Origin of the sequence: uncultured Oceanisphaera sp., from assembly GCF_947495715.1 — a bacterium.
Lineage (GTDB): Bacteria > Pseudomonadota > Gammaproteobacteria > Enterobacterales > Aeromonadaceae > Oceanimonas > Oceanimonas sediminis.
This window is the reverse complement of sequence record NZ_CANLZU010000003.1, coordinates 111,711-166,936: the sequence shown is the minus strand read 5'-3', so window position 1 is coordinate 166,936 and position 55,226 is coordinate 111,711. Positions and strand designations below refer to the sequence as shown.

General features: G+C 59.0%; 58 protein-coding genes. 39 read left to right on the top strand and 19 right to left on the bottom strand.

Features of this window, described 5'->3' with window-relative positions; genetic code table 11:
* Positions 1–216: 216 nt before the first annotated feature.
* Positions 217–360 carry a hypothetical protein gene (locus tag Q0753_RS03205; protein WP_298717133.1) on the top strand — a complete coding sequence of 48 codons (144 nt, stop codon included), beginning with the start codon at positions 217–219 and terminating at the stop codon, positions 358–360.
* 449 nt (positions 361–809) lie between these two features.
* On the opposite strand, the gene Q0753_RS03200 is transcribed toward Q0753_RS03205, so the two are convergent.
* Positions 810–1,199: a SirB2 family protein gene (locus tag Q0753_RS03200; protein ID WP_298717130.1), complete on the bottom strand. Its 390-nt coding sequence runs from the start codon at positions 1,197–1,199 to the stop codon at positions 810–812.
* Between the two features lie 143 nt (positions 1,200–1,342).
* Here Q0753_RS03200 and Q0753_RS03195 point away from each other — a divergent pair, with 143 nt between their 5' ends.
* Entirely contained in the window at positions 1,343–1,771 is a 429-nt protein-coding gene (locus Q0753_RS03195; protein WP_298717127.1) for a DUF411 domain-containing protein, read from the top strand.
* Here the strand turns inward: Q0753_RS03195 and Q0753_RS03190 are convergent.
* Positions 1,752–2,108 carry a DUF2500 domain-containing protein gene (locus Q0753_RS03190; RefSeq protein ID WP_298717124.1) on the bottom strand — a complete coding sequence of 119 codons (357 nt, stop codon included), beginning with the start codon at positions 2,106–2,108 and terminating at the stop codon, positions 1,752–1,754. The genes Q0753_RS03195 and Q0753_RS03190 overlap by 20 nt on opposite strands.
* An 88-nt stretch (positions 2,109–2,196) precedes the next feature.
* Between Q0753_RS03190 and Q0753_RS03185 the strand changes: the two genes are divergently transcribed.
* The 4 genes from Q0753_RS03185 to Q0753_RS03170 all read left to right on the top strand — a co-directional run bounded on the left by Q0753_RS03185 (position 2,197) and on the right by Q0753_RS03170 (position 6,845).
* Positions 2,197–3,990: a YdbH domain-containing protein gene (locus Q0753_RS03185; RefSeq protein WP_298717121.1), complete on the top strand. Its 1,794-nt coding sequence runs from the start codon at positions 2,197–2,199 to the stop codon at positions 3,988–3,990.
* The gene (locus Q0753_RS03180) at positions 3,991–4,197 is read left to right on the top strand and encodes a YnbE family lipoprotein (protein ID WP_298717119.1); all 207 of its coding nucleotides are present in this window, start codon (positions 3,991–3,993) and stop codon (positions 4,195–4,197) included. It begins immediately after the preceding gene.
* Positions 4,198–4,207: 10 nt separating this feature from the next.
* Positions 4,208–4,522, top strand: coding sequence for a YdbL family protein (locus tag Q0753_RS03175; protein WP_298717117.1), 315 nt, complete (start codon positions 4,208–4,210; stop codon positions 4,520–4,522).
* Positions 4,523–4,700: 178 nt separating this feature from the next.
* Complete coding sequence (locus Q0753_RS03170; protein ID WP_298717265.1) at positions 4,701–6,845, top strand: S9 family peptidase; 2,145 nt, start codon at positions 4,701–4,703, stop codon at positions 6,843–6,845.
* A gap of 540 nt (positions 6,846–7,385) precedes the next feature.
* Here Q0753_RS03170 and Q0753_RS03165 read toward each other — a convergent pair.
* Entirely contained in the window at positions 7,386–8,735 is a 1,350-nt protein-coding gene (locus Q0753_RS03165; protein ID WP_298717114.1) for a sodium-dependent transporter, read from the bottom strand.
* Positions 8,736–8,933: 198 nt separating this feature from the next.
* On the bottom strand, positions 8,934–10,052 hold the full coding sequence (locus Q0753_RS03160) for a fatty acid desaturase (RefSeq protein ID WP_298717111.1): 1,119 nt from the start codon (positions 10,050–10,052) through the stop codon (positions 8,934–8,936).
* 144 nt (positions 10,053–10,196) lie between these two features.
* Here Q0753_RS03160 and fabR point away from each other — a divergent pair, with 144 nt between their 5' ends.
* Positions 10,197–10,808, top strand: coding sequence for an HTH-type transcriptional repressor FabR (gene fabR / locus Q0753_RS03155; RefSeq protein WP_298717108.1), 612 nt, complete (start codon positions 10,197–10,199; stop codon positions 10,806–10,808).
* A 23-nt stretch (positions 10,809–10,831) separates the two neighbouring features.
* Complete coding sequence (locus tag Q0753_RS03150; RefSeq protein ID WP_298717105.1) at positions 10,832–11,194, top strand: YijD family membrane protein; 363 nt, start codon at positions 10,832–10,834, stop codon at positions 11,192–11,194.
* A gap of 60 nt (positions 11,195–11,254) precedes the next feature.
* Here Q0753_RS03150 and sseA read toward each other — a convergent pair whose 3' ends face one another.
* Entirely contained in the window at positions 11,255–12,112 is an 858-nt protein-coding gene (sseA, locus tag Q0753_RS03145; protein ID WP_298717102.1) for a 3-mercaptopyruvate sulfurtransferase, read from the bottom strand.
* Between the two features lie 578 nt (positions 12,113–12,690).
* Here sseA and Q0753_RS03140 point away from each other — a divergent pair.
* A complete protein-coding gene (locus Q0753_RS03140) occupies positions 12,691–13,008 on the top strand; it encodes a DUF2007 domain-containing protein (protein WP_298717100.1) in 318 nt (105 codons plus the stop codon).
* A 528-nt stretch (positions 13,009–13,536) separates the two neighbouring features.
* Here Q0753_RS03140 and Q0753_RS03135 read toward each other — a convergent pair.
* Complete coding sequence (locus Q0753_RS03135) at positions 13,537–13,818, bottom strand: DUF1145 domain-containing protein (RefSeq protein ID WP_298717097.1); 282 nt, start codon at positions 13,816–13,818, stop codon at positions 13,537–13,539.
* Complete coding sequence (gene rsmD, locus Q0753_RS03130) at positions 13,815–14,411, bottom strand: 16S rRNA (guanine(966)-N(2))-methyltransferase RsmD (protein ID WP_298717094.1); 597 nt, start codon at positions 14,409–14,411, stop codon at positions 13,815–13,817. The genes Q0753_RS03135 and rsmD overlap by 4 nt, the downstream gene beginning before the upstream one ends.
* A gap of 130 nt (positions 14,412–14,541) precedes the next feature.
* Here rsmD and ftsY point away from each other — a divergent pair, with 130 nt between their 5' ends.
* From ftsY to Q0753_RS03095, 7 genes are all read left to right on the top strand, one after another.
* Positions 14,542–16,197, top strand: a complete 1,656-nt coding sequence (ftsY, locus tag Q0753_RS03125; protein WP_298717092.1) for a signal recognition particle-docking protein FtsY — start codon at positions 14,542–14,544, stop codon at positions 16,195–16,197.
* Positions 16,198–16,863, top strand: coding sequence for a cell division ATP-binding protein FtsE (gene ftsE, locus Q0753_RS03120; RefSeq protein ID WP_298717090.1), 666 nt, complete (start codon positions 16,198–16,200; stop codon positions 16,861–16,863).
* Positions 16,860–17,807, top strand: a complete 948-nt coding sequence (ftsX, locus tag Q0753_RS03115) for a permease-like cell division protein FtsX (RefSeq protein WP_298717087.1) — start codon at positions 16,860–16,862, stop codon at positions 17,805–17,807. The genes ftsE and ftsX overlap by 4 nt, the downstream gene beginning before the upstream one ends.
* A 190-nt stretch (positions 17,808–17,997) precedes the next feature.
* Positions 17,998–18,855, top strand: a complete 858-nt coding sequence (gene rpoH, locus Q0753_RS03110) for an RNA polymerase sigma factor RpoH (protein WP_298717084.1) — start codon at positions 17,998–18,000, stop codon at positions 18,853–18,855.
* Between the two features lie 89 nt (positions 18,856–18,944).
* A complete protein-coding gene (gene can, locus Q0753_RS03105) occupies positions 18,945–19,595 on the top strand; it encodes a carbonate dehydratase (RefSeq protein ID WP_298717081.1) in 651 nt (216 codons plus the stop codon).
* A gap of 28 nt (positions 19,596–19,623) precedes the next feature.
* A complete protein-coding gene (gene glpX / locus Q0753_RS03100) occupies positions 19,624–20,631 on the top strand; it encodes a class II fructose-bisphosphatase (RefSeq protein WP_298717078.1) in 1,008 nt (335 codons plus the stop codon).
* Positions 20,632–20,945: 314 nt separating this feature from the next.
* On the top strand, positions 20,946–22,295 hold the full coding sequence (locus Q0753_RS03095; RefSeq protein ID WP_298717075.1) for a DASH family cryptochrome: 1,350 nt from the start codon (positions 20,946–20,948) through the stop codon (positions 22,293–22,295).
* A gap of 4 nt (positions 22,296–22,299) precedes the next feature.
* Here Q0753_RS03095 and Q0753_RS03090 read toward each other — a convergent pair whose 3' ends face one another.
* Positions 22,300–23,676 (bottom strand): lyase family protein, encoded by a 1,377-nt coding sequence (locus Q0753_RS03090; RefSeq protein WP_298717072.1) that lies wholly within the window; start codon positions 23,674–23,676, stop codon positions 22,300–22,302.
* Between the two features lie 24 nt (positions 23,677–23,700).
* On the bottom strand, positions 23,701–24,078 hold the full coding sequence (locus tag Q0753_RS03085; RefSeq protein ID WP_298717069.1) for an acetyl-CoA sensor PanZ family protein: 378 nt from the start codon (positions 24,076–24,078) through the stop codon (positions 23,701–23,703).
* Between the two features lie 118 nt (positions 24,079–24,196).
* Between Q0753_RS03085 and Q0753_RS03080 the strand changes: the two genes are divergently transcribed.
* Positions 24,197–24,448, top strand: coding sequence for a YkgJ family cysteine cluster protein (locus tag Q0753_RS03080; protein WP_298717066.1), 252 nt, complete (start codon positions 24,197–24,199; stop codon positions 24,446–24,448).
* A 19-nt stretch (positions 24,449–24,467) separates the two neighbouring features.
* On the opposite strand, the gene envC is transcribed toward Q0753_RS03080, so the two are convergent.
* Complete coding sequence (envC, locus tag Q0753_RS03075; RefSeq protein ID WP_298717063.1) at positions 24,468–25,694, bottom strand: murein hydrolase activator EnvC; 1,227 nt, start codon at positions 25,692–25,694, stop codon at positions 24,468–24,470.
* 10 nt (positions 25,695–25,704) lie between these two features.
* A complete protein-coding gene (gene gpmM, locus Q0753_RS03070) occupies positions 25,705–27,237 on the bottom strand; it encodes a 2,3-bisphosphoglycerate-independent phosphoglycerate mutase (protein ID WP_298717060.1) in 1,533 nt (510 codons plus the stop codon).
* A 218-nt stretch (positions 27,238–27,455) separates the two neighbouring features.
* On the opposite strand from gpmM, the gene Q0753_RS03065 reads away from it, so the two are divergent.
* Genes Q0753_RS03065 through gpsA form a run of 3 tightly spaced genes read left to right on the top strand, consistent with a single transcriptional unit; the run spans position 27,456 to position 29,402 of the window.
* Positions 27,456–27,884, top strand: coding sequence for a rhodanese-like domain-containing protein (locus tag Q0753_RS03065; RefSeq protein WP_298717057.1), 429 nt, complete (start codon positions 27,456–27,458; stop codon positions 27,882–27,884).
* Between the two features lie 31 nt (positions 27,885–27,915).
* Positions 27,916–28,398 carry a protein-export chaperone SecB gene (gene secB, locus Q0753_RS03060; RefSeq protein ID WP_298717054.1) on the top strand — a complete coding sequence of 161 codons (483 nt, stop codon included), beginning with the start codon at positions 27,916–27,918 and terminating at the stop codon, positions 28,396–28,398.
* Positions 28,398–29,402 carry an NAD(P)H-dependent glycerol-3-phosphate dehydrogenase gene (gene gpsA, locus Q0753_RS03055; RefSeq protein WP_298717051.1) on the top strand — a complete coding sequence of 335 codons (1,005 nt, stop codon included), beginning with the start codon at positions 28,398–28,400 and terminating at the stop codon, positions 29,400–29,402. Before secB ends, gpsA begins: the two co-directional genes overlap by 1 nt.
* A gap of 427 nt (positions 29,403–29,829) precedes the next feature.
* Here gpsA and nfuA read toward each other — a convergent pair whose 3' ends face one another.
* Complete coding sequence (gene nfuA, locus Q0753_RS03050; protein ID WP_298717048.1) at positions 29,830–30,408, bottom strand: Fe-S biogenesis protein NfuA; 579 nt, start codon at positions 30,406–30,408, stop codon at positions 29,830–29,832.
* 72 nt (positions 30,409–30,480) lie between these two features.
* Positions 30,481–31,176 (bottom strand): phosphoribosyltransferase family protein, encoded by a 696-nt coding sequence (locus tag Q0753_RS03045; RefSeq protein WP_298717045.1) that lies wholly within the window; start codon positions 31,174–31,176, stop codon positions 30,481–30,483.
* A gap of 28 nt (positions 31,177–31,204) precedes the next feature.
* Here Q0753_RS03045 and bioH point away from each other — a divergent pair, with 28 nt between their 5' ends.
* The 4 genes from bioH (at position 31,205) to Q0753_RS03025 (ending at position 33,985) form a co-directional block, all read left to right on the top strand.
* Positions 31,205–32,017 carry a pimeloyl-ACP methyl ester esterase BioH gene (bioH, locus tag Q0753_RS03040; protein WP_298717042.1) on the top strand — a complete coding sequence of 271 codons (813 nt, stop codon included), beginning with the start codon at positions 31,205–31,207 and terminating at the stop codon, positions 32,015–32,017.
* A gap of 80 nt (positions 32,018–32,097) precedes the next feature.
* A complete protein-coding gene (locus Q0753_RS03035) occupies positions 32,098–32,418 on the top strand; it encodes a hypothetical protein (RefSeq protein WP_298717039.1) in 321 nt (106 codons plus the stop codon).
* 24 nt (positions 32,419–32,442) lie between these two features.
* Entirely contained in the window at positions 32,443–33,165 is a 723-nt protein-coding gene (locus Q0753_RS03030; protein ID WP_298717036.1) for a ferredoxin--NADP reductase, read from the top strand.
* A gap of 103 nt (positions 33,166–33,268) precedes the next feature.
* On the top strand, positions 33,269–33,985 hold the full coding sequence (locus Q0753_RS03025; protein WP_298717033.1) for a YebC/PmpR family DNA-binding transcriptional regulator: 717 nt from the start codon (positions 33,269–33,271) through the stop codon (positions 33,983–33,985).
* A gap of 104 nt (positions 33,986–34,089) precedes the next feature.
* On the opposite strand, the gene Q0753_RS03020 is transcribed toward Q0753_RS03025, so the two are convergent.
* The 3 genes from Q0753_RS03020 to Q0753_RS03010 are packed head-to-tail and all read right to left on the bottom strand — an operon-like array spanning position 34,090 to position 37,181.
* Positions 34,090–36,309, bottom strand: a complete 2,220-nt coding sequence (locus Q0753_RS03020) for a PepSY domain-containing protein (protein ID WP_298717030.1) — start codon at positions 36,307–36,309, stop codon at positions 34,090–34,092.
* A 22-nt stretch (positions 36,310–36,331) separates the two neighbouring features.
* Complete coding sequence (locus Q0753_RS03015) at positions 36,332–36,802, bottom strand: DUF2271 domain-containing protein (RefSeq protein WP_298717028.1); 471 nt, start codon at positions 36,800–36,802, stop codon at positions 36,332–36,334.
* Between the two features lie 28 nt (positions 36,803–36,830).
* Positions 36,831–37,181 (bottom strand): PepSY domain-containing protein, encoded by a 351-nt coding sequence (locus Q0753_RS03010; RefSeq protein WP_298717026.1) that lies wholly within the window; start codon positions 37,179–37,181, stop codon positions 36,831–36,833.
* A 207-nt stretch (positions 37,182–37,388) separates the two neighbouring features.
* On the opposite strand from Q0753_RS03010, the gene Q0753_RS03005 reads away from it, so the two are divergent.
* From Q0753_RS03005 to Q0753_RS02980, 6 genes are all read left to right on the top strand, one after another.
* Positions 37,389–38,048, top strand: a complete 660-nt coding sequence (locus Q0753_RS03005) for a response regulator transcription factor (RefSeq protein WP_298717024.1) — start codon at positions 37,389–37,391, stop codon at positions 38,046–38,048.
* Positions 38,045–39,403 carry a histidine kinase dimerization/phospho-acceptor domain-containing protein gene (locus Q0753_RS03000; protein ID WP_298717023.1) on the top strand — a complete coding sequence of 453 codons (1,359 nt, stop codon included), beginning with the start codon at positions 38,045–38,047 and terminating at the stop codon, positions 39,401–39,403. Before Q0753_RS03005 ends, Q0753_RS03000 begins: the two co-directional genes overlap by 4 nt.
* Before the next feature lie 361 nt (positions 39,404–39,764).
* A complete protein-coding gene (locus Q0753_RS02995; RefSeq protein WP_298717020.1) occupies positions 39,765–40,499 on the top strand; it encodes an aspartate/glutamate racemase family protein in 735 nt (244 codons plus the stop codon).
* Positions 40,500–40,628: 129 nt separating this feature from the next.
* Positions 40,629–42,020, top strand: coding sequence for an NCS1 family transporter (locus Q0753_RS02990; protein ID WP_298717017.1), 1,392 nt, complete (start codon positions 40,629–40,631; stop codon positions 42,018–42,020).
* 113 nt (positions 42,021–42,133) lie between these two features.
* A complete protein-coding gene (locus Q0753_RS02985; RefSeq protein WP_298717262.1) occupies positions 42,134–42,799 on the top strand; it encodes an aspartate/glutamate racemase family protein in 666 nt (221 codons plus the stop codon).
* A 194-nt stretch (positions 42,800–42,993) separates the two neighbouring features.
* Positions 42,994–43,695: a GntR family transcriptional regulator gene (locus tag Q0753_RS02980; protein ID WP_298717014.1), complete on the top strand. Its 702-nt coding sequence runs from the start codon at positions 42,994–42,996 to the stop codon at positions 43,693–43,695.
* A gap of 85 nt (positions 43,696–43,780) precedes the next feature.
* Here the strand turns inward: Q0753_RS02980 and Q0753_RS02975 are convergent, their stop codons facing one another.
* Positions 43,781–44,650, bottom strand: coding sequence for a LysR substrate-binding domain-containing protein (locus tag Q0753_RS02975; RefSeq protein WP_298717012.1), 870 nt, complete (start codon positions 44,648–44,650; stop codon positions 43,781–43,783).
* Positions 44,651–44,815: 165 nt separating this feature from the next.
* Between Q0753_RS02975 and Q0753_RS02970 the strand changes: the two genes are divergently transcribed.
* The gene (locus tag Q0753_RS02970; RefSeq protein WP_298717010.1) at positions 44,816–45,667 is read left to right on the top strand and encodes a bifunctional allantoicase/(S)-ureidoglycine aminohydrolase; all 852 of its coding nucleotides are present in this window, start codon (positions 44,816–44,818) and stop codon (positions 45,665–45,667) included.
* 251 nt (positions 45,668–45,918) lie between these two features.
* Here the strand turns inward: Q0753_RS02970 and yjjG are convergent, their stop codons facing one another.
* The gene (gene yjjG / locus Q0753_RS02965; protein ID WP_298717008.1) at positions 45,919–46,593 is read right to left on the bottom strand and encodes a pyrimidine 5'-nucleotidase; all 675 of its coding nucleotides are present in this window, start codon (positions 46,591–46,593) and stop codon (positions 45,919–45,921) included.
* 190 nt (positions 46,594–46,783) lie between these two features.
* Here yjjG and Q0753_RS02960 point away from each other — a divergent pair, with 190 nt between their 5' ends.
* From Q0753_RS02960 to cyoE, 7 genes are all read left to right on the top strand, one after another.
* The gene (locus Q0753_RS02960) at positions 46,784–47,392 is read left to right on the top strand and encodes a LysE family translocator (RefSeq protein ID WP_298717004.1); all 609 of its coding nucleotides are present in this window, start codon (positions 46,784–46,786) and stop codon (positions 47,390–47,392) included.
* A gap of 145 nt (positions 47,393–47,537) precedes the next feature.
* Positions 47,538–47,942, top strand: a complete 405-nt coding sequence (locus Q0753_RS02955) for a hypothetical protein (RefSeq protein WP_298717259.1) — start codon at positions 47,538–47,540, stop codon at positions 47,940–47,942.
* Positions 47,943–48,161: 219 nt separating this feature from the next.
* Entirely contained in the window at positions 48,162–49,034 is an 873-nt protein-coding gene (gene cyoA / locus Q0753_RS02950) for a ubiquinol oxidase subunit II (RefSeq protein WP_367179487.1), read from the top strand.
* A 1-nt stretch (position 49,035) separates the two neighbouring features.
* Positions 49,036–51,021: a cytochrome o ubiquinol oxidase subunit I gene (gene cyoB / locus Q0753_RS02945; protein ID WP_298717001.1), complete on the top strand. Its 1,986-nt coding sequence runs from the start codon at positions 49,036–49,038 to the stop codon at positions 51,019–51,021.
* A gap of 122 nt (positions 51,022–51,143) precedes the next feature.
* Positions 51,144–51,662: a cytochrome o ubiquinol oxidase subunit III gene (cyoC, locus tag Q0753_RS02940; protein WP_298717256.1), complete on the top strand. Its 519-nt coding sequence runs from the start codon at positions 51,144–51,146 to the stop codon at positions 51,660–51,662.
* A complete protein-coding gene (cyoD, locus tag Q0753_RS02935) occupies positions 51,659–51,976 on the top strand; it encodes a cytochrome o ubiquinol oxidase subunit IV (RefSeq protein WP_298716998.1) in 318 nt (105 codons plus the stop codon). The genes cyoC and cyoD overlap by 4 nt, the downstream gene beginning before the upstream one ends.
* Positions 51,977–52,224: 248 nt before the next feature.
* Positions 52,225–53,127 carry a heme o synthase gene (gene cyoE / locus Q0753_RS02930; RefSeq protein ID WP_298716995.1) on the top strand — a complete coding sequence of 301 codons (903 nt, stop codon included), beginning with the start codon at positions 52,225–52,227 and terminating at the stop codon, positions 53,125–53,127.
* A gap of 75 nt (positions 53,128–53,202) precedes the next feature.
* Here cyoE and Q0753_RS02925 read toward each other — a convergent pair whose 3' ends face one another.
* Positions 53,203–53,583 carry a VOC family protein gene (locus Q0753_RS02925; RefSeq protein WP_298716992.1) on the bottom strand — a complete coding sequence of 127 codons (381 nt, stop codon included), beginning with the start codon at positions 53,581–53,583 and terminating at the stop codon, positions 53,203–53,205.
* A gap of 179 nt (positions 53,584–53,762) precedes the next feature.
* Between Q0753_RS02925 and Q0753_RS02920 the strand changes: the two genes are divergently transcribed.
* Positions 53,763–55,118, top strand: coding sequence for an MBL fold metallo-hydrolase (locus tag Q0753_RS02920; RefSeq protein ID WP_298716989.1), 1,356 nt, complete (start codon positions 53,763–53,765; stop codon positions 55,116–55,118).
* Positions 55,119–55,226 lie beyond the last annotated feature (108 nt).

Below are 55,226 nucleotides of genomic sequence, written 5' to 3'. Positions count from 1 at the left end.
GTTGCTGTGCAGCAGCCTGGCCTGGGGGAAATCGATACCGCCAACCCCCTTTGAGCTTGAAAATAAGCAGTCGCTACCCGACAGCCGGACCGTTGACACCTATCTGACGACACTGGATACCCTGTCGACCCGGGCGACAGGCTGGAGATAACCGGAGTGCGGCCCCAGACCAAAATCCGGCCGGGAGTGAGGGAAAAGCTGCAGACAGAGCTTGCAGTGACGCGAGCCACGGTGACCTTGCAGCGGGGAGATGTGCTGGTGCCGATGGATCCGCGTTCGGCCAATGCCCTGTATCAGGAAGAGGAGTGGAACTGGCTGCAGCCCGGAGCGTTTCCGGTGTTTCCGGTGGTGGAGCCATGAGCTTTGTTAAACGCCTGGATATCGGACAAAGGGCCCGCTCCGCCGACTCGCTATAGATACATCCTTGTACGCTCTCTGTTTCATCCCTGAAACAGAAGGTCGGCGGAGCAGATCCCTTTGTCCTCCTTGATGCATCGGAGTTAGCTTCTGGTGCCGCCGACAGCCAACTCGGGCGTTGAGAGGAGGTAACAGGGATTGTCTCACCCGACCATCACATGCCAAGGCCGGAAAATGCTCCTGCCGTTCCGACATTCCTGCCATCCCTGGCGGTCAGATGGCATGTGTGAACTTAGATGGGGCAAGCTTGTCTTGCCGAGACGAGTTGTTTCAGCTTGACCGAACATCCAGTGAATGTTCGCAGTAAGCTGAAACAACGAGTGTCATTTTCCCGTAGCGAGTCGGGTGAGGCAGCCCTGTTGCCTCAGAAACCAAGACAGGTTGGATTGGACTTACAACGCCAGCCAGGACAGCGGAGACTTGCTGACGGCAGCGCCGTAGATGTAGGCAAAGATGGCGATGGAAGCCAGGAAGGCAGCCAGACGCTGGCCGCGGGTCTTGCCGCGCTTGATGGCGATGGTGCCAATCACGATATACAGCACCAGGCCGATGACCTTGGCGGTGAGCCAGGGGCTGTTGCCGAAGGGGATTTGCTGGCTACTGATGGCCAGCCACACGCCCAGACCCAGCAACAGGGTATCGTTGACATGGGGCAGTATTTTCAGCAGTTTGCTTTTGATATTGGCAGGCGACGGCACGGCCAGCCAGGCGCGCAGCATGAACAGTATGATGCTGAGCAGGGCAAACATCATGTGGGCGTGTTTCACGGCCAGATAAGACATAATAACTCCAGGTAAGACAACAAGATGGCGCAATGATAGCAGGATACCGTTTTGTCGTTGCACTGAATACCGTGCCGAATCAAGACGGCGCCGATCACGGCTGTTAATCTTGTCCGAACGACAATGATAATGTAGAGGTAACCATGATGAAAAACTGGCTTTATGGTCTGGCGGGGGTGCTGTTATCCGGTCCCGTGCTGGCGGCATCGCTCACCGTGTACAAATCGGAAACCTGTGGCTGCTGTGAAGACTGGGTGACGCACATGGAAGCATCCGGCTTTGAGGTGACGGTAGTGAATGGCGACAATCTGGGCCCGGTGAAGGCGATGGCCGGGGTCAAACCCGAATTGGCTTCCTGCCATACCGGTGTGATCGAGGGTTATGTGATTGAAGGGCACGTACCGGCGGCGGATGTGCGGCGGCTGCTGAAAGAAAAGCCGGCGGTACGGGGCCTGACCATTCCCGGCATGCCGCAAAGTGCCCCGGGCATGGATATTCCCGGCTCACCCTATGAGGTGCTGAGTTTCGACAAGCAGGGTAACACGGCGGTGTTCAGTCGTTATCCAGGATAGTTTCGTCCGGTTCAAAGGCGATGAACCGGCGGCCTCGAAACACCAGGGTGCCGGTTTCTTCCTGCTCGAGCTGTTCATACAGATGCTGGGCCACCCGAAATTCCCGTTCGTCTCCTCCTTCCAGCGGCCGGAAGGTCACGTAATACTGCATTCTTGGCGGTGGCAGCTCGGTCGGATCTTTACGGGTCCGACCCATGAACTCCCGAGTGCGCTTGTTCGCCACCATCACCTCCAGACTATGCCGGGGCTGGCCGCTATTATAAAAGTAGGTATAGAGCCGTCGGCCAATCACCATGGCGGCGATGGCGATAATGCCCCAGAACACGATCTTGTCCATTGAATCACCCCCTGTTGTGTTCAGCTTAATGCCTGTATGCCGCGGCGCAAGCCGATTTGATGAAGGTGCCCCTTTGAATCGCTTGAAGATGAAAACACGACGATCACTGCTGCTCTGCATCGGGCTGTTGTGGCCGGCCCTGGCGCAGACGCAGCCCTTGCCGGCGTGGCTACAGGTGCAGGCGACTCTGGCCCGGGCGCAGGTGCCGGCCTGCCCCAAAGAACAGGCCGAAGGCCTGGCGCTGCAACTGAATGAAGGCCGCATCGAAGGGCGACTGCAGCGTTTGAGTCTGGACTTGAGCTGCTCTCGCAGTGGCGGCGGCACCGCCGAAGGAGAAGGCGACGCCTTGTCGCTGTTGCTGACGCTGCCGGCCATCGATTTTCATATCGACCACCTGACCCTGCACCTGCCCGAGGCCATCGTTACCGGTGCCGCCGAACTGCGCCACACCCGGCAACATCTCGAGATTATCTGGCATACGGATGCCGGCGATGCACGGCTGGAATTATTGCCGGAGCAGCAGGGCTGGCGCTGGCAGGGGGAGTTGCCGGGAATGCTGATGACTCCCGTCCTGCAGCAGCCACTGTTTTTCAACGGTGGCTGGCAGCCGGGGCAGCCATTGCGGCTGGCGGCCAGGGGCGAGCTGCCGGCCCCCTTGACCGGCACCTGGCAGTTGCAGTTGGCGGCCGAGCAGGGCGAGTCCGGCTGGCAGCTACTGCCGGACTCGCGGCTGAAGGTGGCGCGGCTGCGTTGGAAACAGCTGGAGCTTAATCGACTGGAGCTGGCGCCGGTGGGGAATATGATGCGAAACGGCCCCTGGCGCGCGCGCCTGAGCTGGCAGCCGGGGCGCTGGCAACAGCAAACGCTGCCCGGTGCGGCGTTGCTGCTGAGCGGTGCGGGTGCGGATCGGCGCCAGGGCGCGGTGACTCTGGAGCTGACGCGCGGTCTGCAACTGACAGGCGACTGGCATTATGACCGGGGGCTGGCGCTGACAATACCGAACCAGTCGTTACCGGTTACCGAGGTGTGGCAGTGGCTGAATGGCTGGTTGGCACTGCCGGTAGGGCTGGCATTTGAGACGGGCAAGCTGCAGTTGTCGCTGCTGGCGGCGAACCTGCTCGATACGGGGCAACCGATAACGCTGGAGGCCACGTTGGCCGAGGGGCAGCTGAGCTACCGGGACATGCATGCCGAGCAGCTGGCCGCCAGCTTCAATTTGATATGGGACAAAGCAAGGCTGCGCAGTATCGGCCCCCAGGCCCTGTCGGCAGCGCGGTTCGATGTGGGGGTGCCCATGACCGATATTCACGCCGCCCTGGACTGGCGAAAAGGCAAGCCCTGGCTGTCCGGCCTGACGGCCCGGGCCTTTGGCGGCCGGCTGGCGTTTGCTCCCATGGCGCTGAGCGCGACGCCGAATGGCGAGGTGCACCTGAGCGACATTTCGCTGGAACAGGTGCTGAGCTATGCCGGTGTCACCGGGCTGACCGGCAGTGGCAAACTACACGGACGGCTGCCGTTTTCATTTGACCCCAGCTTTAGTATCAGCGGAGGAAAAGCCTATAGTGATAATGGCTGGGTCTCTTATCAGGCAGGTGAGCCGTTGCTGGCGACAGGAGAGAGCAACCTGTCGCTCGGGCTGACTCTGGGGCTGCTCAGTGACCTGCGTTACCAGCGTCTGGAGGCAGATATTTCGATGGCGGCCACTGGCGAGGCAGTTATCGATAGTCGATTACGGGGGCAGGCGCCGGTGATGGGTAACATGCACCCGGTCAACTTCAATTATCGCCACCAGGAAAACCTGCTACAGTTGCTGGCCAGCCTGCGTTTCGCTCAGGAGTTGAGTGAGCGATTACCGGCCAGGCTACAGGGGGAGAGCGAGTAAATGCGTAAAGGTACGGCCATGATTGGCCCCTTGTTACAGAGCTTGTCACTGAGTTTGTTACTGAGCGCCTGTACGCCCCGGGTGGAGGTGGTGGTGCCGGACAAGCCCATTACGGTCAACCTGAACGTCAAGGTGGATCATGAAATCCGGGTCCGGGTCGATCGGGAGCTGGAAAAGTTGTTCGAACAGGAACAGGACTTGTTCTAGGGGAGTCTCTATGCGGTGGTTAGCAGTGATATTGGTGGCCAGCCTGAGCTGGTCGGCCTGGGCGCTGGATTTGCAGCAGGCCAAGCAACAGGGCCTGATCGGCGAACAGCTGAATGGCCTGGTAGGGGTGGTACGTGGTAGTGGCGAGGTCAATGTCATCGCCAATGACATCAATCGCAAACGGCTGGAAAATTATCAGGAAATCGCCAGACGAACCGGTACCAGCCTGACGGTGGTACAGAGTCGCGCCGGTCAGCTGAATATCGAACGTACCGCCGGTGGGCATTATATCCAACTGGCCGATGGCAGTTGGCGACGTAAGTAGTGACTTTCATGCAGGAGCCGGTGCTTTCTGGCTCCATTCGAGTTTTTATACTGTGTTTATACGGTTTTTTCAGTAAATAATTTGGTAAACGCTTTCTTGTCTGGTTAAAATTCGTCCACTTTTGGATTGTCGAAGATAAAGGAGTGGCGGTATGCGCAATAGGGCGAAGCTTTGCTTGATGTTAGTATGGGTGGCTTGTGCCAAACCCTACGCTAAAGGTACCGATGTGGACGTAAAGCCCCCTGTCGCCAATAAAATTCCTCACATTCTGAACAATCACGACGACATCCGGGTCGACAATTATCACTGGATGCGCGATGACGAGCGTGACGATCCGCAGGTGCTCGCTTATCTTGAACAGGAAAACCAGTACAGTGAGCAGGTACTGACTCCGCTGAATGTACTGCAGGAAGATCTGTATCAGGAGATGATTGCCCGTATCCGTCAGGACGACAGCTCGGTTCCCTATCTGAAAAACGGTTATCGCTATCAGACCCGTTACCAGAAAGGACTGGAATACGGCATTATCGAACGCCATCCCGAAGAGCAGCCCGAACGAATAGAACTGCTGCTGGACGGCAACGAGCGTGCCAAGGATCAGGCCTATTACGGCCTGGGTCAGGTGGCCGTCAGCCCCGATCAGCAGACCCTGGCCTTCGCCGAAGACTTTGTGTCCCGCCGTCAGTATCAGATTCGATTCAAATCGCTGCAAAACGGCGAGCTGTATGATGAGGTGCTGGAGAATACCTCCGGCAATCTGGAATGGGCCAACGACGGCAAGACCCTGTTTTACGTCAAGCAGGATGAAAATACCCTGCTGCCCTATCAGGTTTATCGTCACACCCTGGGGACGCCCCAGAGCGAAGACGTGCTGGTGCATGAAGAGCAGGATGCCAGCTTTTATACCAGCATCTACAAGAGCCGTTCCGAAGACTATATCGTTATTGGTGCCTGGAACACGGTGTCCAGCGAAATCAGCCTGGTATCGGCCAACGATCCCACCACACCGGCACAGGTGTTTCTGCCCCGCAAGCGTGGTCACGAATACGATGTCGAACACTATCAGGGCCGGTTTTACGTCCGCTCCAACAAGGATGGTGCCAACTTTGGCCTCTATCTGGCGGAAAACGGCACTGCCGAGCAATGGCAGCCGCTGATCCCGGCCCGGGACGAGGTGCTGCTGGAAGGTTTTTCCCTGTTTCGCGACTGGCTGGTGCTGGAAGAGCGCAGCGAAGGCCTGGTGCACCTGCGCCAGATCCACCGCAAGGATGGTCGCGAACACGATATTCGTTTCGATGATCCCGCCTATGTCACCTGGATGGGGGTGAACGCCGAAGACGATACTCCCTGGTTGCGTTACGGTTACTCCTCCATGACCCGGCCGACGACTATCTATGAAGTGAACATGGACACCCAGGAGCGACGCGAACTCAAGCAGCAATATGTGGGCAAGGAGTTCAATGCCGATGATTACCGCAGCGAACGGCTGTGGGTGACCGCGCGGGACGGCGCCAAGGTGCCGGTGTCGCTGGTATACCGGGCCGACAAGTTCAAGAATGATGGCAGCAACCCACTGCTGGTGTACGCCTATGGCTCTTACGGTGCCAGCATGGATCCGGACTTCAGCAGCTCGCGGCTGAGCCTGCTTGATCGCGGCTTCGTTTATGCCATCGCCCATGTGCGCGGCGGCGAAGAGCTGGGCCGGGACTGGTATGAGCAGGGTCGACTGCTCAGCAAGGAGAACACCTTTCACGATTTTATCGACGTCACCCGCGAGCTGGTAGAGCAGGGTTATGGCGATAAGGAGCGAGTCTTTGCGTCCGGTGGTAGCGCCGGGGGCCTGCTGGTAGCCTCGGTCATCAACATGGCGCCTGAACTGTACAAGGGTGTGGTGGCGGCGGTGCCTTTCGTGGACGTGGTGACCACCATGCTGGATGACTCCATTCCGCTGACCACCGGCGAATACGACGAGTGGGGCAACCCGGCGGATCCCGAATATTACCATTACATGAAGTCGTACAGCCCTTACGATCAGGTGCAGCAGCAGGCGTATCCGCACATGCTGGTGACCACAGGTCTGCATGACTCCCAGGTGCAGTACTGGGAACCGGCCAAGTGGGTGGCCAAGCTGCGCGAGATGAAAACCGACGACCATCTGTTGCTGCTGCATTGCGACATGGACACTGGCCACGGTGGCAAGTCCGGCCGTTTCGAGGCGTATCATGAGCTGGCGCGGGAATACGCCTTTCTGCTGGCGCTGGCCGGTGAAGAGTCCGGCACCAGGGTGGCGGGCTTCAGCGAGCGCGCCGGGCTGGTTAACTGAACCGTTTTTTGATTCATGTATTACCCTTGGCCGACTTTTGAAGTCGGCCCGGGGTCTGTCTATTGTTCATCAGTTTCTATCGCGGGTTTACCCGTGAGTAATACCAGTTTGAATAAACATCTGATCATTTTAACCCCGAGATCAGAGGTAACACAGCCGCCTCCCACGACACGCCATGGGCTAAGGCCATCTGCGCTTGGCGATGGCTGCAAACATTCACTGGATGTTTGGTCCATCACCAAACTTGATGCAGGCAGCAAGCTGCCCCCTGGGGGCTTGGAAATGCCGTCCATGGCATTTCACGGTCGTGGTAGTCGATCTCTGTTGCCTCTTCTCTTGCACCGAGTTGCCTGTAGACGACGCCAACAGGCAACTCCCTGGCTTCAGGGAGGATAAAGGGATCTGCTCCGCCGACCCTCCGCGCCAGGGATGGCGCGGCGGAGCCTTACATGGATGTACTTGTAGCGTGTCGGTGGAGCGGTCCCTTTGTTCGACCTCTACAGAGTAACCGAATAGATCAGTTATTTAAGCTGTTTGGTATTAGTTACCTATCGACTGAACAATCACTACCAGCACCAGTACCGGACACACGAAACGTACGTACCAGGGCCAGATCTTCCAGAACAGGCCCTGTTCCAGCTCGGGGCAGCCCGACTTCAGCTCGGCCAGCACCTTGTTGCGCTGCCAGATCCAACCGGCATACAGGGTGATGCACAGGCTGACCAGCGGCTGGGCATACTGGGTGGTGAGGGTGATCACCAGCCCGAACAGGGCGCCGAAATTGAACACGATAATCACGCTTACCAGGGTACAAAGGGCGGTCATCAGCCAGGTGGCCTTGATGCGCGACAGCCCGGTGGACTCCATCGCCAGCGACACCGGTGCCTCCAGCATGGAGATGGCGGAGGTCAGCGCCGCCACTATCATCAGCAGGAAGAAGGCGAAGGCCACCGGATACTGGGCCTGGCCCATGGTGTCGAACAGCGCCGGCAAGACCGAGAACACCAAAGTATCCGAGCTGAGCAGGCTGCCGTCTTCGGCAAAAATGGGCACACCGTTGTGCTGGGCCACATACATGGCGGGCAGGATCAGCAGACCGGCCAGAAAGGCCACGCCGGTGTCGAGCAGGGTCACCTGGGCGGCCAGAGCAGGAATGCTGGCCTGGCGGCTCAGGTAGGAGCCATACAGCATCATCACCGCCGCCCCCAGAGACAGCGAGAAAAAGCTCTGTCCAAGGGCGCCAATCAGCACCTCACCGTTCAGTACCCGCGAAAAGTCCGGTACCAGATAGGCTTCGAGACCTTCACCGGCACCGGGCTGCGACAGCATGTATCCGGTCAGCAGCACCAACATGACCAGTAACAGCGGCATCAGCCGGCTCGACCACTTTTCGATGCCCTGCTCCAGCCCCCGGCTGACCACATAGAGGCTCAACAGGGCGAACAGCAGAGTGAACACCAGGTTGCGGGAAGTGGAAAAGCCGGTCAGCCAGCCGGCGGCATCATGGGCGCCGGCCATGCTGGCCAATGGCTCCAGGGCATAGGCGACAAACCAGCCGGAGACGATGGCGTAAAAGGTGAAGATCAGGCTGACGGTAATCACCGCCGCCAGTCCCACCAGACCGGCGATGACCTTGCCCAGCGGATTGCGGGTCAGGGTTTGCAGGGCCCGGAATGGCGTGGCCTGACCGTGACGACCTATGGTGATTTCCGCCACCAGCATGGGGTAGCCGAGCAGAAAGATAAACAGCAGATAAACCAGCAGAAAGGCGCCGCCGCCGTTACTCGCCGCCTGAGTGGGAAAGCCCCAGATATTACCCACGCCGATGGCCGAACCGGCGGCGGCCATCACGAACCCCAGCTTGCTACTGAACTGCGCCCTTTTTTCCACGTCTTGCTGCTCCTGCTGACTGTAAAGTTAAACGTACATTTGCTGTCGAATTAAAATGGCGAAGACTATGGTGTTTTGCAGAGTTTTTGTCAAAGGGAAGTGTTCAGGGTAGGGGATAACAGTGACCTTGTTCGTATTATCAGCAAAAAATAAATAAGGCGGGATATCCCGCCTTATTCGGTAATGCCATTTGTGCCATCAGGCAAACTGGGTAGTGAGTTTGAGCCAGTTGCGCCGCTGTGTGGTGAAGGCGGCTTTCAGTTCGTCACAATTCAGCTTGAGACGCAGCTCTTCGTATTTGCAGCGGGCGGCCTTTTTCTTCAGGTCCAGCAGGCTCTTGCGCACCTGATAGTAGCTCTTGAGCTGATGCAGCAAGCGATCGTACTCGCTGTGCAACAGCGCCAGCCACTGCTCGGTATCGGCATTCTGCTGTTGGCGCAGTATCTTCTGGCGGGCCACCTCCAGCCGGCGTTCCAGCTGGGCCTGTTCGATTCGCTCCTGGGGGCAGGTGCGTAGCCTGGATGCCAGGCCCAGCCAGCTCATGGTACGGATTAACCACTTGGTGGGATCGTAATGCCACCAGCGGATACCGTTGCGATAATCGAATTCGAACAGATGATGGAAGTTGTGATAGCCCTCGCCGAAGGTCAGTACCGCCAGCAGATCGTTGTCGCGGGCCGAGTTCTTGCTGGTGTAGGGCTGGCGACCCCAGTAATGGGCCAGGGAGTTGATGAAGAAGGTCACATGGTGGCCGAGGAACAGGCGCAACACACCGGCCATCAGCAGCATGCCCCAGACATCGCCGTGCCAGACGCCCAGCAACAAAGGCAAGGCGATATTCATCATCAGGGTCAGCGCCAGATAGTGCCTGTGCTGAAACTGCAGGATGCGGTTGCGCTTGAGGTCGGGGACATTGCTGTCGTCGGGGGTGTGGTAGTGACGCAGCATCCAGCCCATGTGCGAGAACCAGAGGCCTCGGCTGGCGGAATAGGGGTCCTTGTCCAGATCGTCCACATGACGATGGTGGCGCCGGTGATCGGCACACCAGTGATAGGCGGAATTCTGCAAAGACAGGGCGCCGCCCAGTGCGAACACCCACTGCAACAGGGGGTGGGCGTCATAGGCCTTGTGCGCCCACAGGCGATGATAACCGGCGGTGATCGACAGGCAGCTGTAACTGAACAGCACCAGCATGGCGAGCCATTGCCAGCCATCATAGCCTTGAGTCAGGCCGTACCAGGGAACCAGTACCATGGTGGCCAGGCCGGTGGCTGAAAACAGCAAAAGGTTGGTCCAGAGCAGAGGAGGTTTACGCATCTTGTTATCCATTGAGCGAACAGCTGTACACTATTTTCATATTTAATACCGGCCAGCGTCAATTACAAATTGACCTCTTGGAGCTGACCGCGTGATGACAAAGGGGTATGATCCTATTACTAACATGTTAGACCCTGGTGTGCAGTGGGCATTCGCGCAGAACAAAAAGAAAAGACTCGACGTACTCTGATTGATGCGGCTTTTCGCCAGTTGAGCGCCGAACGCAGCTTCTCCAGTCTGAGTCTGCGCGAAGTCGCGCGGGAGGCGGGACTGGCACCCACCTCTTTTTACCGTCACTTCAAGGACATGGAAGAGCTGGGGCTGACATTGGTGGATGAAGGGGGTCTGACCCTGCGTCAATTGATGCGTCAGGCTCGTCAACGCATTGCCGATGGTGGTAGTGTTATCCAGATTTCGGTAAAAACCTTTATGGAGTTTATCGAGCGAAGTCCGGATGTGTTCCGGTTGTTGCTGCGGGAGCGTTCCGGTACTTCGGCCGCATTCCGTCAGGCGGTAGGCCGCGAAATTCAGCATTTTACCGCCGAGCTCACAGATTATCTGGAAGAGAAGCAACAAACTAGCCGAAGCTACGCCGAGACCCAGGCCCAGGCGATGGTTACCATCGTGTTCAGTGCCGGGGCCGAGGCGCTGGACATGAATGAAAAAGAACGTGCGGCTTTGGCCGAACGTATGACCCTGCAACTGCGTATCATTGCCAAGGGCGCAGATGCATATAATAAAGCGAAGAGGCTCTAGGCCCTACATTAGGAAGGATGACCATGTCAGGAAGTAAACAAATCCGTCGTAAACCTATCTTGCTAGCGCTGTTGGTTGGTCTTTGTGGTAACGCCACACTGGCGACCCTGAGCGTCAGCCAGCTGGCATTTTCCGTGTTCCCCATCATTGCGCTGGCTCTGGCCGCGTACATGTTGTATCAGGAATATCTGAGCGTTCCGATGGAGGGTGACACTCCCCTCTGTACTCTGCTCGCTTTCCTGATCGGGGTGTTCGGTTATTCGGCATTCCTGCGTACCCAGTTTCCGGAAATGGGCACCAACTACCTGTCGGTGATGATAAGCCTGGTGCTGGTGATCTGGCTGGCGCTGAAGATGGGTGTGGCGGCACGACCTGCTGCCGAATAAGGCAGCCCGGTAAAATAAGCTAATAAAAATGAAAGTGCCCGCCTTATGGCGGGCACTTTTTTAGTTGTCGGTAACCACCGGCAGGTCGGGGTTGCCACCCCACTCGGTCCAGGAGCCGTCGTAAACGGCGACTTGCTTGTGGCCGGTCAGGTTCGCCGCCAGGGCCAGAATGGCGGCGGTCACGCCCGAGCCGCAGCTGCAGATAAGGCCTTGTTCGGGCGCCAGATGTAACGCCAGTTTTTGGGCCAGTAGCTCCGATGGCAGGAAGTGGCCCTGTTCCAGCAGCTCGCCAAAGGGCAGGCAGTGGGCGCCGGGCATATGACCGGGACGAACGCCGGGGCGCGGATCGGCGGCCTGACCGCTGAATCGCTCCCGACTCCGGGCGTCCAGCACCCGAGTATCAGATTGGGACAGGGCCGTTTGCACCTGAGTCGCATCGGCTATCCAGTCGGCCTGCCGGTGGGCGACAAAGTGACCGGGCGAGACGACGGCCGGCTCGCCGCTTTCCAGTGCATATCCCTGTTGTATCCAGGCCGGCAGGCCGCCATCCAATACCGCCACTTTTTCGTGCCCCATGGCCCTGAGCATCCACCAGGCTCGCGGTGCGGCAAACATGCCGCTGCTGTCGTAAATCACGATGTGATGATGATTACTCAGGCCGAGTTCCGATACCTGCTGCGAGAATTGAGCTTCCGATGGCAACATATGTGGCAGCGAGCTGTCGTTATCTTTGATTTTACTGTCGAAGTCGAAGAAACGTGCCCCGGGAATGCGTTGCTGGCGCCATTCCTGCTCTCCGGAACGTTTGGCGGCCGGCATGTGCCAGCTGGCGTCCAGTACAACCAGATCCGGATGATGCAGATGTTCGGCCAGCCAGCTTGAGTCCACCAGTGCCGATGGCAACAGTAAGGTTTTCATTAGAATCACTCCTTTATATCAGACGGTTTTATCCTAAGCGGTGAGTCCCTTGTGAGCCAACGTTTTGTAGCCAGGTATCTGATGAGAGCTATTGCCTTGCAGGCTTGTAAGAGATCTCTCAAGGAAGAGGCGGATAAGACGTTTTAAGCTGCAGCATTAACGATGTAAAAGAAAATATATTCATTTAAATCAATGAATTGTATCTTCACTGTGTTCTGGGCTGAACTCTTGGTCTGCTTTTCTGTCTTGAGCCTTTGGCAAAGTTATCTATAGTTAGTAGTGCAAGGAGCAAGGAAGTCGGTCAGGAAGACAGGCTGCCAGGAACGGCAAAAGGAACCCCGCAGGATGCGGTCAAGGACACCTCCAGGATGGAGATAGTCAAGCGACTCAGGATGAATCGCAGTCAGGACGACCAGGACACCCCGATGGATCGGGAAGAGGAACACCTTAAGGATAAGGTAATTTTGTCAGGGAATGCAGGGAGCAACTTGGTTTACGGATTAACCATACGACAACCCAAAAGGGGGTGACATGATGTCACCCCCTTTTTCTATCTGTCATTCCGGCGCCGGAGCATAATGAACGAGTGGATTTCGGTTTATCAGGCGGCCAACAGCCTGGAAGCGCATACCCTGAAGGGATCGCTGGAGGTGTCGGGTATCAGGGTGCAGTTACAGGGCGAAGCCCTGTCCGGCGCCCTGGGCGAGCTGCCCGCCAATGCGGTGGAAGTGACTCTGCTGGTGCGGGCGCAGGATCTGGAGCAGGCACAACTTATTCTGGAGCCTTATCGGCGCGGCGCCGGCCCGGCCTGGTATTGCCGACGCTGTGGCGAGCACAATGCCGGCAGCTTTGAAACCTGCTGGCAGTGCGGCCATGAGGCCGATACCACCGAGTAGTAAGGCCGACTGTCTTTTGGTCACAAATCCAGAGTAGGAAAACAGCTTGGTTTTGTAGCTCAATGTTTGTATATCGGCCAAAGGGCCCGCTCCACCGACTCGCTATGAATACCTCCATGTACGCTCTCCGTTTCATCCCTGAAACGAAAGGTCGGCTGAGCGGATCCCTTTGTCCTCCTTGAAGCTCCGGCGTCGCCTGTTTGTTATGACAACAGCTAACTCAGGCATCAAGAAGAGGCGGCAGGGATTGCCTCAGCCGATCGTCAAATGCCAAGGCCGAAAAATGCTCCTGCCGTTCCGGCATTCCCGCCCTCCCTGGCGGTCAGACGGCATGTCCGAGCTTAGATGGGGCGAGCTTGCCTCGCCGTGACGAACGGTTTCAGCCTGACCGAACATCCAGTGAATGTTCGCAGCGGCTGAAACGGTGAGTGTCATTATCCATGGCGTGTCGAGGGAGGCGGCTGTGTTGCCTCTGGTCTAGGGCCTCAATATGATCAGATCATTACTGGGATTGGTATAAGGCCGAGCTTAGCGCTTCTGTTCGGTGATCTCTTTCAGGCGCGCCCTGTGGTGATGCATGGCAAAGGAGCCGAACACCAGTACCGCCAGATAATCCTTCAAGGTGGGGTGCAGCAGGCTCGCGACCTGCTTGAGCATCAGCATCTGCAGCAAATGCATGAACAGCACCACGGCACCGAGGATCAGCGGCATGGAGCCGACTTCCTGAAAATCGGGGCCCACCAGCGCGTAAATAATACCGGCCCAGAACACCAGCATGACTACGCGCATCACGAAATTTAATACCTTCATTCCACTTGTTCCCTTGTATAAAGTTGATAACTGACCTGTCCCGCCTGCTTGTCTTTCAGCAGCCGCCAGTTTGACGGTAGCGGTAACGATGCCGAATTCTGTTCCCGCTCGATGTAGATTTTGGCGTTTTCGCTCAGCCAGCCGCCCTGTTCCAGTAACTGACAGACGTTGGGCAGTAATTCCCGGTGAAACGGTGGATCCAGAAACACCAGCTCGAACGGCGTTGCCGCCGTTTGCAGAAAGGCGAGAGCATCGGTATTGATAACCCGGCCCGGAGCCTCGGGCAGGCTGGCCAGATTGCGCTGTAGCTGCTGGGCAACCTGGGTATCCTTTTCTACCAATACCACCTTGGCGGCGCCGCGCGACAGGGCTTCAAATCCCAGGCTGCCGCTGCCGGCAAACAGATCCAGGCAGTTCCCACCCCGTACGTCGAACATCAGCCAGTTGAACAGGGTTTCTTTTACTCTGTCGGTAGTGGGTCTGAGTCCTTCGCTGTTCAGCACCGGCAATTTACGTCCGCGCCATTGACCACCGATCAGGCGAATTTGTCCGCCGCCTGCCGAGGTGTTTTTTGCCGGTTTTGCTTTTGCCATCTCGTTTCGCCGTCTTTCAATAAAGTGCTAGTATAAGGCGGTTTTGCACCCATAAGGGGTGAGTATTCTAATGAAGGGGCCGAGTCACGGCCAGCCCTAATCTCCCCCGACACAAGCGAGTAATAGCAGGATGGCGAAAAAAGGTTTTTTCTCCTGGCTGGGCTTTGGCAAAAACAAAGATCAGCAGGACCTAGCAGAAGAGCAAAAACAGGCCGAGCAGCCGGCGATTGAATCGGAAGTTGAATCCGGTACGGCAGAAGTGGAAGAGGCGCTGCAGGAGCAGCAAGCTCAGGCAGCAGAGCAGGCCCGTCTGGCGGCGGAAGCCGAAGCGGCCGAACAGGCCCGTCTGGCGGCCGAAGCCGAAGCGGCCGAGCAGGCCCGTCTGGCGGCGGAAGCCGAGGCAGTCGAACAGGCCCGGCTGGCGGCGGAAGCCGAAGCGGCCGAACAGGCCCGTCTGGCGGCGGAAGCCGAGGCAGCCGAACAGGCCCGTCTGGCGGCGGAAGCCGAAGCGGCCGAACAGGCCCGGCTGGCGGCGGAAGCCGAAGCGGCCGAACAGGCCCGGCTGGCAGCGGAAGCCGAAGCGGCCGAGCAGGCTCGTCTGGCAGCGGAAGCCGAAGCGGCCGAGCAGGCCCGGCTGGCGGCGGAAGCCGAGGCAGCCGAGCAGGCCCGCCTGGCGGCAGAAGCCGAAGCAGCCGAACAGGCCCGTCTGGCGGAAGAAGCCGACGCGCTGGCTCGTGCGGAAGAGGAAGCACGGCAGGCGGTGGAAGAAGAAGCGCGTCTCGCCGCCGAAGAAGAAGCGGCGGAGCAGGCCCGGTTGGCGGAGGAAGCCGAAGCGTCTGCCAAAAAGGCCGAAAAGGCGCCCAAAAAGGGCTTTTTCGCTCGCCTCAAGCAGGGCTTGCTGAAAACCCGGCAAAATCTGGGTTCCGGCTTCTTTGGTCTGTTCAGCGGCAAGAAAATTGACGACGAGCTGTTCGAAGAGCTGGAAACCCAGCTGCTGACGGCGGACTTGGGCGTGGAAACTACCCTGTCGATTATCGACAACCTGACCCGTCAGGCCAGCCGCCGTCAGCTGAAAGACGGCGAGGCGCTTTATGAGCTGCTGAAAGAAGAGATGGCCGCCATCCTGGACAAGGTCGACCAGCCGTTGGTTGTCGACAGCGAGCACAAGCCTTACGTGATCCTGATGGTCGGCGTCAACGGCGTCGGCAAGACCACCACCATCGGCAAGCTGGCGCGTCAGTTCCAGGCCGAGGGCAAGTCGGTGATGCTGGCTGCCGGCGATACCTTTCGCGCCGCGGCGGTAGAGCAGTTGCAGGTGTGGGGCGAGCGTAACGATATTCCGGTGATTGCCCAGCATACCGGCGCCGATGCCGCGTCGGTGATTTTCGATGCGGTCGAGGCCGCCAAGGCGCGCAAGGTCGACGTCTTGATTGCCGATACCGCCGGTCGTCTGCAGAACAAGGCACACCTGATGGACGAGCTGAAGAAAATCGTGCGGGTGATGCAGAAAATCGACGGCGCCGCGCCGCACGAGATCATGCTGACGCTGGATGCCGGTACCGGCCAGAACGCCCTGAGTCAGGCCAAGGTGTTCAACGAGGCGGTGCCTATTACCGGTATCACCCTGAGCAAGCTGGACGGTACCGCCAAGGGTGGGGTTATTTTTGCGGTGGCAGACAAGTTCGGTATTCCCATTCGTTACATCGGCGTGGGCGAAAAAATCGACGATTTGCGGCCCTTCAATTCCCGGGAATTCATCGACGCTCTTTTCAGTCAGGAAGAATAAATGATCCGCTTCGAGCAGGTTAGCAAGGTATACAGCGGCGGCTTTCAGGCCCTGCAAAAGGTCAGTTTTCACCTGGACAAGGGGGAGATGGCGTACCTTACCGGCCATTCGGGGGCCGGCAAGAGCACCCTGCTCAAGCTGATCAGCGTGATGGAAAGACCCACCGATGGTCAGGTATTGTTCAATGGCCAGGACGTGAGTCGTATCGCTCGTGGTCACATTCCCTATGTGCGGCGTCGTATCGGCATGATTTTTCAGGATCATCACCTGATTAATGCCCGTACCGTGTTCGACAATGTGGCGTTGCCGCTGGTGATCGAAGGGTATAGCCATCAGGATATTCGCCGCCGGGTGTCGGCGGCGCTCGACAAGGTCGGCCTGCTCGGCAAGGATCGTTATTTTCCGCCCATGTTGTCCGGCGGTGAGCAGCAGCGGGTAGGCATCGCCCGGGCCATCGTCAACAAGCCGTCATTGCTGCTGGCCGACGAGCCGACCGGCAACCTGGATCCCGAGCTGTCGATGGAAATTCTGCGGCTGTTCGAAGCCTTTAACCGGGTGGGCGTCAGCGTGCTGATTGCCACCCACGATACCGGTCTTATCAACTCACAGCGTTATCGCACCCTGACTCTGGATAGTGGGCGCATGCAGGCGGAGGAGAGCGTATGAGCAGGCACAAGTTGTCCTGGCCGCAGCGACTGGCCATGTATGGTGTCGATCACCTGCGCCAGTTGTTCGCCAGTCTGGGTGAGCTGTGGCGCACACCGCTGAGCTCGCTGATGACCATTGCCGTGCTGGGAGTCAGTCTGGCATTGCCGGCGAGTTTCTATGTATTGCTGAAAAATGCCGAGTCGGTCAGTGAATTCTGGCAGAGCAAGGCGCAGATCAGCCTGTACCTGCAGCAGGGTGCCACCGAAACCCAGGTGACCGAGCTGCAGCAGCGGCTGGCGACGCTAGCCGAGATAGAAAAAATCACCTACATCAGTGCCGATCAGGGCCTGGCCGACTTCAAGGGCGCCGCCGGCTTTGCCGAGGCGCTGGAGCTGCTGGAAGACAATCCGTTGCCGGCGGTGTTGATTCTCAACCTGTCCGAAAGCGGTCGGGTGCCGGATGCCGCCGAGTTGCTGCTGGCGGACATGAGTGCCGAGCCTGTCGTGGCGACCGCCCGGCTGGACATGGCCTGGCTGGCCCGGCTGTCGGGCATCGTCGATCTGTTGCGCCAGGCGGTGGTCGGCATGGCGACCCTGTTGCTGGCCGGCGTGCTGCTGGTGGTCAGCAATACGCTGCGGCTTAATATCCTCAACAGTCGTTACGAGATCGAGGTGATGAAGCTGGTGGGGGCGACCGACAGCTTCATTCAGCGGCCCTTTTTATATGTGGGGCTCTGGTACGGCATTATCGGCGGCCTGCTGGCCTGGTGGTTGACCCTGGTGATGGTGTTCTGGCTCAGCCACAAGGTCAATGCCCTGGCGGCCTTGTATCAGAGTGATTTTGATCTGCTGGGACTGGGAGCGCAGGAAAGCCTGCTGCTTATCCTGACCGGCACCCTGCTCAGCCTGTTGGCGTCCGGATTTTCGGTGCGGCGTCACATTCGCGCCATAGAGCCGAGTTGAACTTGATGGCCGTATTGTGGTCTCATGGGGGCAGAAACAGGCGATCCGCTTGACATTTATTCCCAGATAAATACATTTTCCGTTGCTGCGCCCTCATCTTGCAATGTGTGCACAACCAGACCACCAACGTCATGGCAGGGTGCAAGCCGCAGCTGTTTTGATACGGAGTCATGTAATGAATGCGAGTTTAATGACGACAGATTTTCAGCGCCACTTTGCCCTGGTTCCCCAGGGTAGCCTGGAGGCCTATATCCAGGCAGTCAATACCATTCCCGTGCTGAGCGCGGAAGAAGAAAAATCACTGGCCGAGCGGCTGCAGAACGATGGTGACCTGGCCTCGGCCCGCCAGATGATCATGTCGCATCTGCGCTTTGTGGTGCACATTGCCAAGAGTTACTCGGGGTACGGTCTGCCTCAGGCCGACCTTATCCAGGAAGGCAACATCGGCCTGATGAAGGCGGTCAAACGCTTCGACCCCACGGTGGGCGTGCGTCTGGTGTCCTTCGCGGTACACTGGATCAAGGCTGAAATTCACGAATACGTGCTGCGTAACTGGCGCGTGGTCAAGGTGGCGACCACCAAGGCACAGCGCAAACTGTTCTTCAATCTGCGCAAGTCCAAGAAGCGCCTGGGCTGGTTCAACCAGCAGGAAGTGGAAATGGTGGCCGAGAACCTGGGCGTGCTGCCTGCCGAAGTGCTGGAGATGGAGTCGCGCATGAGCGCGCAGGATCAGGCTTTCGATCTGGCGTCCGATGACGACGACAAGGACACCAGTTTTTCGCCGGTACATTATCTGCAGGATCATGCCTCGGACGTGGCCCACCAGGTGGAAGAGTCCAACTGGGAGCAAACCGCCAATCGTCGCCTGCGCGCGGCGCTGGCCACGCTGGATGAGCGCAGCCAGCATATCATTCAGGCCCGCTGGCTGGATGAAGACGACAAGACCACACTGCAGACGCTGGCCGATGAATACGGCGTGTCTGCCGAGCGTATTCGCCAGCTGGAAAAAAGCGCATTGAAAAAGCTGAAAACGGCCATGGATGCCTGAGCAACATCAATATGATGGTGAAAGGGCCCCGCTGGGGCCTTTTTTCCGTCAATAACTTATTTTTGACCAGATAAAAGCAGGACAATCCCATGAAAATACTGAAGCAGCTGTTCAACAACAACCAGGAATGGTCGGAGCGGATCAAGGCGGAAGATCCGACCTTTTTTGAAAAGTTGGCGCTGCAGCAGGCACCCGAGTATCTGTGGATTGGCTGCTCCGACAGCCGGGTTCCCGCCAACCAGCTGACCGGCCTGCTGCCCGGTGACGTATTTGTGCATCGTAACGTGGCCAACCTGGTGATGCACACCGACTTCAACTGTTTGTCGGTGGTACAATACGCGGTTGAAGTGTTGAAGGTAAAACACATTATTATTTGCGGCCACTACGGCTGCGGTGGCGTTAAGGCCGCCATGGGTGATGCGGAGCTGGGGCTTATCGATAACTGGCTGTGCAGCCTTAAAGACCTGTATCACCGCTATCGTAAAGACTTGCTCGGCATTGAACCCGAACAGGCAAGAGAAGACGCCCTGTGCGAGCTTAACGTGGTCGAGCAGGTGGCTAACCTGTGTCGTACCACCATAGTGCAGCACGCCTGGCAGCGTGGACAGGAACTGTCGATTCACGGCTGGGTATACGGTATCAAAGATGGCAAATTGCACGATCTGGATGTCTGTGTATCCGAGAAAGCAGAAACGCCAGATGTTTATCGTATTCTGCAACAGCGCATATTGGATAAGTAATAATAACTTGAACGAGTAGGAAATCTTCATGAGACGTGAATTGGCCATTGAATTTTCCCGAGTGACCGAAGCCGCCGCCCTGGCCGGCTACAAGTGGCTGGGACGAGGCGACAAGAATATCGCCGACGGCGCCGCCGTGGCGGCCATGCGTCATGTGCTGAATGAAATTGAAATCAGTGGTGAGGTGGTGATCGGCGAGGGTGAAATTGACGACGCCCCCATGCTCTATATCGGCGAAAAGGTCGGTATGGGTGGTGAAAATGTCGATATTGCCGTCGATCCTATCGAAGGAACCCGCATGACCGCCATGGGCCAGTCAAACGCCCTGGCGGTGATTGCCGTCGGTGAAAAGGGCGCTTTTTTGCGTGCCCCCGACATGTACATGGAAAAGCTGATCGTCGGCGCCCGCGCCAAAGGCGCCATCGATTTGAGCAAGTCGATAGAGCAAAATATCAAGGCCGTTGCCAAGGCATTGAACAAGCCGCTGTCACGCTTTACCGTGATCACCCTGGCCAAGCCGCGCCACGACAAGGCAATCAAGACCATACAGGCGCTGGGTGTGCGCGTGTTCGCCGTGCCCGACGGCGATGTTGCCGCCTCCATTCTCGCCTGTATTCCCGAGAGTGAAGTCGACATGCTCTATTGCATCGGCGGCGCTCCCGAAGGGGTGATTTCCGCCGCCGCGGTGCGCTCGCTGGACGGCGATATGCAGGCTCGTCTGATGCCGCGCTATGAGGTCAAGGGGCCGAGTGAAGAGAACTTGGCTCTGGGGCAGCAAGAGATAGAACGCTGCCGGCAGATGGGCATTGAAGTCGGCAAGGTACTGAAGCTGGAAGACATGGCGCGTACCGACAACGTGCTGTTTGCAGCAACCGGCATCACCAAGGGTGATCTGCTGGAAGGTATCAGCAGCGATGGTTACTACGCCCACACCGAAACTCTGGTGATCCGTGGCAAGTCGCGGACCGTGCGTCGTATTCGCTCGACTCATATTCTGTCTCGCAAGAACCAGGCGTTGCAGGACATCATCCTGTAACGGCTGCGTTGGTGTGAAAAGGGATGCTTCGGCATCCCTTTTTTGTATTAAGAGCAAGCCTAATAAAGAAGTGATCAGTTTCTGACAATAATGCCGTGTTTAAAATTCTGTCATACCGGGCTTGCCCCGGTATCTTTCTGCGGGAAGATCCTGACCTTCGTCAGGATGACAGTCTGACCAAATGATTAATCCGTGTGGCATAAGACCCCGGTTTTGGCAAGGAAGCAGGCTTGCCTCAAACGTAATGGCGGGTCATGAACAATAATAACGGAGCTGGCGGTCCTGGTTGTGGTCACTTTTTCTGGAGAGCCTGAATGCAACTACTCTGGTTACGTAATGATTTGCGCCTTGATGATCATCGGGGGTTGCGTCGCCTGGCGGAAAGCCAGGGTGCGGCGGCAGCCGTGTTTATTCTGCCTTCTTGCTGGCGGCAACCCGACAGCGAGGGGCTGCACCGGTTAGGCGTGGCCAAGGCGCGCTACCTGCAACAGGCGCTGGCAGATCTGTCCCGCCGGCTGGCTCCTTGCCCGCTTTATGTGCTGAGTGGCGATCCGGCTGAATTACTGCTGCAGTGGTACCGGCACAGTCCCTTTTCGTTGCTCACCCATGAAGCTCAGGCGCCGGAAGAAGCCGCCTGGGTTGAGCAACTGCGCCATCACGGGGTGGCGATGACGCTGTTTTCGGCCCAGACGCTGTTTGAGGCGGAACAGCTGCAGCCGGTACTGGCGGCATTTCCTGCCAGCTTCAGCGGTTTTCGCAAGCAGGTAGAGTCACGGCTGGCCCTGTCGGTCACCCCGCCGGTCGCCGCTACCGGGCTCGAGCACCTGACGCCGGCACTCTGTCCATTGCCAACCGGCATTGACTGGCCGCAATATTCGGAGGGCGAGCAGCCTCATCCGGCTCAGGTTGGTGGAGAGTCCGCGGCCACGGGCTGGTTGCGGCATTACCTGTTTGAACGGCAGGCCATTGCTCATTACAAGGCCAGTCGCAATCAGCTGCATGGGCATTATTACGCCAGCCGGCTCAGTGCGGCCCTGGCCTGGGGCTGTTTGTCGGTGCGCCGAGTATGGCAGCAAATCGATGACTACGAGCATCAGCATGGCGCCGACGAGCACAGTTACTGGCTCAAATTCGAGCTGCTCTGGCGTGAGTATTTTCACTGGTCGTTACGGCTGCATGGTCGACGAGTGTTTTCCGCGCAGGGACTGACGGGGCGAGCGCCTTCCGGACGGCATCATTCCCGTTACTGGCAGGCCTGGTGTCGCGCGCAGACCGGCTGGCCGATGATTGATGCCGGACTGCGTGAATTGATGACGACCGGTTTTTGTTCCAACCGGTTGCGGCAGAATCTGGCCAGTTGCTTTATTCACGAGCTGGGACTGGATTGGCGGCTGGGGGCCCGTTTTTTCGAGCAGTATCTGGTCGACTTCGATGTGGCCAGCAACTGGGGTAACTGGGCATATATCGCCGGTACCGGCCATGATCCGCGTCATGGGCGCCGTTTCAATCCACATCGTCAATGGCGTCAGTATGATCCGCAACTCGAGCATCTGCATTACTGGCTACCGGAGCTGGGGCCGGTCAGCCTGGCGCAGGTAGAATCGCATCAGCAGGGGCGCGAATTGCTGAACTATCCCGCGCCCCTGCTGCCGCTGGAGTCATGAGGGATTAGTGGCTCTGGCTGCCTCGCGTCAATGCCGCCGGATCCAGCAGCTGGCGTAACTCCGCTTCCGACAGCTCGGTTTCTTCCAGCGCGACTTCCAGTATCGGCCTGTGCTCCGCATAGGCCTTTTTGGCGATCTTGGCCGCCTTGTCGTATCCAATCACCGGATTGAGCGCGGTCACCAGAATCGGATTTTTGGCCAGGTTCTGATCGATATGATGCTGATTGACGGTAAAGCCCTCAATGGCTTCGGCCAGCAGCGGGGCGCTGTTGGCCAGTAGTCGGGTCATGGTCAGCAGGTTGTTGGCCACCAGCGGCAGCATCACGTTGAGCTGAAAGTTGCCGGACTGACCGGCCACCGTGATGGCCGCGTCCAGACCAATCACCTGAGCGGCCACCATGGCTACCGCCTCGGGGATCACCGGATTGACCTTGCCGGGCATGATGGACGACCCCGGCTGCAGGGCGGTCAGCTGAATTTCCGCCAGGCCGGTGAGTGGGCCCGAGTTCATCCAGCGCAGATCGTTGGCAATTTTCATCAGCGCCACCGCCAGGGTCTTGAGTTGTCCCGACAGCTCGACCGCCGTGTCCTGGCTGCTCAGGCTGTAGAAATGGTCTTCGGCCGGGCAGAAGTCGAGCCCGGAGTGATCATTGAGATAGTCGCAGGCCAGTTGAGCCTGACGCGGGTCGGCGTTGATGCCGGTGCCGATGGCGGTACCGCCCAGCGCCAGTTGCTGCAGCCGGCTTTGTAGCCCTTCCAGCCGTTCGTGGCCATAGCGTATCTGGGTGGCCCAGCCACCCAGCTCCTGATCGAAGCGCAGCGGCATGGCATCCATCAGGTGGGTGCGACCGGTTTTTACCTGGCTTTGCAACTGCTCGGCCTTGGTGAGCATGGCCTGCTCCAGCTGCAGCAAGGCCGGCAGCAGCTCGCGGCTCAGGCTCAGGGCGGCGCTGACATGAATGGCGGAAGGAATGACATCGTTGGAACTCTGGCCCATGTTGACGTCGTCATTGGCACCTATTTCCTTGCTCAGGCGAGCCGCGGCCAGATGTGCCAGCACTTCGTTGACGTTCATGTTGGTGCTGGTGCCGGAACCGGTCTGGTAGACGTCGATGGGAAAGGCTTCCGGGTGCTGACCTTCGACTATCTCGCCCGCAGCCTGAATAATGGCATCGGCCTTGTCTTGATCCAGCCGCTTGAGCTGGCCGTTGGCATGGGCGCAGGCGGCTTTGATGCGGGCGATGGCCTGGATAAAGGCCGAAGGCAGCGGCTGACCGGAGATCGGAAAATTGTTGATGGCTCGCTGGGTCTGGGCACCGTAGAGGGCCTGGTCCGGTACCTGCACCTCGCCCATAGAGTCCCGTTCGGTTCTCGTCTTCATCACCGCCTCCTTTGCTGTTGACCTTTATTTGTCTAGGCAACAGCTTAGCAGTCCCGCCTGGGTGCTGAAGCCCTGGCTGGTTAAAAAGGCGGCCAGTCCGGCTCTTTGTTCTTCCGGCGCCTGGGCCGGGTTGCAGTCGAGTCGGGTCAGGCCGGCGGCCCGGGCTTCCTGTCGGATCTGGCGCAACAGCTCCCGGCCTATGCCCCGGCGGCGGGTAATGTCGCGTACCGCGATAAAGTCGATTCGCTCCTGCTGTCGCCAGGCCAGAGCCACAGCCCTGTCGTTAAAGGTGGCGAGATAAAATACCGCCTGCTCGGGCAGGGCTCTGCCCTGCAGTATGATGTCGGCGTGGTGACGATGAATGGCCGGCAGTTGCTCCAGGCAGTGAACGGTCAGGCGCATGGTAAACATCCAGTGTGATGAAAAACGCCATTTTATACCAATCCGCCGGCCTTGACTCCCCACTACTGCGGGCGGCCGCGAGCCGTTATACTGCTCGGCCAAGTCGAGAGGTCGTGTAATGGAATGTCGAAGTAATTGCGGTGCCTGCTGTATCGCCCCCAGTATCAGCGGCCCGCTGCCGGGTATGCCCGATGGCAAGGCCGCCGGCGAGCCCTGTCTGCATCTGCTGGAGGATATGCGCTGTGCGCTGTTTGGCAAGCCGGAGCGGCCGGCGGTGTGCGGCACCTTCAAGGCCATGGCCGACGTGTGCGGCACCAGTCAGGCCGAGGCGCTGTGGCTGATTGACGAACTGGAAGCGGCGACCTGCTAGTGGCAGGCTAGCGTTAACGTCAGCCTCGTGCCAGCCAGGGCTGGGGATCGATGGCCTTGCCCTGATAACGAATTTCAAAGTAGAGGCCGGCCTTGTCCTGGCCACCGCTTTCGCCACTCAGCGCGATGGGCTGGCCGGCCTTGACCTCGTCACCGGGGTTGCGCAGCAGCGATTGGTTATGGCCATAGAGGCTCATGAAGCCTTTGCCGTGATCGATCACCATCACCATGCCGAAACCGCTGAGCCAGTCGGCGTACACCACCTGGCCATTTGCGATGGCGCTGACTTCCTTGCCGACCGGAGCGCCGATCAGCAGGCCTTTCCAGTGCATCTGGCTGGTGCGGGCAGAGCCGAAGCGATGGATAAGCGCCCCCTTGAGCGGCCAGGGCAGGGTACCCTTGGCCAGACCGGCGAAGTTGCCGCTGGTTTTGGCGACTACCGGCGTTCTGCCGGAGCCACCCTGTTGTTGGGCGAGCCGGTTGCGTTCGGCCTGTTCCCGGGCCGCTCGTTCGCGCGCCGCCTGTTCCCGGGCGGCTCTTTCCCGAGCGGCCTTGATCTGGCGTTCCAGGTGACCGGCCGCCTGTTGCAGATTGTTCAGGCGTTGATTGCTCCGATCCAGCGCCGCATTGAGTTGTTTGGCGGTCTGGCTGCGTTTGGCCTGCTGCTCGCTCAGTTTTTGTCGTTCGGTCTGCTGCCGGGCTAATAGCTGGTTGAGCTGGTTGCGGCTCTGCTCGGCACGACGGCGGTTGTCGGCCAGTTGCTCGCGGGTACGAGCCAGCTGTTGCAGGGCGTCGGCCCGCGCCTGATTAATGTGGGCATAGTAGTGCAGCAACCGGTCTATCTCGGTGCTGTCCTGACCATTGAGCAGCAATTTCAGGTAGTCGTGCCGGCCATTCTGATAGGCGGCCCTGAGTTGTTCCGCCAGCAACTGCTGTTGTTGCTCGGCCTGTTTGCCCAGGGCGCGGTGTTCCTGGTCCAGCCGGGCGAGGGCGGCCTCGTTGTCTTTCAGCTGGTGCCGAGTCTGATTCAGCTTCCGGGCCACCGCGGAAATGGCCTTTTCATCCCGGGCGAGCTGCTGCTGCAGCTGGCTCAACTGTTTTTTCTGTTGCTGTACGTCCTGTTTCTGACTGGCAATCTGACCCTGAACGTTCTTGAGATCCTTGCTGTCATCCGCCCAAGCAAAAGCACCGGCCATCAGGCCGGTGCTTAGCAGTAATAATGAAACGATCAGTCGTTGTTTGCCCATATGGGCTAGATTATTTCAGAACCATCAGAGGCTTGCCAGTCATTTGCGTCGGTGTTTCCATCCCCATCAGGCTCAGCATGGTCGGTGCCAGATCCGACAGCCGGCCCTTGGCGGCCGGAACCGCATCGCGGCCGACGTAAATCAGCGGCACCGGCAGGTTGGTGTGCGCAGTTTGTACCTGACCGGTGACCGGATTGACCATCTGCTCGGCATTGCCGTGATCGGCGGTGATCAGCGCTTCGCCGCCCACTTGTTCCAGCGCTTCCACTACCCGGCCGATGGAGGTGTCCACGGCTTCACAGGCCTTGACCGCCGCCTCGAATACCCCGGTGTGGCCGACCATGTCGCCGTTGGGGTAGTTGCAGATGATGACGTCATAGGCCTGGCTTTTGATGGCGGCCACCAGTTTGTCGGTGAGCAATTCGGCGTTCATTTCCGGCTGCAGATCGTAGGTGGCCACCTGGGGGCTGGGGATCAGCTCGCGCTGTTCGCCCTCGAAGCAGGCTTCCCGGCCACCGTTGAAGAAGAAGGTGACGTGCGCGTACTTTTCGGTCTCGGAGATACGCAACTGGGTCTTGTTGTGTTTGGCCAGCCATTCACCCAGGGTGTTGGGCAGAGCCTCGGGCGGATAGGCACAGGACGTGTCGATGTCGGCCGCATATTCGGTCAGCATCACGAAGCTGCTCAGGGCCGGCCGGCTGGTACGTTCAAAGCCGGTGAAATCATCCTGCACGAAGGCGCGGGTCAGCTCCCGGGCCCGATCGGCACGAAAGTTCATGAAGATGACCGCATCGCCGTCCTGCATGGAAACCGGCTCACCGACGGTGGTGGTCTGGACGAATTCGTCGTTTTCTTCACGGGCATAGGCGGCCTGCAGCGCCTCGACACCGGTGGCACTGTGATACTCGGCCCGGCCCTGGGTCAGCAAATCATAGGCGCTTTGTACCCGATCCCAGCGGTTGTCTCTGTCCATGGCGAAGTAACGCCCCACCACCGAGGCCAGACGACCCTTACCCAAGTCGGCAAACAGGGTGTCGACACGTTCGATGGACGGCTGGGCGGAGCGGGGGGCGACATCCCGGCCATCGAGAAAGGCATGCAGATAGATGTGCTCGGCACCGCGCTCGGCGGCCATGTTGATCATGGTGGCTATCTGGTCTTCATGACTGTGTACGCCACCGGCCGACAGCAGGCCCATGATATGCACGGCCTTGCCCTGATCGGCGGCGCCGTCGATGGCGGCGGTCAGCACCGGATTGGAGAAGAAATCCCCGTTTTCGATGGCCTTGTCGATGCGGGTCAGATCCTGATAAACGATGCGGCCGGCACCGATGTTGACGTGGCCAACCTCGGAGTTGCCCATCTGGCCTTCGGGCAGACCCACGTCGTGACCGGAGGTGGAAATCAGCATCGAGGGGCGGTGTTGCATCAGGTCGTCGAGCACCGGAGTATGCGCGGTGTGAATGGCGTTATGTTCCGTTTTTTCACTATAACCCCATCCATCCATAATGATGAGAACCAGGGGCTTTTTGGTCGAGTTCATAGTGTAAACCTATGTTGTTATTTGTTGTATAAAGACGGGTCGAGGCGGCTTAACCGGCTTTATCTTACTACAGTTGCCGATTTGGTCTCCAGCCGAACACCGGCGGCAATTCCGGCCACGAAGGTGGAGAAGGGTGATTGGACTCGGGCTGCTGTTATTTACCGATGCCCCATGTATACTCGGGCTTTTCCGTATTTTGACTCTAAAGAAGTAACATTATGCAAGAGTACCTCGATTTTGCCGCCAGTCACCCCATGCTGAGCATGGTCTGGCTGGGCCTGGTTGCCGTCATCATCTACATGACCCTGATGTCCAAACTGACCAAGGTGCAGATAGTACCGAGTCAGCAGGCGGTATTACTGATCAACAAGCAAAACGCCGTGGTGGTGGATGTTCGCGCCGCCGAAGAATTCCGCAAGGGCCACATTGCCGGCGCCATCAACGTGCCTGCCGCTCAGCTCAAGGCCAATAACCTGAACCTGATCGAGAAATACCAGGACAAGCCGGTCATACTGGTGTGCGAAACCGGTATGACCACCAGCGGTGTCGGTCGTCTGTTGACCAAGGCCGGCTTCAACCAGGTTCACGCCCTGCGTGGCGGCATGGCCGACTGGCGTACCCAGAACCTGCCGGTAACCAAACGTTAATCTTTCAACGCATAAAAATAAGGATATCTTCATGGCTGAAACAGAAAACGGCGCCGCCAACACCGAGGCCCAGCAACAGGTTGAATTTCAGATCCAGCGTGTCTATCTGAAGGACGTGTCCTTCGAAGCGCCGTCCACGCCGCTGGTATTCCAGAAAGAATGGAAGCCCGAAGTAAAACTGGATCTGGATACCAAGAGCGCCCGTCTGGGTGACAACGTATTCGAAGTGGTACTGACCCTGACCGTGACCTGCCACATGGGCGAAGGCGAAACCGTGTACCTGTGCGAAATTCAGCAGGCCGGTATCTTTACCATCGGCAACATGGCCGAGCCGCAACTGGCGCACTGCCTGGGTGCCTTCTGCCCCAATATCCTGTTCCCCTATGCCCGTGAAACCGTGGGCAGCCTGGTGGGTCGCGGTTCCTTCCCGCAACTGAACCTGGCACCGGTGAACTTCGATGCTCTGTTTGCCGCCCACGTACAGCGTGCCCAGCAACAGCAGGCGGATGCCTGATGCATAAGGATGCCGCCATCTCGGTTTTGGGTGCCGGCTCCTATGGTACGGCACTGGCCATTGCCATCGCGCGTAATGGCCACCGAACCCTGCTGTGGAGTCACAGGCCCGAGCAGGTGGCGACCCTGGCCACTGAGCGCTGCAACAAGGTTTTTCTGCCCGATGCCACCTTTCCCGACAGCCTGATTCCCGAAGCCGGCCTGAAGCAGGTGGTGCAGGCCAGTCGCGATCTGCTGGTGGTGGTGCCGAGTCATGTGTTTGCCGATGTGCTGAAACAGATAAAGCCGTTTTTGCGCAAAGACAGCCGCGTTGCCTGGGCCACCAAGGGGCTGGACCCTACTTCCGGCAGCCTGTTGCAGGATGTGGCCCGAGAGATTCTGGGTGACCGGATCCCGCTGGCGGTCTTGTCGGGGCCGACCTTTGCCAAAGAGCTGGCCATGGGGCTACCCACCGCCATTTCTCTTGCGTCTTCCGACGATGATTTTGCCGGCGACTTGGCGGATCTGGTGCACTGTGATCGCTCGTTCCGGGTTTATCTCAACGACGACATGGTGGGCTTGCAACTCGGTGGGGCGGTGAAAAACGTCATCGCCATCGGTGCCGGCCTGGCCGACGGCCTGGGTTTCGGTGCCAACGCCCGTACCGCGCTGATTACCCGTGGCATGGTGGAGCTGCAGCGCCTGGGCGTGGCCCTGGGTGCCAGACAGGAAACCTTCATGGGCATGGCGGGGCTGGGTGATCTGGTGCTGACCTGCACCGACAATCAGTCGCGCAACCGCCGTTTTGGCCTGGCCCTCGGCCGGGGACAGGACGTGCAGGCAGCCATGACCGACATCGGTCAGGTGGTGGAAGGCTATCGCAATGCCGCCGAAGTACATCAGCTGGCGGCCCGTTACAGCGTGGAAATGCCCATCTGCGAGCAGGTCTATCAGGTGCTGTATCAGGGCAAGAATGCCAAAGAAGCGGCCATTGCCCTGCTGAGCCGGGATCGCAAGACGGAATAACGTGCCGCAAGCGATAAGCCTATCTTTGCGTCACAAGTCAGGTTTATCTAGCGTATCGAAGCTAGGAGGCAACAGGGTTGCCTCCTCCGACCCGCTTCAAGCACATCCTTGTGGCGCTCAGCACATGACATCCCTGTCATGTGACGGTCGGCTGAGGCAATCCCTGCTGTCTCCTTTTAACTCTTGAGTCGTCTGCCGGTGACACTAACAGGCATGGAGAAGCTTGCAGGAGGACAAGGGGATCTGCTCAGCCGACCATCTGCGCCAAGGATGGCGCGGTTGAGCCCCCAGGGAGGGGTTTACGGCGTGTCGGCGGAGTCGGACCCTTTGGCCGACTTCAGCGGGTTAAACGGTAAATACTGACAAAAAAGGGAGCCGACATGGCTCCCTTTTTACTATTCGCCTTTTACTACACCGAGTGGTGAACTCAGTAGTAGGAGTGCTCGCCGCGCTCATGATCGGTGGCATCGCGCACACCGGTAATTTCGCCGGCAAACAGTTCAAGCAGCTGCTTTTCGATACCATCTTTCAGCGTGACATCAATCATGGAGCAACCGTTACAGCCGCCGCCAAACTGCAGAATGGCCAGGCCATCCGGCGTGATTTCGGTCAGTACCACCTTGCCGCCGTGGCTGGCCAGCCCCGGGTTGATCTGGGACTGCAGCACATATTCGACTCGGTCCGCCAGCGGCGCATCATCCGGTACCTTGGCCATTTTGGCATTGGGGGCTTTCAGGGTGAGCTGAGAGCCCATCTGATCGCTGACAAAATCGATTTCGGCGGCGTCCAGGAAAGAGACGCTCTGCTGATCCACGACCGCCTCAAAACCTTCGAACGGCAAATGCATATCGTCATGATCGACGGCATCGGGCGGGCAGTAAGAGACGCCGCATTCGGCGTTGGGGGTGCCCGGGTTAACCACAAACACCCGGATATTGGTGCCTTCCGGCTGTTGCGACAACAGTTTGCGGAAATGTTCCTGGGCGGTTTCGGAAATCGTAATCATCGCTATCCTCGTAAACCTGACTAAACAACTCAACTTTAAATCATACTCCTGTTGCCGCCGCTTGAATAGTCGTCAGTGATCAAGAGTCCGGCATGCGGCCCACACCTCTACCCGGCTTACCCCCTGGCGGTGTAGCAGCCGGGTCAGCTCGGTCATGGTGGTGCCGGTGGTGATCACATCATCCAGCAATGCCACGTGATGATATGCCATGGGGCGAGCAGCAAAGGCGCCGTGCAGGTTTCGCTTGCGCTGGCGGCGATTGAGTTGGGTCTGAGAGGCGGTGGCGCGCAGTCGACGCAAGGCGTCAGTATCCACCGGAATGTTCAGTACATCCTGCAGGCCGCGGGCAATTTCGGTGGCCTGGTTGTAGCCTCGCCTCAGTTGCCGCCACCAGTGCAATGGCACCGGCAGTATGGCCTCCGGATAGGGTGGTGCCAGTTGTCGGGCCAGCAACTGACCGAGCAGGCGACCGTTCAATGCCCGTTGATGATATTTGAGGTCGTGGATCAGGCGAGGGTAGGGCGACTCAAAGTCGGCCAGTACCCGCATTCGTTGCCAGGGTGGCGGACGGCGCTGACATTGGCCGCAGTGAGCGTCTGTCACCGCCAGCGGAAAGGCGCATCGCGGGCAGGGGTGTTCCAGCTGTGGCAACTCGTCCCGGCACTGACGGCAGATCAGCGCCTGTTGCTCGCAGTCGTGCCGACACAGCAGGCACTGGCCCCACCAGAGAGGGCCTGATTGTAAGCGGGCGGTCAGCCGTCTTATCATGGCGGTATCAAGATAACGGGGTTTGCAGATGAGTGTATATGTAGAACGGCGCGGCCGGGGGCCGGATCTGGTGTTGTTGCACGGCTGGGGCATGAACGGTGCGGTCTGGCAGGGGCTGGCCCCACGACTGGAAGCAGACTTTCGGCTGCATCTGGTCGACTTGCCCGGCTTTGGCCACAGCCCGGCGCTGCCTGCGCATGCCGGCCTGGATGACTGGGCCGCCGCCGTGTTGGGAGCCGTGCCCGACGAGGCGGCCTGGCTGGGCTGGTCGCTGGGCGGGCTGGTCGCCACCCATGCCGCCCTGCAGGCACCAATGCGGGTGCGAAGCCTGATCACCCTGGCCAGCTCGCCCCGGTTTGTCGCCGGGGACGACTGGCCCGGCATCAAGCCTGCGGTACTGGCAGCCTTTGAACAGCAACTGGCCGAGGATCATCGGCAGGTGGTCAATCGTTTTCTGGCGCTGCAGGCGATGGGCAGCGAACATGCGCGGGAAGACATTCGCCAACTGCGTGACAGCCTGGCTCAAAAGCCGGCGCCCGATCCGGCCGCGCTGGCCGCCGGCCTGGCGCTGCTGGGCGATGTGGATTTGCGCACCGGCTTGAGTCGGCTGCAATTACCCATGTTGCGCCTGTATGGCCGGCTCGACGGCCTGGTGCCGAAAAAGGCCGTTGCCCTGGTCGATGCCCTGGCACCGCACAGCCAAAGCCACGTTGAGCCCCGGGCTTCGCACGCTTCCTTTATTTCGCATCCGGAGGCCACCGCCGAGCAAATACGCGCTTTTTTGCTCAATGTGGCCGGCAGGCAAGACCCGGACACCGGGCTGTCAATCTCGGTGAGCTGACCTATAGTAAGGGCTCGGTGATTATGTACCGATCGAAGGCACGGCAGCCATAATCAGGTAATTCATGCAGGGAGGTTGCGATGACAATACCGGTAATCTTGCCCACCATGTTGCCCAATCTGGTTCAGCCCGGCACCGAGTCGGCTCATGCCGATCAGGTGCGTCGCCCGGTAATACCGGTGATTACGGCGGTGCAGCCTTATGTTGCCATTCGGCCGCGCCATCAGGATCGAGAACGGGATCGGCGCCAGGCCGCCTTTGAAGCCTGGCTGGGCTTACACCGGGGTGCATTCTGTCTGATTGGTGCCAACACCGCCATGAGCCGTCGGCTCGATATCATCAACCGGCGTTATCACAGCTCGAATGAGGACGCCGGCATCGAGCTGGATATTGAAGTCTGATTCGAGTCAGAGGAGCCATCGGTCATGGCCAGTTATCAACTCACACTCAAGCGCAAGCAACGGGTTGCCGAAGACACCCTGGCGTTGTATTTCGACAAGCCCGATGATTTCGGCTTCAAGGCCGGTCAGTGTGCCCGCCTGTTACTGGTCGATCCGCCCGAAACCGACGAAGAGGGTAACGGGCGTATTCTCTCTCTGGCGTCCACCCCTGCCGAGTCCGAGCTGATGGTCGCCACTCGCATCAGAGACAGCGCCTTCAAGCGGGTGATCAGTGCTCTGGAGCCGGGGGCCGACGTTACCCTCAAGGGTCCTTATGGCGATTTTACCCTGCCTGTCGATGTGACTCGGGAGCTGGTGTTTATTACCGGCGGCATCGGCATCACACCGGTCAGAAGCATGCTGCTGCAGGCCGTTGCCGAGCATAAGGGGCGCAAAATGACGCTGTTTTATGCCAACCGGCGGCCGGAAGATGCCGCCTTTCTCGACGAGCTGACACAGGTTTGTGCCGATAATCCGGGCTGCACTTTGGTGGCCACCATGAGTCAGGCCGAGCAGTCGGCACAACACTGGCAAGGCGAGCGCGGCTATGTGGACAGAGCCATGCTGGCGCGTTATCTGACCGACCTGACCCGACCCGTTTATTATCTGGACGGGCCGCCCGGGCTGGTGGCGGCGATGAAAACCATGCTGCTTGATGCCGGGGTCGCCGAAGATCAGTTGCGTACCGAGGAATTTGCCGGTTATTGACGATGAGGGGCAGAAAAACAGGGCGGCAGGGAACATGAAAATAGATCTGCTGCTTTTCTGTGTGTAAAATTCGCCCTCTTCCGATGAACAACGAGACCATCCCATGGGCAGAGCCTATCAAAACCGCAAAGAATCCATCGCCAAAACGGCGAATGCCAAGAGCAAGGTCTACAGCAAATACGGCCGTGAAATCTATGTTGTTGCCAAGTCCGGTGGTGCCGACCCGGACGGTAACCTGGCGCTGCGCGGCCTGATTGAGCGCGCCAAGAAAGACCAGGTGCCTGCCCATGTCGTCGAAAAAGCCCTGCAAAAAGCCACCAGTGGCGCCGGTGAAGACTTTTCTCCCGCCCGCTACGAAGGTTTTGGCCCCGGCAACTGCATGGTGATCGTGGATTGTCTGACCGACAACCCCAACCGCACCATCGGCGATGTGCGCCAGTGCTTCAACAAGGTCAAGGCCAAGATCGGTACCTCCGGCACCGTCAGTCACATGTTTGACCACTGCGCCATTCTGGTGTTTGCCGGCGACGACGAAGACGCCGTGCTGGAAGCGCTGATGATGGCCGACGTGGATGTGACCGATGTCGAGCAGGAAGGCGGCAAGATCACCGTGTTTGCGCCGCACACCGAATACTTCAAGACCAAGCAGGCGTTGACCGAGGCCTTTTGCGACATCGACTTTGACGTCGACAGCATTCAGTTTGTGCCCCAGAACACCGTTGAAGTGACCGGTGACGATGTGGCCCAGCTCGAGCGTTTTCTCGACATGCTGGACGACGTGGACGACGTACAGAACGTGTACCACAACGCCGAGTATTAATACCGGCCGGTCGTATGCCTTCGGGCAGACAAAAACAGGGGACAGCCCATCGGCTGCCCCCTGTTTTTTTATCACGCTGTCATGCTGGTTATTCGATTCTGCCCTCAGTAAACATCCTCCCGATAGCGGCCCTGCGCCTTGAGGGTCTGCACATCCATGCCCAGCGGGGCCATTACCTGATTCAGGGTGACCATCACGCTGTTGGCCATGTCCCGGCCACCACACACCAGAATTTGTGCGCCTCTTTCAATCAGGGTACGCAGTTGCGAGCCGTCCGCCATGATCCTGTCCTGCACGTAGCAGCGTTCGCCGACGCGCGAAAAGGCGGTGTTCAGCTGCGTCAATCGCCGGTCGGCCAGATAATGCTGCAGCTCCGGCTGGTAAAGAAAGTCGGACTGGGGGTCACGGCCGCCCCAGTAAAGATGCACCGGGCGTTTCTGGCGGTTATGACGAATAAAGCCGGCCAGTGGCCCTATGCCGGTGCCGGCACCAATCAGCACCACAGGTGTCTGCCCGGCGAGGGGGCGAAATGCCGGATGGGGCTGAATAAAGGCCTCTATGTCGCCACCCGGCTGCAGGGCGTGTAAAAAGCCGGAGCAGACACCGCCTTCGTGTTTGCGTACGCAGATTTCCAGCTGACCATCGGCTGAGGCGCTGGCCAGCGAATAGAGCCTTGGTACGGCGCTGCCCGGCGGATAGATACCGACCAGGTCGCCGGCCTCGAAAGGCGGCAGGCCGCTTTGTCCGATCAGGCGCCGCCAGACGGTGTCGGCATCGGCCGGCATGGTGAAGCGCAATACGCTGGTTGGCGCCTCTGTGTCTGCGCCATAGTCCACCCGTTCGGCCAGTTGCAGCCGAGTCGTGGGGGCCCGACGGGGCGTGTGATCCAATTTCAGTTCACAGCCGAGCGCCTGACCCAGCCGCTGGCCCCAGCGCGAGAAGGTCTGTGTCGACTGCCGATCTATGGTTTCCAGCGGCATGAGTGATGACCAGCCGCCAGCCAGCAGTGCCGTCTCTACCGTGTTTGCAAACCGGCAAAACTGCGGGAACTGCCGGTCGCCAAAGCCGAGCACCGCAAAGCGGGTATCGGGGCGGGGTTTGATGCGGGCCAGACGAGCCAGAAAGCGGTTGCCCGAGGCGGGGGCATCCCCGTCACCGTAGGTGGCGGTCAAAATCAGCAACTGTCGGGCGCGCCGATAACCGGAGGCCAGATGGTTCATGGGTGCGGTATGCACGCGGTGGCCGGCCGCGGTCAGCGCATCATGCAGGGTGTTGGCAAAGCCCCAGGTGCTGTTGGCTTCACTGCCGACCAGGATCACCGTATCGGCAATATGGGCCCCGCAGTTGTTGGCCAGTTTTGGCCGGGCCCGGCGGCGTTGCCACCATACTCGTATGCCGGTAACGGTCAGTACCGGCACCACCAGCGCACCGAGGCCGAGCAAGAGCCCCAGCCACCAGAGGCCTTCGCCGGTATGCAGCATGGTCAAGAACGCCTGCACGCCCTGTCGGCTGTCATCCCGCTGGTACGACAACAGCTCTCCGCTGTAGGGATTGATATAGCCGGCACCTTGCGTGGTGTGCAGCGAATACACATCGGTCGGCTCATTCGGATAGGGGTAAACCAGTTCTTTCAGCTCGGTCAGGTCGAGGGTTTGCAGGGCGGCCAGGCTGGCCGCCGAGGCAGGCTGACCGTTGGCGGTAATGGCGGGCCATTCGGGCTCTGCCGGTGTTCCTTCCGCGATCAGGCCGAAGGTGAGCGCCGACATATACAAACCGGTCAGGGCCGATAACAGCAGGCCGGGCAGGGCGGCACGACTCAGCCTGGCATGCAGCCGTTTGCTGCCGCTACCTGCCACCGGGCCGAACAGCCGGCGCCAGCCGCCCTGTAACCTTACCAGCATCAGGGTGCCGGAGAGCGACAGTATCAGCATGACCAAGGCCGTTATGCCGGCCATCGCCCGGCCGGGCGAGTCCAGCAGCAGGGAACGATGCAGTTGCCGAACCCAGCGGAAAAAGGCAGAAGGCTGATAGGGAGCGATGGCCTGCCCGGTGAGCGGGCTGACCAGATCGGCGCCGCTTTGATCTGACTGGCGGTAATAGACGACGATGGCGCCCGAAGGCCGGCGTTCAATCTGTTCCACATCGGCATAATGGCGGCCTACTCGTTCGGCCAGCTCGGCCACGCTAATCTGGCCGGTGGCAGGCACCTGGGCACCGGCCCGTTCCATGGCCGGTTCGATGGACAGCACGGCACCGGTCACCGCCAGGGTCAGAATGAACAGGGCGGCCGGCAATGCCGACAGTGAATGCAGTTTGCGCAGCATGGCGCCTCTCCTCGTTGACCGGTTACAGCTGGTAGGTGAAGGATTTCACGTAGCCGCGACCGTTTATCGGCTGGCCGGCTCCTGCCGTGGTCAGCGGCGCAATCACGTCGGCGCGTTGATCGCGCATGTCTTCAACCGAAGTATCCACCCGCAGCTGGTAACCGGCGTCGAACAGCGAATCGTCCAGCTCCACCCTGGTGGTCAGGGTGTGCCCGCTGGTGAGGCTGGCACCGGTTTTACCGTCATATTCGGCGCGCTTCATGCCGCCGCCGCGCGCCCAGCCTTTCAGGTGCTTGTAGTATTTTGACTTCTTGCCGGCCACCCACAGGGTGTCCTGGTAGCGGCCGTCGGCATCGGTGAGATAGATGGCCATATAGGCGCCATCACCGTCATAGCCTTTCAATTCTGTGGTCAGGGTGACTTCCCGCGCCTGGGCCAGGCTCGGCAGGGCGAGTGCCGACGCCAGAACAAGAATCGCTGCGGTTGTTTTCATGATGATGCTCTCCGTGTTGATGAATCGGTCACTCAACCGTTTCGGATGAGAGGGGCATGGAGGGCATGGTCGGCAGCGCCGGATAATCGGAGGTATCACCATCGTCGGCAAACTCGACTTCCAGGCTGCGAATGCGCAACGAGGCCGGTGCATACTTGGCTTCGATGCGATTGCCGCTGCGGTCCATGCCCTTGACCTCATAGCAGCCGTCATCGACCTTGATGCGTCGTACCTGCCAGTCTTGCTGTTCCAGCATCTGGCGCAGGGCTTCACGTGGCTGCCAGTCGGCAACCGGATCATGGCAATCGTCGTCGGCATAGGCGGTGCCGGCAGTCAGCGCGAGGGCGAGGGTGGTGGCGGTAAGCAGTATGGGTTTCATGGGCGGTCTCCTGTAAAAGATGTCTCATTGTGCCCACCTTTCCTGACAACAGCCTGAAGCCCGAAAAAATGCAGGCGCCCCCGGGTCGGCCGACTTCGTATACTGGCGATTGGCGGCCAAAGTGCCGAACAGACGCGTTTTGTTCAGGCAGCTGTCAGCCAGGGCCGTTACTATCGGTAAAGACAGACCAACACCAAGGAACAGCGCATGCGGATATTACTGATAGAAGATACCGTCGAGCTGGGCACGGCCATACACGAGCAGATTGCCGAGGACGGCCATGCGGTGGACTGGGTGCAGTTGCTGAGCCATGCCGAGTCTAGCGTGCAGAGCACCGCCTACGATCTGATCCTGCTCGACCTGATGCTGCCCGACGGGAGGGGCCTCGATTTTCTGCGTCGGCTGCGAGCGAGCGGCGCCGGTACGCCGGTAATCATCCTCACCGCCCGCGACCAAATCTCCGACCGCATTGCGGGGCTGAACGCCGGTGCCGACGATTACCTGGTGAAGCCGTTCGATCTGTCCGAATTGTCGGCGCGGATTGCCGCCGTGGCCCGGCGTTATCACGGTAACCCCAATCCGTTACTCAAGGTGGGCGGGCTGGAGGTGGATTTGATCGAACACTCGGTGCGTCGCGATGGCCGGCCGGTGGATCTTACCGCCCGCGAATGGGCGTTGTTCGAGGCATTTGTGCAGCGGCCGGGCACCCTGTTGTCCAAGGCGCAGCTGGAAGACCGGCTGTATGAATTTGGTGCCGAAATAGAAAGCAACACCATAGAGGTGTACGTCAGCCGGTTGCGCAAGCGACTGGGCCGGGAGGTCATTGAAACGGTACGCGGCATGGGCTACCGGCTGGCGCGATCATGAGGTCGGGCAGCAGCCTGCAGCGCCGACTTGGCCTGGGTCTGACCCTGGGGGTCACCCTGTTGTGGCTGGTCGCGACTCTGGCGTCGGGGCTGGTGGTGCGCAACGAGCTGGATGAGGCCTTCGACAGCGCGCTGGAAGAAACCGCCCAACGCATACTGCCGTTGGCGGTGACCGAAATCGTGAACCGCGAAGAGCCGTTATTGCCCCAGCAGATTGCGATGTTGCGCCCCCATACCGAACTGCTCAGTTATCTGGTGCGCGATGCCGACGGTAATGTGTTGTTGCAGTCGCACGATGTGGATCCTGCGCTGTTTGATGCACGGCCCCGTACCGGTTTTCGTACGCTGGATCATCATCGGCTGTACGGTGAGTCGGCGGTGAGTGACACCATTTTCATCGAAGTGGCCGAACCGCTGGCGCATCGGCGGAATGCCACATGGGACGCGGTGATGGCATTGCTGTTGCCGCTGTTGCTGTTGATTCCGGTCAGCCTGCTGGGCATCTGGTTACTGGTGCGTTTTAGTCTGCAAAGCGTGCTGGCCTACAAGGGCGCCATCGAGGCCCGTGGCGCCGGCGATTTGTCGCCGGTCACGGCGGCCCGTTTGCCGGCGGAAATCGAGCCGGTCGCCCAGGCGGTCAATCAGCTGATGGAGCGGTTGCGGCGCGCGCTGGAATCGGAGCGCAGCTTCACCGCCAACAGCGCCCATGAATTGCGTACCCCGCTGGCCGCAGCACTGGCCCAGGTCCAGCGCTTGCGACGTGAAACACCGGACGGCCCCTTACAGCAGCGGGTGAGTCAGATTGAAACTTCGCTGCGCAGGCTGGTGCGGTTGTCGGAAAAACTGATGCAACTGGCCAAGGCGGAAGGGGGCGCCCTGGTGTCGGCCGAGCCCCATGATGTGGTTCCGGTCTTGCGGCATGTGGTCGAAGAATGTCGGCGGGAATTTGCTGGCAGAGCGCCGCAGTTATCGGTGCCCGAGCAGACGCCGGTATTCACCACCCTCGATGTGGATGCCTTCGCCATCCTGGTGCGTAATCTGCTCGAGAATGCGCTCAAATACGGCGATGAGCAGCAGCCGGTGAGGGTCTGCCTGTCGCAAACCGGCGTGTTGCGGGTAAGCAACGGCGGGCCCGTGGTGCCAGAAGCTGTTTTGGCCGGGCTGACGGCGCGTTTTTCGCGTGCCCCAGGCACTCATTCTGCCACTCATTCAGGTATCAAGGCAGGATCCGGATTGGGGCTGGCGATTGTGGAGGCCATTGCCCGCGGTGCCGGTACCAGCCTGACGCTGCACTCACCGGCTTCAAACCGACAGGACGGCTTTGAAGCCATGGTGCAGCTGCCGCAACAAGGTTAATCCGCCGCCGGATTATTCACTCCACACCGGGCAAGCCCTCCGTTCAGGAGGGCTTTTTTTACGGCCCGTTGTTATGACCTGAATCACATTATTGCTAACAAAATGGAAACACGTGAGGTGCTGTAATGGGCCGAAAGAGAATGCGAATGAGGCTCGCCTCCTTCGGTGGTTTTCACTAAATACAATTTAATATCAATGCCTTAAGTTTAAATCATGAATTGTTATCCATTCCTTGAAGAACATTTTCGTTACCCGTTACGATGATTAACGATCATATAAATATGTTTACAGTTTGTTAATCCTTGTTCTACTATCAAATCGTTAACAATAAATTGATTGGTTCGTAAACAAGGAGATCGTCGTGAGAATAAAGATCATCAACCCCAATACTACCCAGTCGTTTACCGATGCATTGCAGCGGCTGGCGGACCAGGTGGCGCGGCCCGACACTCAGGTGCTGGCAGTGAGCCCGGCCAGCGGCCCGGCGTCCATCGAAAGTTTCTACGACGAGGCGCTGTCGGTACCCGGCGTGCTGGAAGAGATTGCCAAAGGCGATCGGGAAGAAAATATCGATGCCTATGTGCTGGCCTGCTTCGGAGACCCCGGGCTCTATGCCGCCCGGGAATTGACCGACAAGCCGGTGCTGGGCATTGCCGAGGCGGCGTTTCATATGGCGGTGATGAGTGGTGCCTGTTTCAGCGTGGTGACCACGGCGCCCCGGGTACGCTTCATGACCGAGCATCTGGTCAGCCGCTACGGCTTTGGTGAACAGTGCAAAAACATTCGTACCACGCCGATGCGGGTGCTGGATCTGGCGACCTCGCCGGACGCCGCCATCGCCAAGGTGATTGCCGAATGCGAGCGAGCCAAGGCCGAAGATCATGCCGAGGCCATCGTGCTGGGCTGTGCCGGCATGTCCCAGTATCGGGAGCATATCGAGCAGGCCATCGGCATTCCGGTGATTGACGGTACAGTAGCGGCAGTCAAATTGTGCGAGGCCATGGTGGACATGAAGCTGGGTACCAGTAAGGTACTGACCTTCAGCTGGCCGCGGCCGGACATGGCTCACCCGGGGCGGCAACTCAATATCGCCTGAGATGATTTACCCACATTGATTGCGACAGACAGGGTAGTTTGACTGTCGCAACGGATGCACGGCTCAGGGCAGCCGGCAGAGGACTGGGGCGGTAACGGCCCCGAGTGACGGAATACCGAGGACTAGACTATGGCTATTCAGAATGTAAACAGCGACGTCGCCATTCCCATGCAAACAGGCAAGGCAGGGCCGGCCAATGCCGCCGGCGGCAATGACAAGAAGGCGGGTGAAGAATCACTGGCACCGCAGAAGCACCGAATCATGGGGCGGTTTTCCTACCTGCTGGCCTGGTTCGGTGGCTGCGTATCCATTGGCACCTTTACCATGGGCTCCAGCATCGTTGGCACCCTCAACCTGTTGCAAACCTGCGTGGCCATTGCCATCGGCTGCTTTGTGATTGGCATTGCGCTGGCATTGAACGGCGCCGCCGGTTACAAATACGGCATCCCCTTCATGGTGCAGGCGCGGGCCGCCTTCGGTTTTTCCGGTACCCGCTTTCCGGGACTGGTGCGAGCGGTACCGGCTATCGTCTGGTACGGTTTTCAGAGCTGGATAGGGGCCGGCGCCATCAATGCGGTGTCCGCCACCCTGTTCGGATACGACAATCTGGTGCTGTTCTTCGTGCTGTTCCAGTTTTTGCAGATTGGTCTGTCGATCTTCGGTTTTCAGGGCATCAAGTGGCTGGAAAACGTGGGCAGCGGCTTCATCCTGCTGGCGCTGGTCTACATGTTCTGGAGTGTCATCGACCGTTACGGTGAGGAAATCACCACCAATCTGGTAAACGTTGAAGGCACCTGGGGACTGCCGTTCTGGGGCGCGACCATGCTGTTCCTCGGTATCTACAGCACCATGATGCTGAACGTCAGCGATTATTCCCGCGAGCTGAAAGAAGGCACCAAGCCGGGCCTGCTGACGGTGATTTACGCCATGTCCATTCTGCCCTGTACCCTGTTCATGGGCCTGATTGGCCTGATGGTGTCCGGTGCCACCGGCGTGTCCGATCCGATTCAGGTGTTCTCCAGTGCCGTCGACAACACGCCGCTGCTGGTGATTACCCTGCTGTTCATCGCCTTCGCCCAGGTGACCACCAACGTACTCAATAACGTGGTACCGCCCACCTATATCCTGATGGACGTGTTCAAGCTGAAGTTCCGTACCTCCACCATACTGGTGGGCCTGCTGGCCTTCTGCACCTTCCCCTGGGAACTGGTCAAGGAAGAGTCTTCCGCCGGCCTGCAGATGTTCGTGCAGACCTACTCGGCCTTCCTCGGTCCCATCTTCGCGGTGATGGTGGTGGACTACTTCATTCTGCGTCGTCGCAAGCTGGACCTGGACAAGCTCTATGACGAGCAGGGCCCTTACAAAGGTGTCAACTACGGTGCGGTCATCGCGGCCCTGGCCGGAGCCATGGTAGCCCTGACCTTCTCCTCCGTGTCCTGGTACGCCAGCCTGTTGCCAGCCGGCATCGTCTACTACCTGCTGATGCAGTACTGGCAGCCTTGCCAGCGCTTCCGCCATTAATGCAAAAGGCCCTTCGGGGCCTTTTTTAATGGCTGTGTATCATCGGCAGTGAACCGGGCAGAAGAACCGGGCAAAATGAAACGGCCAGTAGCCAGCCGCAGCAGGAGAATCCCATCAACACCATAGTACTGATCAACCCCAACTCGAATGCCGAGGCGACTGCCTTGATGACCGAGCTGGCCCAGAGAGAAGCCGGTTCGCAGGCGCGGCTGAAAAGCCTGACCAATACGGCGGTGCCTCCGCTGCTGACCACGCCACAGAACATGCAGAATGCGGCGGCGGACGTGGTGGCACTGGGAGTGAAAGCGGCGGCCGATGAACGGGTGTCGGCCTTGATCGTATCGGCGTTCAGCGACCCGGGTCTGGAAGAGCTGCGTGCCCGAGTATCGATTCCGGTGTTCGGCATTGGCGAGGCGGTATTTCACGAGGCGGCTCGCGGTGGCCGGCCATTCGGTATCGTGACCGTCACCCCGGACGAGCAGTTGATCGCCTCTTTTGAACGGAAGGCCGCCGAATTGGGCTACGCCGAGCAGTATCGTGGTACTCGGGTGACGCCCGGTGATCCGCTGGAGCTGGTGGCCTCTCCCGCGCGGCTCGATGCGGCGCTGGCGACGGCGGTGAGCGCATCCATGGAGCAGGATGCGGCCCAGGCGGTGATCATGGGCGGCGGCCCGCTGTCGGCCGCGGCGCCGAGATTGCAGCCGCAGTTCGAGGTGCCCTTGCTGGTGGCGGTGAACGCGGCGGCGCGGGCCGCCGTAAGAGCCATGACCCAGCCGTAATCGGCTGACCCACTCAGGCACCCCTTGCGATCAGGGTTTTCGGTCCCTTTTTTAACAACATGTTGCGTTATTGTTGACAATAATGCCCTGTGCTACTCTGGGGAAAAAGGTACCGGTGCATTGTGCATTCGGTCGCGGGATAGCGGCAGGGCGAACCGAATGTTCACCTTGCCGGACGAAACAGGGCCAAGAGCATGAATAATAAAACCAACGATCTGGATACCGTTTATCAGCGCATCTGGGAAGCGATAGTGGCGCACAAGCTGCTGCCCGGCACCCGCCTGAAAGAAGAGGAATTGAGCGAAACCTTTGGCCTGAGCCGGGGCTTCGTACGCAAGCTGCTGCTGCAGTTGTCTTATCACAAGCTGGTGAATCTGGTCCCCAACAGCGGTGCCTTTGTGGCCGAGCCTTCACCGGAAGAGGCGCGGGAAATTTTTCAGGCCCGGCGCCTGATTGAAGCCGAACTGGTACGTGAGCTGGCCAGTAAATGCACCGGGCGTGAAAAGACCTTGCTGCAGGAACACCTGGAGCGGGAGCACCAGGCGATTGAGCAGGGCCAGCAGAGCCTGCGTATTCGTTTGTCCGGCGAGTTTCATCTGTTGATCGGCAAGCTGGCCAACAAGCCGGTGCTGACCTCGTTTCTGCATGAAATCATTCCCCGCTCTTCCCTGATTGTGGCGCTGTATCAGGGCACGGGGGCTCGCAAGGGCAAGGCGCATCATTCGGGGCTGTCGTGCAGCGAGCACAACGAGCTGCTGGATGCCATTGCCGACCACCAGGTGGAGCGGGCGGTCAGGCTGATGGTGGATCATCTCAACGAGATTGAAACCCAGCTGCAGCTGGAGCCGACCGCCGAGGAAGACGTGAACCTGAAGCACATTTTTGCCGAGATCTGAGCCGGGTGAGAGTATGCCCCGGCGAACAGAAGCTTGAACAGACCCTCCTGACGGAGGGTTTTTTCATGGACCGCGGACTGCTCCGTTACTGCCGGCAGATGTCGTTGCAGGCGCCGATCAGCCGGTCGGCCAGGATCTTGCTGTGGGCCGAGAGCTTGTCCTGCGCGTGCAGGGTCAGCTCCAGATCCGGTACCGGGGGCAGGCCGTCCCGTTCGTTGAGTATGCGGTGCTGAGCCGTGACCAGCCGGCGGGGCAGCAGTGACACGCCAAAGCCCGCTTCTACCGCACAGCATACGCCCGACAGACTGGTGCTGACATAGGCCAGTCGCCAGTTACGGCCCAACCGGTCGAAGGTGTGGGCCATTTCGCTGCGGTAGAGGCCACCGATGGGAAAGGTCACCAGCGGCACCGGATGGTTGTCCAGATTGTTGCTGTGCAGGCTGTCTATCCAGCACAGCGGCTCGGGCCAGCACGCCAGGCCGGGCACGCTGCCCTGGCGTTGCTTGACCAGCGCCAGGTCCATATCGCCCCGCTGAAACTCACGCCAGATGTCGCTGCACAGGCCGCTTTTCACCTCCAGCCGAATGCCGGGATACTCGCTGGAAAAGGCCGATAGCGTGGGCATGATGGCGTGGGTGGCAAAGTCTTCCGGTACCCCCAGGCGAATCTTTTGCTGCTCCAGGCTGATGCTGGTCTGGGCCACCGCTTCGTTCATCAGCTGCAGAATACGGCGGGCATAGCTCAGCACCCGCTCGCCTTCGAGGGTGGCGGTAATGTAGCGACCCTTGCGGTGCAACAGCTCGCAACCGAGCTGGGCTTCCAGTTTTCGCACCTGCTGGCTGACCGTGGACTGGGTCAGGTGGGTGCTGTCGGCGGCGCGGGTAAAGCTGCCGGTATCCACCACCGCAACAAAGCTGCGCAGTAACACCGGGTCCAGGGTGGCATTCAGATTCATAGTGCTCCATCAGTGGCTAACCCACTAGTAGGCATTGGATTATTTAATTTATAAATCAAACGCCCTTGCTCTACAATGAGGACGTTCATCATTTATATTGTCATGCCGAACGGCGTGGCTTTTGTCGGCGTATCGCCGGCCCTCTCGTATTAAAGGACAGAACTCATGGCCCGTAATACCTATTATGCCCCCAAGGGCGGTCTGCCTCCGCAGACTCAACTGATTCACGATCGCGCGGTATTCACCGAAGCGTACGCCATTATCCCCAAGGGTGTAATGAGCGACATCGTGACCAGCTTCCTGCCGTTCTGGGATGAAACTCGTCTGTGGGTTCTCGCCCGCCCGATGAGCGGTTTCTCCGAAACCTTCTCCCATTACATCATGGAAGTGTCTCCGCAGGGTGGCAGCAACAAGCCCGAGCTGGACTCCGGTGCCGAAGGCGTTATCTTCATCGTTGAAGGTGAAATGACCCTGACTCTGGAAGGCAAAGAGCATCACATGGAGCTGGGTGGCTACGCCTACCTGCCGGCAGGTGCCAACTGGTCCGTCAAGAACAACAGTGGCGAGCCGGTTCGCTTCCACTGGTTGCGCAAGGCTTACGAATTCGTAGAAGGCATCGATGTGCCGGAAGCGTTCGTGACCAACGAAAACGACATCGCGCCGACGCCGATGCCGGATACCAACGATGCCTGGGCAACCACTCGTTTCACCGATCCGACCGATCTGCGTCACGACATGCACGTGAACATCGTCACGTTCCAGTCTGGCGGCGTAATCCCGTTCGACGAAACTCACGTTATGGAACACGGCCTGTACGTTCTGGAAGGCAAGGCGGTTTACCACCTGAACCAGGACTGGGTTGAAGTAGAAGCCGGCGACTACATGTGGTTGCGCGCCTTCTGCCCACAAGCCTGTTACGCCGGTGGCCCGACTCGTTTCCGCTACCTGCTGTACAAAGACGTTAACCGTCACATGGTGCTGAACGCTTCACCTGCCTATCGCGGCAACCGCAAGTAAACAGCAGCACTTAAGCAGTAAGTGATGATAAAAGGGCAGCCCACGGGCTGCCTTTTTTTATTGATACAAGGTGAGGGGTAATGCGTGAGGGGGGAGGAGAACGAGAGAATCTTCACCCTTCACCCTTCACCCTTCACCCTTCACTCCTCACTCCTCACCCCTCACTCCTCACTCCTCACTCCTCACTCCTCACTCTGTTGACCACTACACTCCTCACTCCTTACTCCTCACTCCTCACTCCTCACATCTTTTCAACGCAATAGCAGGGTGTGCAATTGGTCGAGGGAGCTCACTTCATAGCGTGGCGTTATGCCCTGTGGGGCGGCCTTGCCGTCGGTGTTGAGCCAGCAGGTGTCTATGCCGGCGTTTAAGCCGCCGAGAATGTCCGAATGCGGATTGTCGCCCACCATCAGTATTCGCTCTTTCGGCGGGTGGCTCATCAGCTCGAAGGCATGCTCGAAAATGCCCGCATCCGGCTTGGCGATGCCGACCTGTTCCGAGATCACCAGGGTAGAGAAAGCATCTTGCAGGCCGACCCGTTCCAGCCGGACATGCTGCATGGCGGTAAAACCGTTGGTGATGATGCCCAGCTTCGCCTTGCCCTGCAGCGCCTGCACCAGCTCGCGCGCGCCCGGCAGCAGGGTGCAGATGTCGGCCATGGCGGCGAGAAAGTCATGGTTCAGCCGCTGTGTGGTGACCGACAGCCGCTCGGCCCAGTGCTCAAAACGGCGGTGCTGCAATTGCTCGGCGTTGATGGCGCCGTTCTGATAATCCACCCACAGCGGCTTGCTGAGGGTCTGGTAATGCTGGTAGTCCTGTTCGGTAAAACTGACGCCAAATGCGGCGAACATCCGCGTTAACCCGGCCAGGGCATCGAAATGAAACAGGGTGTCGTCGGCGTCGAACAGTATCCATTGATATTGCATGCTTTACTTGCTCCAGCGTATATCGCGGTTTTTATGGCAGCAGCCAGCAGAAAAACGGTCAGTTTAGGGATATTGGGCGAATAAACACAACCGCGCAGTCAAATTATGCTTAAACCTCTGCCGTGTTCTGCCCTAAGATAAGCGCTGATTTTTCAAGATATTAGTTCACAGTGACAACGAGGCTTCGATAATGGAATTTTCCAGCTGGCTGGCCCTGGCGGCCATTTGCGTGATGGGGGCTATCAGCCCCGGTCCCAGTTTGGCAGTGGTGATGCGCAATACGGTCAAGGGGGGGCGGGGCCACGGTGTGGTAACGGCCCTGGGTCATGGCCTGGGCGTCGGGCTTTATGCCCTGATTACCGCGCTGGGGCTGGCGCTGCTCATTACTCGTAACCCGCTGTTGTTCGACATGATTCGTTATGGCGGTGCCGCCTTTCTGGCCTGGCTGGGCGTCAAGGCGCTGCTGGCCCGTCCGGCGACGGGTGACACCACTATCAGCGATCATCCGGTGCGTGGCCGTCAGGGGGCCTTTGAGGGCTTTATGGTGGCGTTTTTGAATCCGCAGCTGGCCATTTTCTTTGTGGCGCTGTTCAGCCAGTTTGTGCAGGCCGACACCGGCTGGCAGCAGGGCGGTGTGATGATGCTCACTGCCGGCGGCATCGATGCGCTCTGGTATGTGCTGGTGGCGCTGCTGTTGTCGCGCGGACCTGTGCTGGTCTGGCTCAAGGCCAAGTCGGGCATCATCGACAAGCTGAGCGGCCTGGTGCTGCTGGCGCTGGCATTGAAGGTGGTACTGTAACCGGCCCCGATACGGGGCCCTACTCGGTAAATGTCGGCGAGGTTGTGCGCTGGATCAAAGTTTGGTAGCCTTCTGCGGCTAAAAAACCGACCCGTATTGGGTCTCCATGTCACCGCTGAACGACGGAATCTCGCTGTTGAACCCGATGCTTCACCTTACCCTGGCCGAAAGATGGCACGACCTTGCGTCGCTGTCGAAGTCCGGCGTGGGCGGTGTTGGCATGGTAGGCGCCATCATGATGCTGGAACTGGTCGGTGACTGGTTGTTGTCCTGGAGCGGCCTGTCCGGTGACGTACTGGAATATCAGGCTCAGCTGGCCGATCTGCTGCCGGTTGAAGCGATAAAGTCGATGTTGTTTACCAGTCTGCTGGTGTTCGCTCCCCTGTTGCTGCGCTGGTTGCTACACCTGCTGCATCTGCTGCTGCAGGCGCTGAGCTGGCCTCGCCTTCGTCAGCGCAAGCCCGTTTTTTCTCCTCCTGCACAGCACGACTGTGTATTGCGTGCCGCCAACGGCTGCCGCGCCCCCCCTGTCTCCCTGTTCGGGATCTGAACCACGCACATCGCTTTGTTGTTGTCGGTACGCCGTTGCGCGTTGCCGACCAGGGCTGTTCGACGTTCTGATCCCGCGCCCGGGTATCGTTGATACCCGCCATTGAGCCCCGTTTTTCTGTACGCGGGGGTCAATCATGGTCTTGTTGCCGCAGGCAACAAGGTAAGTCCTTAAGGGATAGGGGAAGGGTTCCTTTTGTTTATTCGAAAGCTAATTAACGTGCTTCTGGCCGGAGCGGCGTCCGTCATGCTGGCCGGCTGTGAAGGCGGCGTGCTTGATCCCAAGGGGCAGGTCGGCATTGATGAAAAATATCTGATCATCGTGGCCACCCTGCTGATGCTGCTGGTGGTGATTCCGGTGATCGTGATGACGCTGTTCTTTGCCTGGAAATACCGGGAAGGACGGGATCACGAAATCTACGCACCCAAGTGGTCGCATTCCACCAAAATCGAGCTGACCGTCTGGCTGGTGCCGATCATCATCATCGTCATTCTGGGGGTCATTACCTGGCGCTCAACGCACGATCTGGATCCGTACAAGCCGCTGGTTCACGAGAAAGATCACATCACCGTTGAAGTGGTATCGCTCAACTGGAAGTGGCTGTTCATCTACCCGGAACAGGGCGTGGCCTCGGTTAACGAGCTGGCGTTCCCGACCGATGTGCCGGTTGAATTCAAGATCACCTCCGACACCACCATGAACTCCTTCTTCATTCCGCAGTTGGGTGGCCAGATCTACTCCATGGCCGGCATGGAAACCCAACTGCACCTGATAGCCAACGAGCCGGGCAGCTACGACGGTTTCTCTGCCAACTACAGCGGTGAAGGCTTTACCGGCATGCAGTTCAAGGCCATTGCCACCGAAGATGAAGCGGGCTTCGACGCCTGGGTCAACAAGCTCAAGCAGCAGCCGCAGACCCTGAATCCGAGCAGCTATCAGGCCCTGGCCGAGCCGAGTGAAAACAACCCGGTGCAATATTTCGGTCGGGTCAAGCCCGGCATGTTCCACCACATCCTGATGCAGTTCATGCACGCCGATGACGCCGGCACACATGCCATGAACGCCAAGATGACCATGGAGACTGAGAAATAATATGTCGCTTCTAGGAAAACTCACACTGGACGCCGTGCCGTATCATGAGCCCATTATCATGATTACGCTGGCGGTGGTGGCCATTGCCGCCACGGTTATTGCCATTCTGATTACCCGTTACAACAAGTGGACCGTACTCTGGCGCGACTGGATCACCTCGGTGGACCACAAACGCCTCGGCATCATGTATATCATTCTGGCCTTCGTAATGATGATTCGCGGCTTTGCCGACGCCATCATGATGCGAGCCCAGCTGGCCTTGTCGACCAACGGCGCCGACGGCTATCTGCCGCCGGAACACTACGATCAGATCTTCACCGCCCACGGTGTCATCATGATCATCTTCATGGCCATGCCCTTCATGATTGGCCTGATGAACATAGTGCTGCCGCTGCAGATTGGCGCCCGTGATGTGGCTTTTCCCTTCCTCAACAACCTCAGCTTCTGGCTGGCGGTGTCGGGGGCGGTACTGGTCAACATTTCACTGGGGCTGGGCGAATTCGCCAAGACCGGCTGGGTGGCCTATCCGCCGCTGTCGGAGCTGGACTTCAGTCCGGGCGTAGGCGTGGATTACTACATCTGGGCCCTGCAGATTTCCGGTATCGGTACTCTGCTGACCGGGGTCAACTTCCTGGTGACCGTGTTCAAGATGCGTACTCCCGGCATGAAGCTGATGCAGATGCCAATCTTCACCTGGACCTGTACCTGGGCCAACATTCTGATTGTGGCCTCGTTCCCCATTCTGACGGCCGTGCTGGCCCTGCTGACCCTGGACCGTTACCTGGACTTCCACTTCTTCACCAATGAAGCGGGTGGTAACGCCATGATGTATATCAACCTGTTCTGGGCCTGGGGTCACCCCGAGGTATACATACTGATTCTGCCGGCGTTCGGCATTTTCTCGGAAGTGATCTCTACCTTCACCTCCAAGCGACTGTTCGGCTACAACTCCATGGTTTATGCCAGCGGTGCCATCTCGGTGCTGGGCTTCATCGTCTGGCTGCACCACTTCTTCACCATGGGTTCCAGTGCCAACGTCAACGCCTTCTTCGGAGTGATGACCATGGTTATCGCGGTGCCGACGGGGGTGAAGCTGTTCAACTGGCTGTTCACCATCTATCGCGGTCGTCTGCGACTGACGGTGCCGGTGCTGTGGACCCTTGGCTTCATGACCACCTTTACCATCGGCGGCATGACAGGGGTACTGCTGGCCCTGCCGGGCGCCGACTTCGTGCTGCACAACAGCCTGTTCCTGATTGCCCACTTCCACAACACCATCATCGGTGGTGCCGTGTTCGGTTACCTGGCGGGCTTTGCCTTCTGGTTCCCGAAAGCCATGGGTTTCCATCTGGATGAGAAGCTGGGCAAGGCCTCGTTCTGGTGCTGGCAGATTGGCTTCTATGTCGCCTTCATGCCGCTGTACGTGCTGGGCTTCCTGGGCATGACCCGTCGCCTCAACAGCACCGACAATCCGGCCTGGAACTTCTGGCTCTATCTGGCGGCCGTGGGTGCCCTGTTCATTCTGGTGGGCATAGCGCTGCAGTTTGTGCAGATCTACAAGGCTTTCCGCGAGCGCGAGCAAAACCGCGATCTGACCGGTGATCCCTGGAACGGTCACACCCTGGAATGGTCCACCTCGTCACCGCCCCAGTTCTACAACTTTGCCAAGCAGCCGCAGGTGAGCGACATCGATGCCTTCACCGACATGAAGGAGCAGGGCAAGGCGTACAAGGTGCAGGGTGAGTATCAGCCCATTCATATGCCGAAAAACACCGCCTGTGGTGTGCTGATTTCTGCCGCCGTCACCGCTGCGGGCTTTGGTGCCATCTGGCATATCTGGTGGATGGTCATTGCCGGTCTGGTGGCCAGCCTGGTGATTTTCCTGTGCCGTGCCTATGACAACGACACCGACTATTACGTGCAGCCCGACGAAGTCGAGCGCATCGAGCAGGCTCACCTGCGCAACGTGATGATGAAGGAGGCGTAATGGAAGCCGTATCCATAGATCTCGAACTGGCGCAACAGCACCAGATTCATGATGACCCGCTGGCTCATGAAGAACACCACGACACCGGCGGTAATACCCTGTTCGGTTTCTGGCTGTACCTGATGACCGACTGTCTGTTGTTTGCCTCGGTGTTCGCCACCTACGCGGTGCTTTACATGAACACCGCCGGCGGCCCCGACGGTCGTGAACTGTTCGATCTGGACTTCGTGCTCGGCGAAACCGCGGTGCTGCTGGTCAGCAGCATCACCTACGGCTTTGCCATGCTTGCCGGCCATCAGCACAAGCGGGGCCTGACCCTGCTGTGGCTGCTGGTGACCTTTGTGCTGGGCTCGACCTTTATCGCGATGGAAGTGTACGAATTTCAACACCTGATCGCCGAAGGCGCCGGCCCGAGCCGCAGTGCCTTTTTGAGCGCCTTCTTCGCCCTGGTAGGCATGCACGGCTTGCACGTGACTGCCGGCCTGGTGTGGATGCTGGTGATGATGGTCGAATTGATGAAGCGGGGCACAGGTCCCGGCACGCTGACCCGTCTGGGTTGCCTGAGCATGTTCTGGCACTTCCTGGATGTGGTGTGGATTTGCGTGTTTACCGTGGTGTATCTGATGGGAGTAATGGCATGAGCAATCATCATGAAGCCGCCGATCACGGCAGCGTAAAATCGTATCTCACCGGCTTCGTGCTGTCGGTGATCCTCACCGCCATTCCGTTCTGGGCGGTGATGACCGGGCAACTGAGCCCGGGTATGACCCTGACCACGGTGGTCGGTCTGGCGATCGTGCAGATAGTGGTGCATCTCAAGTACTTCCTGCACCTGAACTTCAGCCCGAGCAGCCGCGAGAACACCGTTGCCTTCATGTTCTCTGCGCTGATCATCGTGATGGTAGTCGGCCTGTCGGTGTGGATCATCCTCAGCGCCAACGAGATGATGATGTAACCAGGCTCGTCTGCTGAATCTGGGAATAGAGGCCAAAAGGTCAGCTCCGCCGACACGCCGTAAACCCATCCCTGGGGGCTCGGATATGCCATCCATGGCATGTCACGGTCGGAGGAGCAGATCCTTTTGGCCTCCTCTTGGACGCAGATTATCACGTGTCGGCGGAGTGGGCCCTTTGCCCGATTTCATCTGCACGAACAGTCTACTTTCTGCAAGCATAACGGGATGTTAGATCCCAAGGGGCTTTTATGATTCGGCCTTACCTCAAGGTAGCTTATCTCCAAGTGATTAAGCCGGGCATTATCATGGGTAACTTGATCTCGGTGGCGGGGGGCTTTTTTCTGGCTTCTCGTGGCGACATCGACTGCTCGCTGATGTGGGCCACCGTGCTCGGCCTGTCGCTGGTGGTGGCCTCCGGCTGCGCCATCAACAACTGCATCGACCGTGACATAGACGCGCGCATGCGCCGTACCTGCAACCGGGTAACGGTCACCGGCGAGCTGTCCGGGCGCACGGCACTGATCTACGGCCTGTTGCTGGGCCTGCTGGGCTTCGGCCTGCTGACGGTACGTACCAATGGCGTGGCGGTGGGTTTTGCCGTCTTCGGTTACCTGGTGTATGTGGGTTTGTACAGCCTGTGGATGAAGCGCAAGTCCGTCTACGGCACCCTGGTCGGCAGCCTGTCCGGTGCCGTGCCGCCGGTGGTGGGTTACTGCGCCGTCTCCGGCCAGTTCGACGCGGGAGCCGCCATTTTGCTGCTGATGTTCAGCCTGTGGCAGATGCCGCACTCCTACGCCATCGCCATTTTTCGTTACGACGATTACGCGGCGGCCAATATTCCTGTGTTGCCGGTGGCCGAGGGCATCGCCAAGGCCAAGCGCCAGATAGTGCTGTATATCGCGGTATTCTGTCTGGTGACCGTGCTGTTGCCGCTGGGTGGCTATACCGGACTGACCTTCATGGCGGTGTCTTGTGCCACCAGTCTGTGGTGGCTGGTGATGGCCTTCAACGGCTATCGCCGTGGCCTGGAGGAACAAGGTTGGGCCCGGCGGGTGTTTGTGCTGTCCATCATCACCATCACCGCCATCAGCGTGACCATGGCGCTGGACTTTCGCGCGGTGCCCGATGCCTTGCTGGTACTGAATCGCTGAGCCGTCCGTTATCGAATACCGTCTCTCCCTTTGACCGGAGCAGCAAACACTGCCACTCCGGTCTTTTTTCTGCTTCTACTTCATGGAGTGCAGGCCGATCATGTTGCCTTCGGTATCGACGGCCAGGGCGATAAAGCCGTAGGGGCCGATGGCGAATTTGTCGCGCGCCAGCTGGCCGCCGTTGGCAACGACTTTGTGGGCCAGTTCGGCGCAGTCATCGCAGCGAAAATACACCAGGGTGCCGCCGCCTCCGGGTGACATGCCGTTCATCTGCACCAGGGCACCGCAGGCGCCATTATTCTTTTCTTCGCCCGGAAACATCCACATTTCCGGCCAGTCTGCTTCCCTTTCTTCTGCCTGTTCCAGCGTTACGCTCAGTACTGCCTCGTAGAATTTACGTGCCCGAGCCATATCCGCTACATAGAGTTCAAACCATATCACGGGGTTGCCGTTCATCTTGTTACTCCTTTATCGATGGGGAACTCATCAAGCTTAGTGTGCTTCAACCAGGTATGGCGTTTGGATGGCTGGGCTGTCGGCAAAGGCTGGCAAACTGGTGAATACTGATAGAACAAGGTGGCGACAGGCTGACACTGCCTGCCCCGGTTCGGCATCAGTAACACGAGGGAACCCGAATGAAGATTACCTTTCTGGGGGCGACCCAAACGGTCACCGGCTCCAAATTTCTGGTCAGCAGCGGCGATACTCAAATCCTGGTGGATTGCGGCCTGTATCAGGGCTACAAGTGGCTGCGCGAGCGCAACCGGGAGCCGCTGCCGCTGGATATGCGCAAGCTCGATGCCATCGTGCTGACCCACGCCCATCTGGATCATTCCGGCTTTCTTCCGGTGCTGTACCGGCAGGGTTATCGCGGGCCCGGGTATTGTCATCCGGCCACTCAGACCCTTTGCGGAGTTTTGCTGCCGGATAGCGGCCATATTCACGAAGAAGACGCCAAGTTCTACGAGCATCACAAGTTGAGCAAGCATGAGCGCCCCGAACCCCTGTATGACCGAAAAACGGCCGAGAAGAGCCTGTCGTTGCTCAAACCGCTGGAGTTTGGTCACAGGCTGGATATCGGTTCGATACGGGTACATCTGCAGCCTGCCGGTCATATTCTCGGGGCCGGCAGCCTGATCCTCGAGGCCGAAGGCAAGCGGGTCGGCTTTTCCGGTGATGTAGGCCGACCCAACGATCTGTTCATGCGCGCCCCGCAGCCGTTACCCGAGCTGGATTTGCTGTTGCTGGAGTCCACCTACGGCGATCGCCGCCACCAGGACGTGGACCCGTTCGAGCGGCTGGCCGAGCTGGTCAACGACACGGTGGCCGGCGGCGGTGTCATGCTGATCCCGAGCTTTGCCGTTGGCCGGGCGCAGACCATGCAGTATCTGCTGACCCGGCTGATGCTGGAAGAGCGCATTCCCAAAATGAAGGTGTTTCTCGACAGCCCCATGGCCATCGATGTCAGCGGTATCTATGCGCGCTTTGCCGACCAGCACAAGCTGAGTCATGGCGATTTTCAGCAGATGAATCAGGCGATTACCTATACCCGCAGCGTCGAGCACTCTCAGGCACTGGCCGATGAAGCCTCTCCTCACATTATCATCGCCGGCAGCGGCATGGTCACCGGCGGCCGTATTCTTCACCATATGAGGCGGTTGCTGTCCGACCACAGAACCACGCTGTTACTGACCGGTTTTCAGGTAGCGGGAACCCGGGGCGCCAAGCTGTATCAGGGAACGGAAGCGGTGAAAATTCACGGCGACTGGGTGCCCAACCATGCCCGTATCGAGATGCTGCACGGGCTGTCGGGCCACGCCGATTACGTGGAGTTGCAGCAATGGCTGGCGGCATCGGCGCTGGCCGCCGACACCCCCATACAGCTGATTCATGGTGAGCCGGAGGCACTGGAAGCGATGCGCGATCACCTGCGCCGCACCACCTCTTATCGAGTCGAAATCGGCGAATATCAGCGTATTTTGACGCTGTAGGCCTGTAGCTCAGAGGAAAGTTATACCAATCCCACTAAACAAATGATCTATTCCATTTTTGTATAAAAGCCGAACAAAGGGCCCGCTCCCCGACTCGCCGTGAATCCC

Excerpts from the sequence above, each read along its gene's own strand:
- Q0753_RS03200 (WP_298717130.1), bottom strand. The coding sequence starts at position 1,199 with ATGTCTTATCTGGCCGTGAAACACGCCCACATGATGTTTGCCCTGCTC.
- Q0753_RS03195 (WP_298717127.1), top strand. The coding sequence starts at position 1,343 with ATGATGAAAAACTGGCTTTATGGTCTGGCGGGGGTGCTGTTATCCGGT.
- Q0753_RS03190 (WP_298717124.1), bottom strand. The coding sequence starts at position 2,108 with ATGGACAAGATCGTGTTCTGGGGCATTATCGCCATCGCCGCCATGGTG.
- Q0753_RS03185 (WP_298717121.1), top strand. The coding sequence starts at position 2,197 with ATGAAAACACGACGATCACTGCTGCTCTGCATCGGGCTGTTGTGGCCG.
- Q0753_RS03180 (WP_298717119.1), top strand. The coding sequence starts at position 3,991 with ATGCGTAAAGGTACGGCCATGATTGGCCCCTTGTTACAGAGCTTGTCA.
- Q0753_RS03175 (WP_298717117.1), top strand. The coding sequence starts at position 4,208 with ATGCGGTGGTTAGCAGTGATATTGGTGGCCAGCCTGAGCTGGTCGGCC.
- Q0753_RS03170 (WP_298717265.1), top strand. The coding sequence starts at position 4,701 with ATGTTAGTATGGGTGGCTTGTGCCAAACCCTACGCTAAAGGTACCGAT.
- Q0753_RS03160 (WP_298717111.1), bottom strand. The coding sequence starts at position 10,052 with ATGCGTAAACCTCCTCTGCTCTGGACCAACCTTTTGCTGTTTTCAGCC.
- Q0753_RS03150 (WP_298717105.1), top strand. The coding sequence starts at position 10,832 with ATGTCAGGAAGTAAACAAATCCGTCGTAAACCTATCTTGCTAGCGCTG.
- sseA (WP_298717102.1), bottom strand. The coding sequence starts at position 12,112 with ATGAAAACCTTACTGTTGCCATCGGCACTGGTGGACTCAAGCTGGCTG.
- Q0753_RS03140 (WP_298717100.1), top strand. The coding sequence starts at position 12,691 with ATGAACGAGTGGATTTCGGTTTATCAGGCGGCCAACAGCCTGGAAGCG.
- Q0753_RS03135 (WP_298717097.1), bottom strand. The coding sequence starts at position 13,818 with ATGAAGGTATTAAATTTCGTGATGCGCGTAGTCATGCTGGTGTTCTGG.
- rsmD (WP_298717094.1), bottom strand. The coding sequence starts at position 14,411 with ATGGCAAAAGCAAAACCGGCAAAAAACACCTCGGCAGGCGGCGGACAA.
- ftsY (WP_298717092.1), top strand. The coding sequence starts at position 14,542 with ATGGCGAAAAAAGGTTTTTTCTCCTGGCTGGGCTTTGGCAAAAACAAA.
- ftsE (WP_298717090.1), top strand. The coding sequence starts at position 16,198 with ATGATCCGCTTCGAGCAGGTTAGCAAGGTATACAGCGGCGGCTTTCAG.
- ftsX (WP_298717087.1), top strand. The coding sequence starts at position 16,860 with ATGAGCAGGCACAAGTTGTCCTGGCCGCAGCGACTGGCCATGTATGGT.
- rpoH (WP_298717084.1), top strand. The coding sequence starts at position 17,998 with ATGACGACAGATTTTCAGCGCCACTTTGCCCTGGTTCCCCAGGGTAGC.
- can (WP_298717081.1), top strand. The coding sequence starts at position 18,945 with ATGAAAATACTGAAGCAGCTGTTCAACAACAACCAGGAATGGTCGGAG.
- glpX (WP_298717078.1), top strand. The coding sequence starts at position 19,624 with ATGAGACGTGAATTGGCCATTGAATTTTCCCGAGTGACCGAAGCCGCC.
- Q0753_RS03095 (WP_298717075.1), top strand. The coding sequence starts at position 20,946 with ATGCAACTACTCTGGTTACGTAATGATTTGCGCCTTGATGATCATCGG.
- Q0753_RS03090 (WP_298717072.1), bottom strand. The coding sequence starts at position 23,676 with ATGAAGACGAGAACCGAACGGGACTCTATGGGCGAGGTGCAGGTACCG.
- Q0753_RS03085 (WP_298717069.1), bottom strand. The coding sequence starts at position 24,078 with ATGCGCCTGACCGTTCACTGCCTGGAGCAACTGCCGGCCATTCATCGT.
- Q0753_RS03080 (WP_298717066.1), top strand. The coding sequence starts at position 24,197 with ATGGAATGTCGAAGTAATTGCGGTGCCTGCTGTATCGCCCCCAGTATC.
- envC (WP_298717063.1), bottom strand. The coding sequence starts at position 25,694 with ATGGGCAAACAACGACTGATCGTTTCATTATTACTGCTAAGCACCGGC.
- gpmM (WP_298717060.1), bottom strand. The coding sequence starts at position 27,237 with ATGAACTCGACCAAAAAGCCCCTGGTTCTCATCATTATGGATGGATGG.
- Q0753_RS03065 (WP_298717057.1), top strand. The coding sequence starts at position 27,456 with ATGCAAGAGTACCTCGATTTTGCCGCCAGTCACCCCATGCTGAGCATG.
- secB (WP_298717054.1), top strand. The coding sequence starts at position 27,916 with ATGGCTGAAACAGAAAACGGCGCCGCCAACACCGAGGCCCAGCAACAG.
- gpsA (WP_298717051.1), top strand. The coding sequence starts at position 28,398 with ATGCATAAGGATGCCGCCATCTCGGTTTTGGGTGCCGGCTCCTATGGT.
- nfuA (WP_298717048.1), bottom strand. The coding sequence starts at position 30,408 with ATGATTACGATTTCCGAAACCGCCCAGGAACATTTCCGCAAACTGTTG.
- Q0753_RS03045 (WP_298717045.1), bottom strand. The coding sequence starts at position 31,176 with ATGATAAGACGGCTGACCGCCCGCTTACAATCAGGCCCTCTCTGGTGG.
- bioH (WP_298717042.1), top strand. The coding sequence starts at position 31,205 with ATGAGTGTATATGTAGAACGGCGCGGCCGGGGGCCGGATCTGGTGTTG.
- Q0753_RS03035 (WP_298717039.1), top strand. The coding sequence starts at position 32,098 with ATGACAATACCGGTAATCTTGCCCACCATGTTGCCCAATCTGGTTCAG.
- Q0753_RS03030 (WP_298717036.1), top strand. The coding sequence starts at position 32,443 with ATGGCCAGTTATCAACTCACACTCAAGCGCAAGCAACGGGTTGCCGAA.
- Q0753_RS03025 (WP_298717033.1), top strand. The coding sequence starts at position 33,269 with ATGGGCAGAGCCTATCAAAACCGCAAAGAATCCATCGCCAAAACGGCG.
- Q0753_RS03020 (WP_298717030.1), bottom strand. The coding sequence starts at position 36,309 with ATGCTGCGCAAACTGCATTCACTGTCGGCATTGCCGGCCGCCCTGTTC.
- Q0753_RS03015 (WP_298717028.1), bottom strand. The coding sequence starts at position 36,802 with ATGAAAACAACCGCAGCGATTCTTGTTCTGGCGTCGGCACTCGCCCTG.
- Q0753_RS03010 (WP_298717026.1), bottom strand. The coding sequence starts at position 37,181 with ATGAAACCCATACTGCTTACCGCCACCACCCTCGCCCTCGCGCTGACT.
- Q0753_RS03005 (WP_298717024.1), top strand. The coding sequence starts at position 37,389 with ATGCGGATATTACTGATAGAAGATACCGTCGAGCTGGGCACGGCCATA.
- Q0753_RS03000 (WP_298717023.1), top strand. The coding sequence starts at position 38,045 with ATGAGGTCGGGCAGCAGCCTGCAGCGCCGACTTGGCCTGGGTCTGACC.
- Q0753_RS02990 (WP_298717017.1), top strand. The coding sequence starts at position 40,629 with ATGGCTATTCAGAATGTAAACAGCGACGTCGCCATTCCCATGCAAACA.
- Q0753_RS02980 (WP_298717014.1), top strand. The coding sequence starts at position 42,994 with ATGAATAATAAAACCAACGATCTGGATACCGTTTATCAGCGCATCTGG.
- Q0753_RS02975 (WP_298717012.1), bottom strand. The coding sequence starts at position 44,650 with ATGAATCTGAATGCCACCCTGGACCCGGTGTTACTGCGCAGCTTTGTT.
- Q0753_RS02970 (WP_298717010.1), top strand. The coding sequence starts at position 44,816 with ATGGCCCGTAATACCTATTATGCCCCCAAGGGCGGTCTGCCTCCGCAG.
- yjjG (WP_298717008.1), bottom strand. The coding sequence starts at position 46,593 with ATGCAATATCAATGGATACTGTTCGACGCCGACGACACCCTGTTTCAT.
- Q0753_RS02960 (WP_298717004.1), top strand. The coding sequence starts at position 46,784 with ATGGAATTTTCCAGCTGGCTGGCCCTGGCGGCCATTTGCGTGATGGGG.
- Q0753_RS02955 (WP_298717259.1), top strand. The coding sequence starts at position 47,538 with ATGCTTCACCTTACCCTGGCCGAAAGATGGCACGACCTTGCGTCGCTG.
- cyoB (WP_298717001.1), top strand. The coding sequence starts at position 49,036 with ATGTCGCTTCTAGGAAAACTCACACTGGACGCCGTGCCGTATCATGAG.
- cyoC (WP_298717256.1), top strand. The coding sequence starts at position 51,144 with ATGACCGACTGTCTGTTGTTTGCCTCGGTGTTCGCCACCTACGCGGTG.
- cyoD (WP_298716998.1), top strand. The coding sequence starts at position 51,659 with ATGAGCAATCATCATGAAGCCGCCGATCACGGCAGCGTAAAATCGTAT.
- cyoE (WP_298716995.1), top strand. The coding sequence starts at position 52,225 with ATGATTCGGCCTTACCTCAAGGTAGCTTATCTCCAAGTGATTAAGCCG.
- Q0753_RS02925 (WP_298716992.1), bottom strand. The coding sequence starts at position 53,583 with ATGAACGGCAACCCCGTGATATGGTTTGAACTCTATGTAGCGGATATG.
- Q0753_RS02920 (WP_298716989.1), top strand. The coding sequence starts at position 53,763 with ATGAAGATTACCTTTCTGGGGGCGACCCAAACGGTCACCGGCTCCAAA.